We start from the raw sequence: 57,671 nt of genomic DNA, 5'->3' as shown, positions 1-57,671 counted from the left end.
TCTCTGGTGCTTTAAAAGGAGCTGCATTTGGAGTATTAGGTGGAGGAATTGCGGGAGCGATAGGAGATTACTTTGGGCATAGTTCATCTTTATTAAATGGAGGTGGTGTAAATGCAGTTAAAAAGGCTATTGCTCATGGAATAAGTAGAGCTGGAATTAATAAACTTCAAGGTGGAAAGTGGAATGCAGGTTTTTGGTCTGGATTTACAGCTTCTGCATTTAGCCCGGGAACAACACTTGGAGGAGAAGATTCTGGAGGATTTATTTTGAGAACTACAATTGCAGGTGTAATTGGAGGAACTGCTTCAGAATTATCTGGAGGTAAGTTTGCTAATGGTGCCGTTTCTGCGGCTTTTGTGCATATGTTTAATGCGGAGGCAATAACAATAATGTCAAATGCATTAACTACTAATAAAATATGGACACGTATTAAAAGTCTTTTTAAACTTAAATCGGAAATTGATTTATTGAAATTTCAAACTGAAATTGATAGTCAACTTGAGTATCTATCTAAAAAAGCCAGTGCTTCTGGTCATTATAAATTTGCTAACGATATATCAAGATATAGAGTTAAATTTATGAAAGAAATGAGTAAAAGTTTTGTTAGATACGAAATGACAGGAGTAATGGATGTATCAAATGTTCTTAAAGTAAAGGGTAATTTTTGATTAGAGTTTCCAAGATGTTTAAAGTAAGTACTTATATCTGTTTACTATTTGTTGTAGTATTTATATTTATAAAGTTAGGTTTTTTTGATCAATCTGAAATAAGCATAGAAAAGTTTAAAGTTAAGAAGCCTCTATTTTATCGGAGTTCAATTAATTGTAATAGAACAATAGATTATATGCAAAATTATTACATGTGTATAGTAAACTTTAAAGGAGTATTTAATAATAAAGTTATCAATTATAATATTTTGAAAAAAAAAGAAACTTTATTTTTCTCTTCATTAAAAGAGGATTTGAAAGTTTCTAATATTGATTTCAATAACTGTAATATTAATAAAGAAAAATTGTCAGAAAGTGGTAATAGTCATTTTATTTCAATTTATAAATATCCATTTATAGTTAGAATTGCAGACTTTGATAAAAATCGAATAGAAAAAGTTATTAAACAAGTTTGTAATAATAGTAAAAGAATTGAAATACCTTTCAAATAACACTCCAGGGCTTGAAACTCTACTTTTCGTTTATGAATGATTCAATCTCTTTTTTATCTTCATTTTTCGTAAGAGTCGAAAGTATTACAAAACATTAAAGGAAGGAATATTAATGAAAAAAATAAGTTTGACATTTTTATTTGCGTTTACACTATTAAATGTAAATGCTTTTGCAGTTAGGTATTGGCCTCCTACAGTACTCACTGATTGGAATTTATATTTAAATAATGGAGTAGCATATATTTCATCTCCTCAAATACCAGGACATTGTAGCTATAGTAGAGCTCAAATAAATATGGATGGAACAGAATTTAACAAAGCTCAGTATTCTTATGCAATGTCTGCAAAAGCTAGAAATAAGAAATTAAGATATGTAATAGACAATGCACAATCTATATGTATCATAACTGGACTACAAGAAATAGATTAGAAGAGGAAATAAATGAAAAAAATACTATTAGCTATGATAATTAGCGCAAGTTTATTTGCTACACAAGGATGGCACATAGGAAAAGTAAAAGATTTGTCTTCTGCTTATGATGGTAAAACAATCACTTTTAGGTTAGATAATCCAACACCTATTATAGATTATACAAAGTGCACTTGTTATAGCTCATGGGATACGTTATGTTTAAATCCAGCAAGAGATAATTTTAATAAAGAGTTTTCTTTATTACTATCTTCAAAGACAAGTAATCAAAATGTTAAAATAATATTTGATAAGGATGTATGTTTTATCAATGCAATTATAGTTCCATAAAAATAAGATATTAAAAAAGGAAAAGAATGTTAAAAAAAGTTTGTTTTATATTATTGAGTAGTTATTGTTTATTAGTTGCTTCAGTTATTCCAAGTGGAAAAACAAAAGTCATTCAAATTTATTCATTTCCAACTAATGAAGCTGTTCTTTTTAAAATAGAAAATCCTATTGACGAATGCACAGGTTATTTTATTACAAAATCAGATATTGGGTTTGACGCAAATTTAAGTATGGTATTATCAGCATATCATTCAAAAAATAAACTTGTCATCCATGGTGTTCCTGAAATACTTTTTTCAGGAAGTAGTGCAAAGTATTGTAAAGCTAGTGCAATACATTTCTTATAAACTAAAAAAATGTAACTAAAAAAGATAGAAGTTTTGCTATGATAAAATCATGTAAAAATGGATATAAAAGGAAAAAACATTGAAAAAAGCGTTCTCTTTAATGGAACTTATGGTTGTTATTATTATACTAGGTCTTCTAGCAGCTTTTGTTTTACCAAATCTTACAGGTAAAAGTGAAGAAGCAAAGGAAAAAATAGTATGTATTCAAATGAAAAGTGTTGCACAAGCACTTAAACTTTATAAACTAGATATATCTTCTTATCCTACTACTGAAGAAGGATTAAGCTTACTTGTAGAAAAAAAATATTTTGAAGATGGAAAACTTCCAAAAGATACTTGGGGAAATAGTTTTATATATCTTCAAAAAGATAAGTCATTTGATTTAGTATCAATGGGTGCTGATAAAAAAGAGAGTACAGAAGATGATATTTATTACTCTAAATGTAATAAATAAATCATAAAGTCTATTAGAGTGAAAAAATCATTTACTCTAATAGAACTTGTTATTGTAATACTTCTTATTTCTATTGTCTCTTATTTAGTTTTTTCAAGTTTTAATATAAAAAAAGAGAAAGAGTATAAAGTAAGTTTAGAAAATGTAAAAGAGTTTATGCTAAAGAAGTTTTCTTATGAAAATACTTTGTCTTTAGTTTGTATAGAAGAGGAAACAAAAGATTGTTATATTTTTATTGATGAAAATATAAATAAAGATATAAAAATAAAAAATCTTTTTACTCAAATTCCTGAAGTTTATAATTATAATAAAGATTTAAATAGTTATGATTTTACAAAGATAAGACTTGACGATATTGAATATGAACCTTTTTTTGAACTAAAAATAAATAGTGATAAAAAACATAAAGATATTATAGTAGATACTTTAGATGAAAGAGTTTATCTCTTTTCATCAATTTTAAAAAATGCAAAAGTATTTGAAAATACAAATGAAATCGTAGATAAGTTTTCTGAAAATGAAATAGAGGTAAAAGATGCTTTATAAATATAGTGGTTTTGATTCAACTGGTTTAAAAGTAAAATCAAAAATAGAAGCAATATCTTTAGAAGAAGCAAAAATAAAGTTAAAAGCAAAAGGTATTTTGTATACAAGTTTAAAAGAAGATACTTTTAACTTTGGTAAAGTATCTTTTAAAAGAAGTAAGAAACTTGATTTACCAACACTCTCTTATCTTAGCCGTGATTTAAGTATATATTTAAAATCTGGTATTACTTTAATAGGTTCTATGAATTTACTTAAACAAAGATATAAAGACAATAAGTCTTTATATACTTTTTTTGATACCGTAAAAACATATCTTGATGAAGGTAAAACTTTTTATGATGCTTTAGATTCTCAAAAGATTGTAAGGCTTCCAGAGTTTTATAAACAATCTATAAAAGTTAGTGAAAGTGGAGGTCTTTTAGAATCAGTTCTTTTAGAGCTTTCAGTATTTTTAAAAGAACAGGATAGAATAAGAAAACAGGTGACTTCTGCTTCAATTTATCCTTTATTTATCCTTTTTGTATCATTCTTTACAGTTGGTTTTATGCTAAGCTTTATTGTTCCTAAAATTACATCAATTTTTGCGCAACACGATCAAGAGTTACCTGAAATCACAAAAATTGTAATTATCTTGGGAGACTTTTTTTCAAATAACTATCTATATATTCTTTTATTTTTAAGTATATTCATTTTAACATTTGTATTTCTTCTTAAAAAAAGTACTCTTTTTAAATATACTTTTGACAAGTTTTTGTTAAAACTTCCTTTTTTTAAGAAATTGATTGAACAAGCGGAACTTGCAAGATTTTCTTACATGAATTCAATTTTAATTAAATCAGGAGTTCCTATTGTTCAGTCTATAAATTTGAGCGCAAATATATTAAAAAACTCTGTTATTAAAAAAGTTTTTGTAGAGTCTTCTAAAAGTGTGGTAGAAGGTAAAAAACTATCTACTCTTTTATATAATAATAAGATTTATAAAATAGATGAATCATTTATTCATTCTATTTCTATTGGTGAAGATACAAGTAGGTTGAGTGAGATTCTAAATAATCTAGCACAACTATATAATGAAGCGAATAAAGATAAAACAGATGTTCTTTTATCTTTATTAGGACCGGTTTTTATGCTTTTTGTAGGTATAACTATTGGAATTATTGTTCTATCTATGCTATTACCAATATTTTCTATGAACCTAGGATAGTTTTTATGAAAAAAGGTGTTGTATTATTAATCACTCTTTTTTTTATTACAACAATCAGTTTACTGATTTTAAAAAATCTTGATGATACTGATGTCTTTTTAGAAAAACAAAATTATAGTTTAAATAATACACAAGTATTAATAGCAATAAAAAATACAAAAAATGAAGTCTCAAAACTGTTAAGAGAGCATAAAGATGATATCGATGAGGTTTTAGAAAATGAACTTTTGCAAACAAGTATTCCTATTAAAATAGATGATTTAGATATCAAGTTTGGTATAAAAAAGTATGAAAAAATAGATATAAATGAAATGAGAAATAAAGATTCGCAAGTAATTGAGGAACATTTTATTTCTAATAACGTTTTTGATTATGAACTTTTTAAAGAAATTTATGAAGAAAAGTTACAAATTGAAAACAAAAAAGTTGAGACTAGTAAGCAAGTAGATGATATAATAAATGCTTTTATTATAAAAAGTTACAGTGAAGAAATACTAAGAATAAAAGAAGATTTAGGTTTTTTAAAAGCTGAAAATTTATATGAACTTAGTATTGAAGCAAAATATAACAGTGCTATTGCAAGTGCGTATTATATTTTAAAAAATGATGGGAAGGTTGAATATTTTGACATTAGTTTCAAGTAAAGAAACACAAAAAATATTTTTGACAACAAAAACTAAAATTACTCACTTTGTTGGGAACCTAGAGATTATAATCTCTCCTGAATTTTATTGGGTGAGGAAATTTGAAATTCCTGTTAAAACAGAAACTCAAGCTCGCCATGTTTTACCTACACTTTTTGAAGATATTATTGATGATACTTCAACTTTAACTTATCAAGTTATAAAACTAGAAGAGAACATTTTTTTATGTTTTGCTTACAATAATAAAAAAATATATGAAACTATAAAAACTTTAAATATTCCTATATCAAATATTTCATCAATTTATTTTGCACAAAATGAGTGTCAAAATTTTAAATCTTTTAAAGTAGATGAGTTGAAATTTATGTATACCTCAGAAGGTATTCTTATAAAAGTTCCAAATAACCTTTTAGATGATGTGATGGATTTAAAAAAGGTTATTAACAATATAAAATTAAGTACCTATAAACTTCAAATCAAATTATATAATGATGTTGTAAATACAAAGTATTATTATTTGATGTTTTTATTTTTTGCTTTATTAATAGTAACAAATATCATAAAATATGTTGATTTTTCTTCTCAAATAAATAAAAATGAAGTTGCTATAGAAAAGTTAAAAAAGATAAGTAAATTACCTTCTAGTATGATTCAGACAAATTCTATTTTAAGTAAATATGATAAAAGTATAAAAAAAGAGAATAAAAAAAGAGAAGCTATTGCATATGTTTTGAGTAATAGAAATTTCGATTTAAAAAGCTTAAATATTGAGAATGAAACTTTAAACTTAGAATATTTATCAGTTGATAAAAATAAGGTAGATGATTTTTTATCAAAAAAATATAAAATATTATCAAGCAGTGCAAACTCTTTTGTTTTAAAAGTTAGGATTAAACTATGAATAAATTAAATCCTATGTATATTTTAGCACTGATGATAACTGTTTTTATAGTTTCTTTTGTATCTGTTTCTAATAAAAAAGAAGAATACAAAAATAGTATTCAAACATATGAAAATGTAAAAATGAAATCAAAAGATTTTAAGGAGTATAAAAAAACTTGGTTTAATAAAAATCAAATAAGAAGAAAAATTGATAATATTGTTAGAAATTCTACTTTTAGAAAAGAGAAAATATTAAAAGTTGAGAACTCAAATATTATAAAGTTAAAAATAGAATCAAAAAATCCGAGGGTGTTAAATAAGTTTTTAAATAAGATATTAAATGAAAAATTAATACTAAAAAAACTTGATATTCAAAAAAGAAGTATTTCAATGGAAATAGGAATTTAATCATGAAGTTTATATTTAAAACTATTTTACTTATCTCAGTTTTTTTTATATCACTATTGATTTTTTTACCAAAAGAAAGCTTATACAATTTGCTAGAAAAAGAGTTGTATAAACATAATATTATTATTTCAGAAGAAGTAAGAAATGAAGAACTTTTTTCTTTGAATATAAATAGCTCAGAAGTTTACTATGATGGAATAAATACTGCTCTCATTCAAAATGCTAATATAAGTACATATCTAATATTTTCAAAAGTAAATATAGAAAAAATAAGAGTTTCTAATTCTTTAAAAAACTTCTTGCCTTCGAAGATAGAAAGATTAGAGTTAAGTCATTCAATTATAAATTTTAATAGTATTAAGATTAATTCTATTGGTGATTTTGGTGAGTTTAAAGGAAGTTATTCTCTTTTTGATAAGAAAGTTCTAGGAGAACTGATTCCTTCAACTCTTATGAAAACAAAATATAGAAATATTTTAAATCAATTTAAACTAAAAGATGGGAAGTATTATTATGAATATAAACTTTAATACTTTTTTAGAAAAAACTGTACCTTATGCTTTTGTAATACTATTTGCATATGTATTGATGACTATTTTCTCTTTATTATTACCCAAAAATGGAATAGAGTTTTTAGATAATTCAAATATTAGTTTACCATATCAAAAGTATGATGGTTTTTATTCAAATGTTAAAATGAATACACCAAAAATAGATAAAAAAATAAAAGTAAAAACTATTGAAACCCTTTCAAAATATCAACTTAAAGCTGTTTATTCCACGTCAAATAACGGTGGTTGGGCAATAATTCAAGAGAAATCATCAAATAAAAGTACGATATTAGAACAATATGAAAAGTTTAATGGATATACTCTTACTAAGCTATATAAAAAATATATTGTTTTTGAAAAAAATCTAGAAGAGTTTAAAATAGAGCTACCTCTTGATAAGAAAGTGGCATATGAATTTAAAAATGAAACTCCTCAAGGAAATGAAAATATAATAGTGAATGAAGATACTATTAAAGTAAAAAGAAATTATCTTAACTCTTATGTAAATAATCTTGATAAAGTTTGGAAAGATATTGCAATAAAAGATATAAGAAAAGCTGGAAAAATTGATGGTTTTAAAATTGATAAAGTAAATAAAAACTCAGTTTTTGGAAAACTTGGTTTAAAGCAAAATGACGTGATAAAAGGTATTAATGGAAATAAAATAAACTCTTATGCAGATGCCTTTAAAATATATAATGAGATAAATAAATTAGAGTATTTGACTATTGAAGTTTTAAGAAATAATGAAATCGTGGAGTTAGATTATGAAATTGATTAAAGTTTTTTTATTGGTGGTTTTATTTGGTTGCTTTTCTTTTGCAGATGAAGAAAAAATAAATATAAATTTTAAAGATTTGCAGATAATGGATTTGGTGAAAATTACTTCTAAAATAATAGATAAAAATATACTTGTAACTCAGGATGTAAAAGGAAAAGTAGACTTTATCTCAAATAAACCTGTAGATAAAAAAGAATTAGTAAAAATTTTAATCTATGTTCTTGAATCAAAAGGTTTTACTCTTGTAAATAATGAGGATATGCTAAGAATAGTAAAGTTAGCAGAAGGTGCTAAAAATAACGTACCCGTAATAACTTCAAAATCAAAACATAAATACAATCAAATGGTAACAGAGGTTTTTAAAGTTTATAATGCAAATGTAGATTATATAGCTTCAAAAGTTCGTCATCTTATCTCAAAAAATGCAAAACTTGTAACAAATAAAGATGCAAACACTTTAGTGTTAACTGATTTTCAAGATAATATTGTAACTGTAAAAAAAGTAGTTGGGATTATGACTTCTGGTGCTAAAAAAAGTATGGAAGTTATTGAACTAAAAAATATACAAGCAATAGATGCAAAAAAGAACTTGGATGCAATTGCTAAATCAATTTTTAATCCTAAAATAGAAACCGAAAAAGTTCAAGTTGTATCAAACAAAGAGAATAATTCTTTAGTAATTATTGGAAATAGAATTAATACAAATTATTTAAAAAAATATATTAGTAAAATGGATAGTAATGAATCTCTAATAAAAAGAGTAGTTGAGGTTTATACTTTAAAAAATGTGGAAGCTATAAATGTTATTAAGATAATTGATGGAATTATTGGAAAGAAAAAATATATTGACCCTGATAGTAAACCGCTATCTTCAGTTGATGAAGAAACAAATTCAATTGTTCTAATGGGCCCTAGTGACGAAGTTGAATATATAAAAGAGTTATTGTCTCAACTTGATAAAGATAAAGCACAAGTTTATGTAAAAGCTAGGATTATAGAAGTAAATAATGATATGGTAAATGATATTGGTATTAAGTATGGAATCTTAGGCGGAAAAACTACTAGTTCTGGATTATATAGTTTTTCTTCAAAATTAAATAATGGTTCAGCTCTTCCTTTTGATATAGGTACTATTGGACTTGATATACCAACATTGAGTTCAGGACTTGCTCTTGGTGCTTCTATTTCATTTTTGAATCAAAACTACGCTTTAGATGTCGTATCTGAACCTTCAATTTTATGTATAAACAATAAAGAGAGTTCAATTTATGTAGGTGAAACTATTTCAATTCAAACTGGGACAAGTACAACTGATGGTGGTACAGTTAATAATTCATTTGCAAGAGAAGATATAGGATTGACACTAAAAGTAAAACCTAGAATCTCAAATGATAATAAAGTTACTTTAGAAATTAATACAATTTTAGAAGGTGTTAAACAAACAAATACTTCAAGTGGAAATCCTGATACTTCTAAAAAAGAGGTAAAAACAACTGCAATTGTTAATAATGGTGAAAGTGTAATTATTGGTGGGTTAATAGAAGATAGAAAAGAAAATACAGTTGATAAGGTTCCTGGTTTTGGTGATATTCCATTACTTGGTAGATTATTTCAAAATGATAGTAAAAGTGGAGAAAGAAAAAATTTAGTAATAATTATTACTCCATATTTAATCCCAAAAGCAAAAGATTTGACTTTTGTACGAAATGAGCTTGCCAAGTTAAAATCTATTGAAGATAAATATTTAATAGAATCTCTAATAAGAGTAAAAAAGAATCAGATAAAAAATAAAAAAGAAGAAAGAGAGTATGAAGAAAAACTAAATGATTTAGACGAAGAACTTAATTCTTTAAAAAATGAAAATGACTATACTCAAACAAAAGAAAAGATGAGCTCTGAGAAACTACATGAACAAAGAGTAAAAGAATTTTTAGGTCAGTAATATGAATATAAAAGAAATACATGATACTTCGTTAGTTCCTTATGATGAAATAAAAGCATATGATAAAGCATTAAAAAATTATGTGCTTTTCACAAAACTAGAGGATAAAGTTGTTATTGCTTTATCAAATGATTATATAAGTCTTTCTTTTGATTATCTTTCAAAATGTGATTATGAGTATGAGATTGTTTTTTTAGATGAAATTTCATATGAAAAACTTTATAACCGTTTTTTAGAGATAAAAACTGATAAAGAGATGAGTGCAATTCAGCAAGAACAAGAAGATGCAACTTTAGAAGATGAAGATTTTTCAGTAAGCGAATTTTTAAAAGTTGGAAGTGATATTTTAACTTCAGAAGAGTCTGCTCCAATTATCAAATTTGTAAACTCACTTTTTTATCAAGCAATTAAGAAAAAAGCTTCGGATATTCATATTGAGATGCACGAATATAAATCAGAAGTAAGATATAGAATAGATGGTGTTTTAGCTAAACATATTGAACTTGATAAAAATATTATGTCACTTGTAATCTCTAGAATTAAAGTTATATCAAATTTAGATATTAGTGAAAAAAGAATTCCCCAAGATGGACGAACACAGATAAAAATTGCAGGGAATACTTTAGATATCAGGGTTTCTATTTTACCAACTTTTTATGGTGAACGAGTAGTTATGAGGATTTTGATGCAAAGTGATGATTTACTAAATCTTACTGAACTTGGTTTCCCTTCATATATTACAAATGAACTTGAAAAAGTTGTTAAGAACTCATATGGAATGGTACTTGTAACTGGACCAACAGGAAGTGGAAAATCGACAACCTTACACTCTTTATTGCATCAAGTTGTAAGTGAAGAAAAAAATATCATCACAGTTGAAGATCCAGTTGAATATAAATCAAATGATTTTTCACAAATACAAGTAAACAATAAAGTAGGGCTTACTTTTGCATCTGGGCTTCGTTCAATTTTAAGACAAGACCCAGATATTATCATGTTGGGTGAGATTAGAGATAATGAGACAGCTTCTATTGCTGTTCAAGCTGCATTAACAGGACACTTACTGTTTTCTACTCTTCATACAAATAGAGCTCCTGCTGCAATTACAAGGCTTATAGATATGGGAGTTGAAAAGTTTTTAATTTCATCTTCTTTACTTGCCGTACTTGCTCAAAGGTTGGTGAGAAAACTTTGTAATGAGTGTAAATGTGAAGACCAATCAGATGCTTCTCACGAACTTTTTGGTTTAGAACATAGTAATAAGATATATAAAAGTGTAGGGTGTAAATCTTGTAATTTTACAGGTTATACAGGACGTGTTGCTATTGGAGAAATTTTTGTTATAAGTGAAGAGATAAAAGAGTATCTAAAAGGTGAAGTTGATGATAATACTTTAATGAAATTATCTTTAGAAAATAAAATGATACCACTACATGAGCAATTAAAATTGATGCTAATAAATGGTGATACCTCTGTTGATGAAGCAGTTAGGATTGGAATAAAATAGAATCATGATGAAGAAAAATGAAATCATGTTTAGAGGTAAAAAATCATTTTCTTTAATGGAAGTTATTATTGCTACATCTTTACTTTCTATCGTAATGCTTTCACTTTTTCAAATAAAAAGCAATAATATCTTCATATTAGATAGAGCTACTACTGAAAAAAAGAATAAAGAGTATTTAATGATGGCAATGGATACACAAGAGTATAAAAAAAGAAATGAAAATATTTATATGGATAGACTTTTTTCTATTCAAGATGATGATTTAAGAAGAGAATTTAAAGAAATAAAAATAAAAGTAAAAGATGAAATTTTAGAAACCCAAGAATATAAAGGTGACGACTTTTCTCTAAAAATAAGTGAATATAAAACTTCATATAGTTTTGAAAATGGTATCAAAAAAGATATTTATAGGTTTAAACTAGAACTTTGATGAATAGTAACAGAATCCTATTTACAGGTAAAAAAGCATTCACACTATTAGAAGTTGTAATTTCTATCACTATATTTATGATTATATTAGTTTTTATGTATAAAACTTTAGATGATACAGAATTATCAAATAGTAAGTTTGAAAGTCATATAAATAAAAAAGATGAGATTAACCATCTTTATAATATATTTACTGAAGATATTGCAGAATCAAAAGGAAAAATAGATTTTCTACAAGATAGAGATAAAAATTCAATGGTGATGTTTAAAAGTAATAATAGTTTTCATAATGCTTTTTATTCAAATATAACATATATGATATCTTCTAATAATCACTTAGTAAGAATAGAGAGTAAAGATAAGTTTCAAAAAGAAAAATCATCAATAGAGTTTTATAATAGTAGTTTTATAGATATTTTATTAAAAGATATTGAGAAATTCATTGTATTACAAAAAGATGATAAAGTTTTATTTATAGTAAAACAAAAAGATAAAGAGAAAATAGTTTTTTCTACTTTTAGTATGGAGAATTGATGTTTAGATATTTATTTATATTAGTGATGAGTTTTAATATTTTATTTTCAAATGATAATGTTGTTAAAACTACAGAACTAGAACTTTTTTTGTTCAAAGTAGGGTTTGAAAGTTTGTTAAAAGATGTATCTATTACAAAAGATAAGAGTTCTTTAAATAGTGATGAAATAGAAAAAATAAATGAAAAAATAGAGTTGATTATGAGTGAACTTTATAAAGATAAAAGAGTTTTACTAAATGATTCAAATGAAAATCAAACTTTTAATATAAATCAAAATGAATTAAATAATTTAAAAAATGAAATAGCTTTTTTAAAAGACGAAGTAAATAAATTAAAAGAAAAAAAAGAAACTAAAGTAAAAGTTTTAACTACTAAAAAAGAAAAAGAAAAAGAAAAAACAAATAAAATGAGAGTAGTTTCAAATATTGCAAATATATATGATAACCCTTTTTCTGAAGCAAATATAGTAAAAAAACAAAAAAGAGATGATTTAGTAGATATTGAGTATTGTGATAAATTTGGATGGTGTAAAATAGCTAATAATAAATATTATGTAAAGAAATATTTATTAAAAAAATAGATGAATAGTTCAATTTCTTTATTTGTTTTTTGTCTTGAAAACAAGAGGAAAGTAAGAATCAACCGAAGGACTCTTGCTTTTTGTGTTTTTTTGTGAAGTTTGATTTTGATAAAATGAGGTTTCCCTCATTTTATCATGCTTTAAAAGCTCTTTTTTAGTCCTTATGAACCATACATTAAGTTTGGTAAGAATAATGCGATATCTGGAATATATGTAACTAACAGAAGACCAACTAGGATTGTCATTGTCCATGGGAAAGCTGCTACGATTACATCTTTTATACTCATACCTGTTAGTCCAGATGTTACAAACAGGTTTAGTCCAACTGGTGGGGACACCATTCCAAGTTCCATATTGATCGTAATTACAATACCAAAGTGAATTGGATCAATTCCAAGTGCAACTGCAACAGGAAGTAATAACGGTACCATAATCATAATAATTGCAGATGGTTCCATAAATGAACCTGCAAGAATTAGAAGTAAGTTAACCATTAATAAGAACATATATTTATCAACATTTGCTTCAATTAGTGCATTTGTAATTCCTTGAGGAATATTTTCAATTGTAAGGAAATGTGCAAATAACATTGCATTTGCAATAATAAACATAATCATTGATGTTGTCTTTGCAGACTCTAATGCTGTTTTATAAATATTTGTTAATTTAATATCTTTATAAATAAATACAGAAACAACAAATGCCCAAACACAAGCTACAGCTGCAGCTTCAGTTGGAGTAAAGATTCCACCGTAAATACCACCAATTACAATAACAATTGTCATAAGACCCCATGAAGCATCTTTCATCTTCTCTAATCTTACTTTAAATGGTTGAGGCTCAGTTCTTTCAAACCCAAGTCTTCTTGCACCAATATATGTTACTGCCATCATCATAATTCCAAGTCCAATACCTGGAATAACACCTGCCATAAATAGTTTACCAATAGAAACTTCTGCTGTTACACCATATACGATAAGTACAATTGATGGTGGAATTAAAATTCCTAATGACCCTGCTGTTGCAATAGTACCAACAGCATATTTTTTAGGATAACCCGCTTGAATGATTGCACCAAACATAATAGAACCAATTGCAACAACAGTTGCTGGAGATGAACCAGAAACAGCTGCAAAGATAATAGATGCAAAAATTGCAGAAATTGGAAGACCACCTGGTAAGTGACCCACAATTGACTTAGCAAATTCAATAATTCTTTGTGCCGCACTTCCTTTTGATAAAAGGTTACCTGCAAAAATAAACATAGGAATTGCCATTAATGAATAATGTTCAATTTTTTCAAACATCATTGACGAAATTTCAATAGGAGAAATATCTGTAAATACCATTAATGTTATAAAAGTAGATGCTCCTAAACATATAGAAATAGGAGTTCCAAGAATTACAAGGAAGAAAAATATTCCAAATAGTAGTGCTACACTCATAGTAATCCTCCTGTTTTCTTTTCAACTTCTTTAACCATTTTATTTAACTCCTGAACATTTTTATTATCAGCATTTCTACTAGCTCCAATACCCATACCAGCAAGAACTTGTTCTGCTTCACTCTCTTTTAAAATTTTCTCATGAGATGTAGTTAAAATTACATGAATTCTTTCGGCAACTCTATAAGCTGCGAATGAAAATGCAACAGGAATAACTAAATAAACAATCCACATTGGCATATCCCAAAGGTCAATTGATCTTTCATCTAATTCAATAACTAGTAATAAATATTCATATCCAAAGTAAGCAACAGCTGCTAAGAATACTATAGTTACTAAATGTGAAATTAGTAACATAACTTTTGCAACTCTTGAAGGAACAATATCTAATACGACTGTTACAGCGATATGTGCATCTTTTTTGAAACAATAAGCAGCACCAAAAAAGATACTCCACATGAATAAAAAGATTGTCAACTCTGTAGCCCATACTAATGAAGCATCAAAAACATATCTTGCTACAACATTTGTAAACGCAACTGCAACACCAGCACTAATACCCACTGCCGCAATTGATTGGTTTATAAAACCGATTATTTTACTTATAATTTTAAACATACTTACTCCGTTGCTAATGCACCCTTGATTAATTCTTCTCCAATTTTACCATTGTCGTAGAAATCAGGGTAGATTTTACTTACAGCTTGTCTCCAAGCATCTTTTTGTTCAGCTGATAAATTGATAATTTCTAGATTACCAGTTTTTTTAGCATATGCTTTGATTTCATTAAATTGTTTATTATTTAATTCTTCTGCATATTCTCTTTCTTTATCAGTTGCATCTTGCATCGCTTGTTTTACGTTTGCTTGTAAATCAGCTGGTAATTTGTCCCAAAACTTTTGAGACATTACAACTAAGTAACCTAGATAACCATGGTTTGTCACAGTTAAATATTTTTGAACTTCATGGAACTTTTTAGTAAAGATGTTAGAGTTTGTATTCTCTTGTCCATCAATTACACCTTGTTGTAATCCTGAATAAACTTCAGAGAAAGGCATCATTTGTGGATTTGCACCAACTGCATGGAATTGTGCTTCAAGTACTTTTGAAGACATGATTCTAAATTTTTGACCAACAGCATCTTCTGGTTTAATTAGAGGTTTTTTAGAAGATGATAGTTGTTTAAAGTGATTATCCCAAAAGTTTAAAGCTACATATCCCTTTGATGTAACCATATCTTTTAGTTTTTGTCCAACTTCACCATCTTGAACTCTATGTAAATGACCCATATCTTTAAAAAGAAATGGTAAATCAAATAGAGCTAGTTGAGGTACAATTTTACCAAATTTAGAAAAACTTGGTGCTGCCATTTGAACAGAATCAAGTTTAAGTGCTTTTAGTACAGCATTGTCTTTATATAATTGAGATGATGGGTAAACTTGTACATCAATTCTACCTTTACTCAATTCTTCTAGTCTTTGTTCAAAGAAATCTGCTGCTTTTCCTTTTGGTGTATTTGGACTAACAACATGAGAAAATTTTAGTACATATTGACCTGTTGAGTCAGCCTGTTTTTTAGCTATAGTTTTCTCTTCTTTTTTGTCTTCCCCACAACCAGTAAATATCAACATTGAAGCTACTGCAACACTTGATATTAAACTTTTCATTGTAGTTGTCATTTATTCTCCTTTTTTCTACTTTAGGAAAATTATAATCTAAAGTTATGTACGTATTATGTACTTTAAAAGAAATTTCTGAATTTGTTTTTTTAGTGTTACTTTATAGTTTTTTTATAAGAAAAATTTTGTTTTTTTGAAGTTTTTATGTGTTTTTAAGAAAGGATTTGAATGGCTTTAAACCACCGAAAATTCGGTGGTTTAAGTGAAAATTATTTAGTGTTTAATGCACCTTTAATTAAATCTTCACCAATTTTTCTATCAGAGTAAAACTCAGGGTAGATTTTACTAACTGCTGTAGCCCATTCATTTCTTTGCTCCGGAGTTAAAGTAATGATTTCTAAGTTACCTGTTTTTTCAGCATATGCTTTGATTTCATTAAATTGTTTAGTATTTAATTCTTCTGCATATTCTCTTTCTTTAGCTGTTGCTTCTTTCATAGCTTGTTTTACATTTGCTTGTAAATCAGCAGGTAATTTATTCCAGAATTTTTTAGACATTACAACTAAGTAACCTAAATAACCGTGATTAGTAACAGTTAAGTATTTTTGAACTTCGTGGAATTTTTTAGTAAAGATGTTAGAGTTTGTATTCTCTTGACCATCAATTACACCTTGTTGTAAACCTGAATAAACTTCAGAGAAAGGCATCATTTGTGGATTTGCACCAACTGCATGGAATTGTGCTTCAAGTACTTTTGAAGACATGATTCTAAATTTTTGACCTTTTGCATCTTCTGGTTTAATTAGAGGTTTTTTAGACGATGATAATTGTTTAAAGTGATTATCCCAAAAATCTAAAGCTACAATTCCTTTTTTAGTAACCATTGCTTTTAATTTTTCACCAACTTCACCATCTTGAACTCTATGTAAGTGTCCCATATCTTTAAATAAAAATGGTAAATCAAATAATGCTAAGTTTGGTACGATTTTACCAAATTTTGAAAATGACGGTGCTGCCATTTGAACAGAATCTAATCTAATTGCTTTTAATACCGCATTGTCTTTATATAACTGAGAAGATGGGTAAACTTGTACATCAATTTTTCCACCAGACAGTTCTTCTAATCTTTGTTCAAAGAATCTTGCTGCTTTTCCCTTTGGTGTGTTATCACTTACTACGTGTGAGAACTTTAATGTATAGTCTGCTGCTAACCCTGATGTAGCAAGTACTGCTGCTGCAACTGCTCCAATTACTAATTTCTTCATATTCACTCCTTAAATTTGTTTATGAAAAAAGTATAATTAAAAGTTGTGTAAGAGTTATGTACAAAAATGTAAATTTTGAAAAAAAGTAGGAGAAAAATAGCATGAAAATAGCATTTTAATGAATTGTCATATTTTTTTAAAATTTATATAGATTATACCTTTATTAAAGCAGTCTTAATAGGATTAATTAGTTTAACCGCATTTTAAACAATTTTTAGATACATTATTCCACTTTATGAGGAATATAAAGATACAAATACACAAAGGATAAAGATGGGATGTAATTTAGATTTACTTACTTCTTTTAAAGATAACTGTGGTTTTGGTTTAATGGCAGATTTAAAAAATAGACCAAGTCACGAAAATTTAGAAGACGCTATAACTTCGCTTGAGCGAATGATGCACAGAGGTGCAGTGGCAGCAGATGGTAAAACTGGGGATGGTTCAGGTTTATTATTATCTATGCCAAATAGATTTATGAGAAAAATAGCTAGTGAACAAGATGTTGATTTACCTGAAATTTACGCAGTAGCTATGATATTTACAAAAGATTTAAACGATATTGAAACATTTAAAGAACACTGTGAAGAGAATGACTTAAAAGTATTATTAACTAGAGAAGTGCCTTTAGATAAGGATGCTTTAGGACAACAAGCATTAGATACTTTACCACATATTATTCAAGTTTTCGTTAGTGCAAATGCATTAATGTCATCTAAAAGATTTGATGCTATGTTATACTTAACTAGAAAAGAGTGTGAACACAAATTAATAGATAAAAAAGATTTTTATATTCCAACATTTTCATCAAAAGTAATTGCGTATAAAGGGCTTATAATGCCTACGCATATTAAACATTTTTATGTTGATTTAAGAGATGATGACTTTAGAATTTCGTTTGCATTATTTCATCAAAGATTTTCAACTAATACTCTTCCTCAATGGAGACTTGCACAACCATTTAGAGCTATTGCACATAATGGTGAAATCAACTCTGTTGAAGCAAATAGAGTTAATGTTCAAATAAAATCAGAAGATATAAAATCAGAGGTTTTTACTGAAGAAGAAATAAAAAGAATTTTACCAATCTTACAAACAGGGTCTTCGGATTCTGCTTCATTAGACAACATGTTTGAGTTTTTGCTTGCAAATGGTGTTGATTTCTTTAAAGCTGCAAGATCTTTAGTTCCTGCACCTTGGCAAAATGCACCACATATGGATGCTGATTTAAGAGCATTTTATGAATATGCTTCAACTGCAATGGAAGCTTGGGATGGCCCTGCTGCAGTATCATTAACTGATGGTAGGCATATTGGTTGTTTAATTGACAGAAATGGATTAAGACCTTCTAAATATGTAATTACAAAAAATCATAAAATGTATATCACTTCTGAGTATGGAACAATAACTTTAGATGAAGATAATATTCTTGAAAGAGGAAGACTTCAATCTGGAGAAATGATTGGTTTAGACCTTAAACACGGAAAAGTTTTAAAAGAAGAAGACATTAATGATTATTTAAAATCTTCACAAAACTATGGTAAATGGTTAAATGCAGATATGGATTATCTGCAAGAGTACATTGATGAATCATTCCTTGATACAGATGATTATAAGATGGAAGAGTTAGAAAAAAGACAAAAATATTTTAATATTACATATGAAGCAATTGATCAAATTATTGAACCAATGGCAAAAGATGGTAAAGAACCAGTTGGTTCTATGGGGGATGATACTCCTTTAGCATGTTTTTCAACTGTAAATAGAAATTTTACTGACTTTTTTAGACAAAAATTTGCACAAGTAACAAATCCTCCTATTGATCCATATAGAGAAAAAATCGTAATGTCTTTAGAGACTGGATTTGGACATGTTCATAATATTTTAGATGAAAAGCCTGAATATGCAAAAAGATTAAAAGTAGCATCTCCAATTTTAATGAAAGAAAAGTTTGATGTACTTAATTCTTTTGGTAATCCAACATCTCCTAGATATGATGCATATTACAAAAATAGAGTATTCTCAACAACATTTAAATCAAATTTAAAAGATGCTTTAGAAGAGCTTGCTTCTTATGTTATAAAAGCAGTAAAAGAAGATAGTGTATCTGTTGTTATTTTAGATGATAGAGATATAAATCAAAATGTAAAATTAATTCCAATGGCAATGGCTGTAGGGTTTATTAATGAACGATTATTAAAAGAAGGTCTAAGAAGATATGTTTCAATAGTTGCAGTAACTGGTGAAGTTTATGATCCACATATGGCTGCGGTTATGATTGGATATGGTGTTACAGCAATGTATCCATACATGATGTATGCTTCTACAGTTGCATTATATGAAAGAAAAAATGTATCTAAATATGAGATGCAAAGATTCCTTAAAAATACACAAAAAGCTGTAAATGCGGGTCTTCTTAAAATCATGTCTAAAATGGGAATTTGTACTATTGCTTCTTATAGAAATTCAAGATTGTTTGATGTAATTGGATTAAATGATGAAATTATTGAAGATTGTTTCTCTCAGTCTCATTCGGATTTAGCAGGACTTGGATATGAAGATATAGAAAAAAGAATTGAAAAACAACATTTCAATGCATTTTTTGATGATAAACATATTTTTCCTTTAGATTTAGGTGGTTTTTATAAATATATTGAAGGTGGTGAATACCATGATTATGGTCCAAATACTACTAGAGCTATGCATAATAAACAAGCTGCGAATAAAGAAGATATTTCAGATTTTAAAAAGTTAAAAGAGATAGTTGATAATAGAGATAAAAAATTTATTAGAGATTTCTTTGAATTTAATTCTGACAAAGAAGCTATTGATGTGAGTAAAGTTGAATCAAAAGATGAAATCTTTAAAAGATTTGCAACTGCTGCTATGTCATGTGGTTCAATTTCGCCTGAAGCTCATGAAGCAATGGCAGTAGCTATGAATACTATTGGTGGTGCTTCAAACTCAGGTGAAGGTGGAGAAGAAATAGCAAGATTCAATACTCTTAAAAACTCTAAAATTAAGCAAGTTGCTTCTGGTAGGTTTGGTGTAACTCCAGGCTATTTAAGATCTGCTGAAGAGATTCAAATTAAAGTTGCTCAAGGTGCAAAACCAGGTGAAGGTGGACAGTTACCAGGACATAAAGTAACTCCATATATTGCTACACTTAGACATACAATTGCTGGTGTTACACTTATTTCACCTCCTCCTCATCATGATATTTATTCTATTGAGGATTTAGCTCAGTTGATTTTTGATTTAAAACAAATTAACCCTGAAGCTAAGATTACTGTAAAACTTGTATCAACTATTGGTGTTGGAACAATTGCAGCAGGTGTTGCAAAAGCATATGCAGATAGAATTGTAATTTCTGGTGCTGATGGTGGTACAGGAGCCGCTCCTTTAACATCTATTAAGCACACAGGTAATCCTTGGGAACTTGGTCTTTCTGAAGCACACAATGCACTTAAAGCGAATCATTTAAGAGAGTTTGTACATGTACAAACAGATGGTGGTTTAAAAACTGGTATGGATGTAGTTAAAGCAGCTATGCTTGGTGCTGAGTCTTATGCCTTTGGTACAGCAGCTTTAACATTACTTGGATGTAAAATTTTAAGAATTTGTCATACAAATAAATGTTCAGTTGGTGTTGCAACACAAGATGAAGAATTAAGAGAATATTTTACAGGTACTGTAGAAAGATTAATCTCTTACTTTACTTTTATTGCTGAAGATGTAAGAAGTATTCTTGCAAGTTTAGGTTATACAAGTATTGAAGAAATTGTTGGTAGAAGTGATTTATTAAAAGTTATTGATGATGAGTTTGCTCAGAAATTTGATTTTCAAAATGTATTAAGAAGAATTGATGGTATAGATACGTGTCAAAAAGATTCAAATGATCCATTTGATAATAATAAGTTTGAAAAAGAGTTACTTAAAAAAGTTCATAAAACAATTGAAAAACCTTCAACTCCTATTAGAGTTAAAGAGACAATCACGAATTTAAATAGATCATTTGGTACATTGATTTCTGGTGAAATTGCTAAATATTATGGTGATGTTGGATTACCTGATGGTTCAATCAATATATTCTTAAAAGGTATTGCTGGACAATCTTTTGGAGCATTATTAAGTAAAGGAATGAATTTATACCTTGAAGGTGCAGCAAATGATTATGTTGGTAAAGGTATGAATGGTGGTAAAATTATTGTTAATACAATACACCAAGGTCCAGAATTTGCAGGTGGTGGAAATACTTGTCTGTATGGTGCTACTGGTGGAAAGTTATACATTAGAGCAGCAGTAGGTGAAAGATTTGGTGTTAGAAATTCTGGATGTACTGCAGTTGTAGAAGGAACAGGTGATAATGCTTGTGAATATATGACTGGTGGTATAGTTGTAATTCTTGGAAATACAGGTGTTAACTTTGGTGCTGGTATGACTGGTGGTTTATCATTTGTTTATGACCCTGAAAAATCATTTGTAGATAAAATGAACCAAGAATTAATTGAAGCTGTAAGAATTGATACTGATGATACTGAGAGAGAAAGACTATTCTTAAAAAGATTACTTATGGATTATTTAAATGAGACTGAGTCTGAAAGAGCTGAAGAGATTTTAGAAAACTTCAGAGCTGAAATTAGAAACTTCTGGATGGTTAAGCCTAAAAATATGACAGTGTTACCACTGAATCCAGATGAGGGAGATTAAGAGATGTTAAATTTTACTAAATTTGAAAGAATAAATCCTGAAAAAAGAGATGTATTACAAAGATTAAAAGATTATAATGAAGTTTACCAAGTATTTGGTAAACATAGAGCTAGAGAACAATCTGACAGATGTATGCAATGTGGTGACCCATATTGTCATACAGGATGTCCTTTACATAACTTTATCCCTGCATGGTTAAAGCAGACTGCTGAAAAGAATATGGACTTAGCATTTGCCTTATCAAATGAAACATCTCCCTTTCCAGAAATTCTAGGAAGAATTTGTCCTCAAGATGTACTTTGTGAAGGTGCTTGTTCTTTAAATACTGGTCATGGTGCTGTATCTATTGGTGCTGTTGAAACTCATTTAAATGAAAGAGCATTTGAAAATGGTATGAAACCTAAATTTGCAGAAATTAAAGGTGATAAAAAAGTAGCTATTATTGGTTCTGGACCTTCTGGAATTTCAGCTGCAACTTTTCTACTAAGAAAAGGAATTGCTGTTGAAATGTTTGAAAGAGAAGATAGAGCTGGTGGATTACTTATGTATGGAATCCCTGGATTTAAACTTGATAAAACAACAGTTGATAGAAGAATTAATTGGTTACTAGAAGCTGGAATGAAACTTCATTTAAATTGCGAAATTGGGAAAGATAAAACAGTTGCAGAACTTAATGAAGAATTTGATGCAATTTATCTTGGAATTGGAGCAAAAGCTGGTAGATTTGCAGGAATTGATGGCGAAGATGCATCGAATGTATATCTTGCAATGGAATTTCTAACTGGTATCCAAAAGAGAAACTTAGGAAATAAAAACGCTGATTTTATTGATGTAAAAGATAAAAGAGTTGTTGTTATTGGTGGTGGAGATACTGCTATGGACTGTGTTAGATCTTCAGTTAGAGAAGGTGCAAAATCAGTTAAATGTCTTTATAGAAGAGATGAAGCAAATATGCCTGGTTCTAAAAAAGAGGTTGTTAATTCAAAAGAAGAGGGTGTAGAATTTGTATTTAATGTAAGTCCTAAAAAAATTATTACATTAAATAATGAAGCATCTGGAATTGAACTTCTTAAAACTGGTCTTTCTGAGCCTGATGAATCAGGAAGACAAAGAGTTAGTATTATTGAAGGTAGTGAATATATAGAAGAAGCAGATATCATTATTTTTGCACTTGGGTTTTCTCCTGAAGCTCCATTATTTTTAAAAGAGTTAAATATTAATACAAACTCATGGGGTGGAATAGAAACAATAAATTATCAAACTTCAAATGCTAAAGTATATGCAGGTGGAGATTGTCAAAGAGGTGCACACTTAGCAGTTACTGCTGCTGTTGATGGCAGAGAAGCTGCACGAGAGATTACAAAAGTACTTTCTTAAATGTTTGATTATAACTCATTTACAAATGCAGTTATAAAAGCAAATAAAGAGCTATATGAGTATATTAATACTCATATGGACTCATCTGACCTTGAAGAGTCTTCTACTATAGGATATGGCGGAGACAACACTCTAAATATTGATTTAATAGCTGAAAATATTTTTATTAAATATTTAGACTCTTTTGGAGATATTTTTTCTGAAGAAGCCGGGCTAATAAGTTCTAAATCAAATATTAAAATAATAATTGATCCATTAGATGGAAGTCACAACTTTCTTTCTGGGTTGCCTTATTATGGAACATCTGTTGCTTTACAAATAGATAATGAAACTAAAGCAGGATATGTTGTCAATTTAGTAAATCATATTATGATTTATAAAGTTAATGATAATTTAGAACAAATAGATATTTTGAATAATAAATCTATAAATTTTATAAAAGTAGAAAATCCTCAAATAGGAATTTTTGAAAGAGCATATTCTTATCCAAATGTAATAAAAAAGTTAAATCAAGAAAAAATAAAATTTAGAAGTCCAGGCGCTATTGCAATTTCTTTAGCATACGCTAAAAATTACAATTTTGTACTTTTTGCAGGTAGTATTAGAGAGTTTGATATTGCTGCTGCATTATACATTTGTAGTGACCTTTTTATACATAAGGAAGCTGAATTCTTAATTATGGCTAAAAAGCAATACTATTTCACCCTGATTAAAGAAATTATTAAAGAATAATAGGTTATAACTCCAACATAATATTTTAGTTAGGGAAATAAATGTCTTTAATAATTACAGATGAATGTATAGCATGTGATGCTTGTCGAGAAGAATGTCCAAATGATGCAATCGAAGAAGGGGATCCGATATATATAATTGATGCGGATAGATGTACTGAATGTGTTGGTCACTATGAAGAACCAGCCTGTGTTGAAGTATGTCCTGTTGATTGTATTATAGTTGATCCAGATAACCAAGAAACAATGGAAGAGTTGCAGTTTAAATACGAGCAGTTACAAGAAGAAGAAGTTTAAAAATGGCTAAGGTCACAACTATTATTGACATTGGGTCAAACTCAATGCGGATGGTTGTATTAGAAAAAAGTAGTCGTTTTGCTTTTAATCTTATAAATGAAACAAAAAGTCGTGTAAAAATTTCTGAAGGTTGTTATGAAAATGATGGTAACCTTCAAGAAGCTCCAATGCAAAGAGCATTTAACTCTTTGCAATCTTTTTTAAATATCTCAAAAGCTTTAAAATCTAGAAAAATAATTTGTGTTGCAACTTCAGCTTTAAGAGATGCTCCAAATGCAAAAGAATTTTTATCAAAAGTTAAAAATGAACTAGGTTTAAATATAAAAGTTATTGATGGATCAAAAGAGGCTTATTATGGTGGTGTTGCTGCTCAAAACTTAATAGACTGTGATAAGTTTATTACAGTTGATATTGGTGGTGGTTCTACAGAATTTGCTTTTATTAATAATCGAAAAATTGAAAAATGTATATCTTTAGATGTAGGTACTGTACGATTAAATGAGCTTTTCTTTAGTAAAGGTGATATTGAAGGTGCAAAAAATTATATTTTAGAGAAGTTAAAACAAGTTACATCATGTGGTTTTGATGTCCCTACAACAATAGTTGGTATTGGTGGTAGTATCAGAGCACTTAGTAAAATAATTATGAATAAAAATGATTATCCTTTAGATATACTTCATGGATATACTTATCCTGTCTCTATAAATAAGTATATTATTGAATCAATTATAAATGCAAAAAATAATACAACTTTAAAACATATTGGTGTAAAAAAAGATAGGTTTGACACTATTAAAGAAGGAACATTTATCTTTAATACAATTCTTGAAGAGTTAAATACCTCAAGAGTTATAACTTCTGGTGCAGGGGTTAGAGAAGGTGTTTATCTTACAGATTTACTTAGAAGTTCAAATTGTAAGTTTCCAAGTAATTTTAATGTAAGTGTTAGAAGTTTATTAGATAGATTTCAAATAGATTCTAAGCAAAGTTCATATTTTGGAAAAAATGCTTCTGATATATTTGAAGTTTTAAAACCATTACATCAATTAGATGATAAATACAGAGTATTATTAGTTGTTGCTTCTAAGTTACATTCTATTGGTACAACTCTTAACTTTTATAAGTCAAATGATAATACTTTTGATTTTATATTAAGTGGTTTGAATTATGATTTTTTACATTCATCAAGAGTTACAATTGCACATATAATTAAATTTTCAAAAAAATCACTTCCTATGAAAAGAGATTTAGATAGATATAATGAATTATTGCCATGTTTTGAAACTATGCAATGGCTTTCATTTATGATATCTTTAAATTTAACTATAAATCAAGATTTTTCAAATCCAAAAGTAAAATATAAACTAAAAGAGAATAAATTAAAAGTTTGTCTTCAAAAAAGTATATATTTAGTTGAGAGTGAAGTTGATAAATTACAAACTCCAAAAGGAGTTAAGGTAAAAGTAGTTTCATGAAAATAGCCATTGTTAAACTTTCTGCTATGGGTGATATTATCCATGCAATGGTTGCTTTACAATTTATTAAAAAGAAAATCCCTAATATTCAAATTGACTGGTTTGTGGAAGAAGCTTTTTCAAAAGTTTTAGAATATAATCCACATATTGATAATATATATAAATTAAATTTAAAATCAATAAAAAAAGATAAAAAGAACTTATTTTCACAAGTTTCTATGTTAAAAGAGTATTCAAAAAATGATTATGATTTTGTAATAGATGCCCAAGGTTTAATTAAATCTGCTATTGTTTCAAAATATTTAGGAAAGAATAGAATAGGTTTTGATAAAAAATCAACTAGAGAAGGAACAGCTTCTTTTTTTTATACCAAAAAAATAAATTCTGCATACGATAAAAATGTAATTGATAGAAATATTGATATTTTATGTAAATCTTTAGATATTCAAGTTTCAGAAAAAGATTTAATAAATAAAGAACCTTTTTTATTTTTTGAAGATGAACCTAGAGAAATATATCCTTATTTAAGAAGTCAAAAACGGAATGTTTTATTTATAGTTGGTGCTAGTTGGTCTTCAAAAATGTATTCTAAAGAGAATTTTGCTAAAATAATAAATTATCTAAGTGAAAATTGTTTAATCGCATGGGGTAATGATGAAGAAAAAGAGATAGCAGATGAAATAGCTTTAAATTCTTCGGCAATAGTGCTCCCTAAACTAGATTTAAATAATTTAAAAGCAGTAATAAAAAATTGTGATTTAGTTATTGGAAATGATACTGGTCCTACACATATGGCTTGGGCTTTAAATATTCCTTCAATTACAATTTTTGGTTGTACACCAGGTAATAGAAATACTTATTTAACAAATGTTAATAAAATTATTGAATCAGATTCTGTGGTTAATCCCTTAAAGTTAAATAAAGATGATTATTCAATAAAAGATATTGAAGTAAAGGAAATTGTTAATTTGGCAGAAGGAATATTATATGAAGGCAACTGCTAAGGATTATTTCACATATTTCTTATATATCTTATTTAAATTAATTTTTCAGGTTACACCAAATTTTATTTTAAAAAAAATTCTTTTACTTATTGCAAAGTTAGTATATAAATTTAGTAAAAAACATAAACATATTGCGAAAGTAAATTTAGATTTAGCTTTTGAAAATAAAATCTCTATTGAAGAAAAAAATAGCATAATTCAAGAATCTTATAAATCATTACTTTTTAATATGTACGAATTTATTGAAAATCAATCTATCTCAAAAGAAAAACTTTTATCAAAAGCAAATATTGAAAATGAAGAAGTGATTTTAAATGCAATAAAAGAGAATAGAAAGATAATATTCGTAACGGCACATTATGGTGGATGGGAATTAGCAATTCCTTATATTGCGTTAAAATATGGTACTTTAGCTGTAGTAAATAGAAAGATGAATAATCCTTTAATCAATGATATGTATATAAAAGCTAGAGATAGAAATAATATAATTATGTTAGAAAAAAAAGTTGCGGCTAAAGGAATGATAAAAGCATTTAAAAAAAATCATTTTGTAGCAGTTGCAATTGACCAGCATATTAGAGATGGTATTGAAATAGAATTTTTCAATAAAAAAATTTTAGCTACTGATTCTACTGCTAGATTAGCTTTAAAATTTGATGCTGTAATAATACCTTTATTTGCAATTATGAATGATTTTAGAAACTATACAATTAAAGTTCATGATATAATAGATTCTAGAAGTATTGAGTTTAAGACAGATAACAAAGAAAAAGAATTAACTCAAATACAAGCAGATGTTATTGAAGAACAGATTTTAGAAACTCCTAGTCAATGGTTTTGGCAACATAAAAGATGGAAAGAATATTATAAAGATTTGTATAAAAGAAAGTAGAAAATGAATAATAAACCAAAATATCACCTTTTTAAAAATACTAAATATGCATTTGATGGATTAAAGCATGCTTTTAAGACAGAGAGTTCATTTAGATTAGAATTATTATCTGCAGTTTTTATTATTATAGGGATTATATTAATAGATGTAACTTTAGTATATAAATTAATTTTACTAGTTACTGGAATATTAGTATTAATTGTAGAACTTTTAAATTCAGCTATTGAAAATGTGGTTGATCTTGTTACTACAGAACATGCTCCTTTAGCAAAAACAGCAAAAGATATTGGGGCAACTGCAGTAATGTTTAGTATTATTTTGCATATATCTATTTGGATAATAGTTATTATATGGGCATAGATAAAAATTTTGAACAACTGGTTCTGAGATTATATACAGAAGAAGATAAAGAGATTTTTTCTTTTGAATATGAATCTAAAAAATACTGGTTAAAAAAAGCAAGAGCTACAAAATCATTTTTTTCTCATAAACTATTTTATAAAATATTTCCAATTGAAGTTCTTTTACCAGTAGAAGAGAAAAGTAATAATGAAAGTATTAAATTTGAAACAACAAAAATTAAAAGTTTAAAAGATAAAGGCGTTAATACTCCTAATATCTCTTATCAAAATGATAATTTTTTTGTTTTGGAAGATTGTGGGAAAACTGCAAATTCAAATATCAGAAAAAAAGATATATCTAAAAATACGATGTATTATTTTATAGATAAACTTTTATTAGAAATATCAAAAATACATAATTTAAATGAATTTCATGGTGGTGCACAAGCTAGAAACTTTACTTATAAAGATGAAAAAATATTTGTAATTGATTTAGAAGATAGTTTTGATAAAAGTATTGAATTAAAAGTTTTACAGTTAAGAGATTTAATTTTATTTTTATTGTCTCTTACAAAGACAAGAGCTAGTTTTGATGTTGATTATGAATATGTTATAAATAAGTATATTGAACTATGTCCTATGAATAGGGATTTTAAAATTAAATTAAAAGAGTTATCTCAAAAAATTTCTTTTTTAATTACTATTAGTCAAATTTCATTTGTTAATAAGATTATTGGAAGAGATGGACAAGGGTTTTTTAAACTTTTCCTTATATTGAAAAATTTGAAAGGTTAATGGTTTATGAACAAAACTATAATGTCAAAGACATTAAATATTTTTAAAAAACTTATTTTAGCACATATAATCTTTTTAGTAATAATGTCTTTTTTTCGAGTAGTTTTTTTTAATTATTATTCTCCTTTTGATGATCTATCAGCTCATTATAATGATCTTTTAAAGGCATTCTTCCTTGGTTTTAGAATTGATCTTACTGTAATTGGATATATACAAGCGTTAGCAACTATTTCTTTAATAACATTATATTATTTAAAGAAAGAAAGTTTTTTTGATTTTGCTAATAAATTTTTTGTTTATTATCTTTTTATAACTTATACAATTGTTAGCTTCTTTTTATGTGCTGATTTTGGTTTTTATTCATATTTTAAAGATCATATAAATATTTTATTTTTTGGTTTTTTTGATGATGATACAAAAGCTTTGTTAACAACTTTTTGGCAAAACTATAATGTAGTATTAATTTTATTATTGTTTTTTATTTATCTTTTATTTTTATTTTTTATAATAAAAAAAATATTTGAGATAAAAGAGAAAGAAATTTCTGTATTTAATTTCTTTAGGTTTTCAGCTATTTTATTTTTTGTAATATTTTTATTGAATTTTTTGGCTATAAGGGGTACATTTGGAATGTATCCATTAGGGAAGATGATTCCAAATATATCAGAGAATGAGTTTATAAATAAAGTTTCTCATAATGGTTTTAGGGCATTTACAAATGCATTAAGTGCAAGAGAAAAATATTTGAGAAAAAAATATGATTTATTAAAAACAACGGGTTTTAAAAAGAATATTGAAAAAGCTTTTGAAATATATAAAGGTTCTAAAGATATAAATAGGAATGATTTATTAAAGAATATTACATATAATACAAAAAAAGTAGATGACAAAGATTATAATGTTGTCATAATAATGGTAGAAAGTTTTGGTATGCCAATTTTAAAATATCAAAGTGAAAAGTTTGATATTTTAGGAAGTTTAAAGAAACATTTTGAAGAAGATGTACTTTTAACTAATTTTATTTCATCTGGAGATGGAACAATTTCTAGTTTGCAAGCTTTATTACTTAATATTCCTCACAGACCAGGTTCTTTTGCTTTTTCTCAATCTATTTATAAGCAAACTAACTTTAGTTATAGCCCTGGATTTCTTTTTAATAAAAATGATTATGAAACTAGTTTTATCTATGGTGGTGATCTAAGCTGGAGAGATTTGGGTAATTTTATTAAATATCAAGGTTATCAAAATGTTGAGGGAAAAATAAATATTTATAATGATATTGAAAAGAAAGAAAAAGAGAAAGGTGAATATTTTCATCCTTGGGGAATTTTTGATGAATATTTATATTCTTATATTTTAAAAAAACTTGATAAATCAAATAGAAAACAATTTTTAGTAGCTTTAAGTACAAATAATCATCCTCCGTATAATATTCCAAGTGATTATAAAACAAATAGTTTAATATTTAATGATGAACTAAAAAAACATATTACAGGAGACTTAGATTTGGCAAAACAAAGGATTGCTTCTTATTCATATGCTGTAGATCAAGTTGGAATTTTTTTAGATAATTTTAAAAAGTCAAAGTTTAAAGATAATACAATTGTTATTGTAACTGCTGATAATAATACGATAGATGGTATTATGAAATATAATGATAATGAACTTTTAAATAGTAAGAATATTCCTTTATACTTTTATTTGCCTGATACCTTACGAAAAAAACTTTCTATAAATAGTAAGGTTTCTGGTTCTCATAAGGATATTTTTCCTACATTATATAATTTAACTTTAAAAGATCAAGAACATATATCTATAGGTATGGATTTATTTGATAAAAATAGAAATCATTATGGATTTAATGGTTCAAAAATAGTTTCAAAGGATAATATAATCAAAAAATATAGTGACCTAAAAAATGGAACTGTAGATCAAATGCTAAATTATTATAGAGCTAATTTAGCAATTTCTGAATATCTTGTACGAAGTGAATATAAAAAAGGTAAAAAATGAGAATAGCTGTTGTAGTAAGAAGTTTAAAGTTTGGAGGGATGGAAAGAGCTGCATGTAATCAAGCTGATGCTTTCTTGCAAGCAGGACATAAAGTTGATTTAATTTATTTTAATGATAAAAATAAAGCGATTGCTCCTAGGGAAACAGGAGTTAACATTCACCATTTTGATATTAATAAAATCTTTAAGAAAAGTATAAAAGGCTTTTTGTGGGATATATTCTCAAGGTTTGTAAACCTTATAGTAAGAAGAACTTATCCCGTAATAAAAGGATACTATTTAAGTGATGTTTTTGAAGAAGAATTAAAAAAATTAGAAGCTCAAGAACCTTATGACTTAATTCTAATTAGGGGACAAGGAACTTTTGAACAAATTTGGAAGTTTAAAGATTCAAGAAGTGCTAGGATATGTGTAAATGTATCTTTAAATACAATTACTACTATGAAAACTAAATTTGTAAGTAGATGTCTTTTTGAAAATGCACATGTTAATTGTATTGCTGATGGAACAAAAAACTTTTATGTTGATAAGTTTAGAAGAGAAGATATTTCTCCTAAAACACTAATATCAATTAAAAATCCTTTTTATCAAGATAAAGTTCTTGAGTTGGCTAATTCAGATAAAGAATTATTACCTAAAGAACCTTATATTCTTGGATTAGGGAGACTTGTAAAAGCAAAAAACTTTGGTTTATTAATTGAAAGTTATAAAATAATGAAAGATAAATATAATATCAACTATAAATTAATGCTTGTTGGTGAGGGCTCTGAAAAAGAATATTTAAAAGAATTAGCTAAGAAATTAAATATTGAAGATGACGTAGTTTTTGTCGGATATCAAAAAAACCCATATGTATGGATGGCTAATTCAGAGGCAATTGTTTTAACTTCTAAGTTTGAAGGTTTGTGTAATGTATTAATTGAAGCAATGTGTTGTAAAACTAGAATTATAATTAACGAGTGTCCGGGTGGAATGAGAGAGTTAATGATTGGAAAGTTAGAACAGAACATTGCAAAGGCCAAAAAAGAGAATATTGCAAAAAAAGTTGTAGAGTCTTTATCAAAAGATAAAGAGTACTACCATGATGATTATACAAAACTATTAGATTCTTTAAATCCAAATACTATAGTTAATACATGGTTAAATAAATATGTCAAATAAAGTTTAAGTATGGAAAATTTATTTATTATTACTACTCCATTTCAATTATTAGGTTCATTTGAAGCAATTAGTAAGTTTGAATTAAAAAATAATACTTTAATTGTTTTAGATAATAATTTAACAAATAATATGAATCAACTAAGCAGATTGATAGAACAAAATAAACATTTATATTCTAATATTATTCGTTTTGGTGGAGATAAGAAAAGTAAATTTTTTAAAAATGTAAAGTTAATAAAAAAATTTCAGAAGAAAAGTTTTAAGAATGTTTTTATTGGTGATTTAGGATCTATTCAAAAGATATTTATATCTAATATGAAATCTGAAAAGCTTTTTTTATTAGATGATGGTGGAAAGACAATTTTAATTCATAATGAAATTAAAGAAGGTAAAAATCTTTTTAAAGATGGAATTAGACAACTGAGATTTAAGCTTTTGGGTATAAAAACTTCAACAACTAAGATAATTAACTTTTTCACATTTTTTAATTTAGAAACGATTAATGATATCGATATTATTAATCATGATTTTGAATATTTTAAAAAGATAAATAATTTAATAAATAAAGAAATAGAAGATAAAATATATGTTTTAGGACAACCTTTGGTTGAGAATAGAAGAGTTTCTGATGATACTTATATAGACTATTTAAATAAGGTTATAAGTAAGTTTCCTAAGTGTGAAGTTTACTATTTAATGCATAGAAGAGAAGAAAAAGAAAGACTTCTTTCATATACTTTGAATAGAAAAATAAATATAATTGAAAGTAAACAACCTGGAGAATTTTATTTTGCTGAGTTAGATTTTAAGCCTAAAGCTATTATCGGAATTAATACAACATTATTATTTTCTTTAAAAAGAATATTTAACGATTTAGAAGTTTTGTCTTTTAGAATTAATAAAAAAGAAATATTAAAAAGTTTTAACTGGTTTGAAGATGCTTATAAATATTTTAAAGAAAACAATATAAAAATAATTGAATAAAAGAAAGAGTAAATTTTGAAAATTACTGCAAATATAATTACATTAAATGAAGAAAAGAATATTGAAGCTGTTATTAAATCTGTACAAACAGTGTGTGATGAAGTATTAGTTGTAGATTCATTAAGCTCGGATAAAACATGTGAAATAGCTGAGTCTCTAGGTGCAAAAGTAATTAAGCAAAAATATTTAGGTGATGGTCCTCAAAAAGCTTTTGGTGAGCCTATTGCAGAACATGACTGGATTTTAAGTATTGATGCAGATGAGAGACTTGATACGAATGCAATAAATGCAATTAAGAAATTAGATTTAGAAAAAACTGAATATGATGGTTTTTCTTTTGCTAGAAAAACATATGTTGGCGATAATTTTATAAAGCTTTGGTATCCAGATAGAGTAACAAGATTGTACAATAGGAAAAAATGTGCTTATTCTAAACAAAAAGGACATGCAAAAGTTGAAGCTAAAAATATATGTGATTTAGAAGCTGATATGCTTCATTATTCTTATGAAGATTATGTTCATATGATAAGAGTAACTGAAAAGTTTATAAAAAGAGGCGCTCAAATTTCTTATGATGCAGGTAAAAGAGCAAATGCTTTTGATCCATTTATTCATGGAGTAGGGGCTTTATTTAAAGCTTTAGTTTTAAAAGGTGGAGCATTTCATGGTATTCATGGTTGGAATGTTGCTGTTATCTCAGCTTTTAGTTCTTATATGAAATATGCTTTGATGTTAGAAATGCAAAAAGATGATAAATAAAAATATTCTTGAAGTTTGTTTATCTCCTGATTTAGGAGGTTTAGAACTTTATATGTGTAAATGTTCAGAACGACTGTCTGAAGATTTTAATGTTATCTCAGTTATTGGAAATAACAGTAAACTAGAGGATTATTATAAAAATACTCAAAGTCAATATTATAGTTTAAAAAGGAAGAGTAGTTTTTCTTTAATAAATGCAATAAAACTATCTAAAATAATTGACTCTAATAATATTGATATAATTCACTTACATTGGACAAAAGATTTACCAATTGTTGTATTAGCTAAGGTTTTTTCAAAAAGAAAACCAAAAGTTGTACAATCAAGGCATATGACTATGACAAGATTTAAAGATGATTTTTACCATAAGTTCTTATATAAAAATATTGATTTAATGATTGCCGTGACAAAAGAACTAGAAAGACAATTAATAAAATTTATACCAGATGATATAAGACCAAAAATAAAACAGGTTTATTTAGGGGCTCAGTGTTCTTCTCTCTATTCTGATGAAGATATTAATTCTTTTAAAAACTCAATAGATTCTAAAGAAAGTTTTGTAGTTGGATTAATTGGAAGAATTAATGAATTTAAAGGACAGTATCTTTTAATTGAAGCAATGAATAAATTAAAAGAAAAAGATTTAAATATTAAAGCTTTTTTTGTAGGTCATCCAATGAAAGAAGAGTATTTAGTAGAATTAAAAGAAAAAGTAAAATCGTATAGTTTAAATGAAGATGTAAAATTTTTAGGTTTTACAAATGAACCTCATAAGTTTATGCAGACGTGTGATGTTGTTATTATGGCATCGAAGAATGAAACCTTTGGATTAGTTACTATTGAAGCTATGCAAATGGGAACAGTTGTAATTGGTGCAAACGCAGGGGGTGTTTTAGAAATAATAGATGACAATGAAAATGGATTACTTTTTGAATCACAAAACTCTACAGATTTAGCAGATAAAATTGAAAAACTTTATTTTGATAATACTTTAAAAGAAAAATTAGCAAAGAATGGACAAAAGAAAGCAAATGAATCATTTAATAATGATGTTCAATTTGATAAAATAATAAATATATTTAAGAGTTTTTAGTTATTATTATTAGATATATAAGGTATTAAAAGTAAAGAATAGGGGATGAAATTGAATATAAGAATTTTAGATTGTACTTTAAGAGATGGTGGATATATCAATAATTGGAATTTTGAAAATCTACATATAAAAAAAATAATAGACTCTTTAGAAGAATCAAACGTTGATATAATTGAGTGTGGTTATTTAGATGAACAAAAAGGTAAAGATAAAAATTCTTCATTATTTGATAGTATAAATACAGTTGATAGTTTATTGTCAAATACTAATACTCATTCAAAAAAAGTTCTTATGATTAACTTCTCTGATTATTCTATAGATAAATTACCTAAAAAAAATAGTAATTTTATAACTGGAATAAGACTAGCCTTTCATAAAAAAGATTTAACTGAAGCACTAAAACTAGGGAAAGAAATAATTGATAATGGTTATGAATTATATTTTCAACCAATGATTACAAAAAATTATAATGATTTAGATTTCTTAGTAATGCTTAAAGAAGTAAACATATTAAATCCATATGCTTTTTATATAGTAGATAGTTTTGGTTCTATGTCTTTAAAGGAATTTACTAGATATGTAAACCTAACTGATAATAATTTAAATGAAAAGATTTCTCTAGGATATCATTCTCATAATAATATGCAACTTGCTTTCTCCAATGCTATTAGCTTGTGTATGTCAAGTTTAAATAGAGATGTTATAATTGATTCAAGTATTTATGGAATAGGTAGAGGTGCGGGAAATTTAAATACTGAACTTATCTTCGATTTCATGAATAAAACTTTTAATAGAGATTATAAAACTTTACCTTTATTAGAAGTAATAGATGATTTTTTAAACTCGCTTATGCATAAAAATTCATGGGGTTTCTCTCCTGCCCAATTTTTATCTGCATCTTTTAATTGTCACCCAAATTATTCAAAATATTTAATTAATAAAAATACAAAACATATAGCAGAGATAAATCAAATTTTAAGTCAAATACCTGAACATAAAAAATCAAATTTTGAACAAGAATATATAGAAGAACTTTATTTAAATACAATTGTAAATAATTCATCAAAGTTAGAACAAAAAGATTTAGAATTTGATAAATCAAAAAAAATTCTTTTAATTGCATCTGGTACTAGTGTAAAAGAGTATTCTTCTATTATAGAAGAGAAGGTTAAAAGTAATGATTATTTAACTGTCAGTTTAAATCATAAATCAGATTTTGATACAGATTTTTATTTTTTTACAAATCAGAAACGTTTAGATGAGTTCAAAAATAAAATTGATTTAGAAAAAACAATTATTTCCAACAATTTAAATATAACTAGTGATATTGTACCTTTTATTTTAGATATAAATTTAATAGCAAAACTTGAAGGAAAAGTTTTTACAAATGTGGCACTTATTGCAATAAATAGCTTTTTCCAAAAGGGTATCTCTGAAATAGAAATTGCTGGATTAGATGGATATAGTATAAATTCTGAAAATTATAATTATAATGAAACTACTCAAATATTAGATAAGCAAGCATTAGAGAATGAAAATGAAATTTTATTAGATGGACTTAAATCTTTAAATGAAAAAATTTCAATTCAATTAATAACACCTTCTATATTCAAAAGTCATTTTAAATTGAACATAATAGGTGTTATTCCTGCAAGATTTAAATCAAGTCGATATGAAGGAAAACCACTTGCTTTAATAAATGGCATTCCTATGATAAAAAGAACATATGAACAAGCTAAAAAATCAAAACTTTTAGATGAATTAATTGTTGCTACCGAGCATGAAAAGATTAAAAATTATTGTGAGAGTGAAAATATTCCAGTAATTATGACAAGTGATAATTGTTTAACCGGAACAGACCGTATTGCTGAAGTTACAAAAGAAAAGCATTTTGATTTATATGTGAATATACAAGGTGATGAACCTGTAATTGATCCTTTGAGTATAGATGAAGTTGTAAGTGAGTATAAAAAATATAAAGATGAATATGTAGCATATAATTTATATAAAGTTATTGATGATGAATCAGAGGTAAATGCAGATACAATTATTAAAACAATTGTAAATGAAAAAGATGAACTAATGTATATGTCAAGACTGGGCGTTCCTTTTAATAAATCAGACAAGAAGGTTAATCATAAGAAACAAGTATGTGTATATGGATTTACTAAAAAAGCACTGGATTTATTTTCTTCAAGAGATAAAACATTAAATGAACAATATGAAGATATTGAAATATTAAGATTTGTAGATATGGGTGAAAAAGTTAAAATGAAAGAGACAAGAGTTGATTCAATAGCAGTTGATATCCCGGATGATGTTAAGAAAGTTGAAAAGTTTTTAGAAGAAAATGGATTAATCTAATGATAAAAAATATAATTTTTGATTTTGATGGAGTTATACTTGATTCTATGCCAACAAGAGATTATGGTTTTAGAGAAATATTTAAAGAGTTTGATAATAATTTAGTAGAAAAATTAATTGATTATCACAATATAAATGGTGGATTATCAAGGTTTGTAAAAATTAGATATTTTTATGAAGAATTATTAAATAAGAATATTTCAGATAATGAAGTTCAATTACTAGCAAATAGTTTTTCAAAGATTATGAAAAATGAACTTATAAAAAAGAAATATTTAATTACTAATACTGTAGAATTCATAATTAATAATCACATTAAATATAATTTACATATTGCTTCAGGTTCTGAGCACAATGAGCTAAATTATTTATGTGAGAAATTGGAATTAAAAGATTTTTTTTTAACAATAAATGGATCACCTATTAAGAAAAACATTATTGTAGAGAATATAATTAATCATAATAACTATTTAAAAAATGAAACAATTTTAATTGGAGATAGCATTAATGATTATGAGGCAGCACAAGCTAATCAAATAAAATTTTATGGGTTTAATAATTTAGAGTTAAAAAGGTTAGACAGTTATATTAATGATTTTGGAGAAGTGGTTTTTGACTAAAAATATAAGTAAATTTATAAATTTTAAGAATTATATTTATTTTTATGTATTTCTTTTACCTTTTACTTATTTTGGTTCTCAATTAGGTATTGTTACGGGTATTTTAATTGTATGGTGGCTTTATGAGATAAAAAAAGATAGAAGTTATTTAATAAGATTAAAAGAGTTATTTAAATTTAAACCAACTTTATTTATGATTCTTTTTTTAATTTTTGTTTGTATAACTTATTTTTGGTCTGAAAATAAAAAAGAATTTTATAGTGTATTAAACTCTCATAAATATTTTTTCTTTATTATGCCTATTATTTTTTCTAGTTTAAATAAAGATAAAGCATTAATTGCTATAAAAATATTAGGACTTAGTTTTGGTATATATGGAGTATTTTCTTTTCTTATTTATTTAAATATTCTTTCTTGGGATGGTAGCTCTTCTTTTAATCCTAAATTTTTATTTAGGTATATGATTACTGGAATATATTTAGTTTTAGGAACTTTTCTTCTTTTTTATTTTAATTTAAAAAATCTTGGTAAGAAAAAAATTACTTACTTTTCTTTATCAATAATATGTCTAGTTGGTGTATTTACTAATGATGGTAGGTCTGCACAACTTTCATTGATTCTGACTTTAATACTATTCATTCTTTTCAATTTTTCTAAAATAAAATTAAATATAAAAAGAATAATAATTTTATCTGTCTTAATAGTATTACCACTTTCAATAATTATTTATAAAGATAATCTTTTAATTTATAAATACAAGAAATCTTATGAACAGTTAAAAAATTATGATTCTAAAAATAATTATATGTCTAGTACTGGAATCAGAATTAAAATGTATATAGAAGGAATTGATATTTTCTTAGAAAATAATATTTTAATAGGTGTTGGTGCTGGAGATTTTAAGAGAAAGTTTCATGAAAAGATAAAAAAAGATAATATTAAAGTTGGATGGATGTATAATACGATTCATAATATTTATGTTGAATATTTAATAAAATATGGACTTATTGGCTTTTCTTTATTTTTATTTTCTTTTATATTTTTATTTTCTTCTTTTAAAAAATCAGATTATTTAAATCTTTTTCTGCTAACGATTATTCCGATATTAATTGTTTTTATGTTTGATTCAATCTTAGTTTATAAACCATTTAATAATGTATTCATTATGATTTTCACTTTATTGTGTGTAATTGGAAATCATGAGCAGAAAAGAATTAAGATAGAATAGTTATCTTAACTTTTTTAGTTTTTTATTTATATATAAAGATATTAAGTTTCTAATAAATTTTACTGTTACATTTAATTTATTTATTTTTGTTAATTTTTTATTTTTTATTTTATTAAAATCAGTTATCTTTGTTAATGTTTCTTCAATTTCATTTCTCATAGGAATAAATATTTTTTTAATGTTTTTTATTTGGTTATCTAATAGATTTTTATTTTCTTCTTCAGATATAAATTTAATTAAATTCTTTTTGTTATCTGTATAAGAACAAAATCCATAGTATTCAAAGAATGATTGTAATTTATCCTTATTCCAAATAAGAAGTTTTTCATTTTTTTGACTATGCCTATGGAATTCAATAACAGGAGTATTTGTTACTGCACAGTCTTGTATCACAGAAGACCAAAAAGAGATAACTAGGTCTGAATAGGAACATAATTTATACGTATTTTGATTGCTAATTAAAACATTAGAAGATTTTTTTGAATCAGAAAAAGCTTTTTTATATATTTTCATTTTTTCCCTAGGGTGGGGTTTTATAATAAATAAAAAATTTGGAAAGATATCTGATATTTGCAATATACTATTTACCTGATAATTATAATCCTCTTCCATCATATATTGTTTATGTGGTGCTCTAGTTGTTACTAAAATAACTTTTTCAAATTCTTTTACTTTTTCTGTTATTGAGTTATCTTCACTTTTTTCATTTGTTAGTAAATAATCAATCCATTCTTTTTCATAATTTAAAGCACCTATAAAAAGAATTTTTTTACTATCGATATTATAATTATTGGTTGTAAAATATTTGTTTTCATAATCAATTTTGTTTCCTACTAAAAAAAAGTCAGGATTATAGATTTTGTTTTTTGAGTCCAATTTATAAATGGATTCTATGTTCTTTTCTTTATAAAGAATTGATTGTGCATGATGCATCAATATAGTTGTAGTATTTGGGAAAAAACTTCTAATTTGATTTAGTTCAAATACTGGACAGAAATCCGATGAAATAACAGTGATATTTTTATCCAAGAGTTTATATAATAAATTTAAAAAATCTAAATTACCAATTGATATAGTTCCAAACTCTTTTATGATTTTTTTATAGGTTGAATCTACTTTTAAATATTTATCTTTTGAAATAAAATGGAAATAAATATTTTTTATATCCATTTCTTTAAAAAGTTTTTTTATAATTGGTAGTGAAACATTAAGTTCCCCAACAGATTCTCGATATAAAAACACTAAAACTTTTTGATTCATTTTTGTTCTTTTTTATATTGATTAAAACTTTTTGATTCCCCTTCAAAAAGTAGTTTCTGAGATAGTTTTGTAAATGATAAAGCTCTATTTTTCATATTTTGATGTTTACCTTCACATACAGTCTTATCTCTTTGTTGTCCTTCTAATTTAAAGCACTCAAGGGCATTTGTTGAAATATTTATTTCTACAACATCATTTCCTTCTATCCATCCTAGAATACCATTTCTAAAATAATCTGTGTAAAAGTTTTTATTTGAAATTAAAGATTTACCAGTAAAGTTTTTCATTTCAGCTTCACTGTTTCCTATTGTTAAATCATAAATTGTTGGTGCAATATCTCTTTGTGATATAACTACATCTTTTAAATTTGGTTTTATTAATTTTTTAGAATAAATTGCAAAAGGAATCATATAATTTTCCATATTTCCTATGATTGTTCCATTACAATGGTCAGCAAATAGTACAAAAATTGTATTAGGATATTTAGATTCAATATTTTCTATAAACTCTCCTAATGCAGAATCTGCGTAACTTAGAGCATTTAATTTATTGTTAAATCCTTCTTCTTTTACAAAGCTTTGTTTCTTATAGTCTTTTGGAGTTATTATATCGTGAGTTGTTGCTCCATTTATTCCTAAAACAAATGGTTTTTTAATAGTATTATTATCTAATTTTTTTTCAACGAAGTTATATAAATCTGTATCTTGTATACCCCAATAGTTTTCTTCATAAATTCTTTCTTTTACATCTCTTTTCCCATAACTTAATCTAAAGCCTAAATTGTTTACTAAACTACCAGTTCCACTTGTATCTTTAGATGAACCTTGAAAAAATGCACTATCATATCCATTTTTAGTCAGTTCATAGATTATTGAATCATATTCATAATTTTGAAGTTGAGTTTTAGCAATAGTCTTTCCTAATGGATTTTGATATGAAGCTAATGTAGCAAAAATACCTTCTGTTGTTCTTCTACCATTTGCAATCATGAATCTTGTACGTAATGATTTTTCTAAAATTGAATCATAAACAGGAGTTGTATTTCCTTCAAATCCATAAGCACTCATAAACTTTGCACTCCAACCTTCTAAAAAGAAGAAAATTATATTAGGTTTAGTATTTATAGCTGGAAGTTTTTTATCTTCATTTGGCTCTTTATATATTTCTAATAATGAACTTTCTAATGTTTCCTTATCTATATCTTTAATTTTAACCATGGATACTTTTTTTCTTTTATTTACTATTGTATAAACAATATTATATATAGAATTTAAAGATACTGATGCTAGTTGTGAATTACCTATTTCATTTGATTGCCAAGGGTGTAAAGGGATATGTTGAAACATTCCTCTAATAAAGAAAATTGAAATTAAGATAATAAATAGTTTTTTTAATAAATAGTATTTGTTAAATTTAGTAACTTCAATATTTTTAAATAATGTATAGAAGATTAGAAAAACTATTATTGATAAAATTAATGCCAATGAAGTTATTAAAGTGTGTTGAGAAAATGCAGTTAAAAACAGACTTTTTGCATCACTAATAATATCAATTATTTCATATCCTACATGTCTACTTGATTCATCAAAATATAAAATATCACTTATTTGAGTTAAAAATATTGTTATAATACTAATTGCTCCAATAAAAGCAAAAGTTTTTTTATTGAAATCAAAAAGAGTTGTTATAAAGGCAAATATTGCACTTGCTGCAAAATCAAATTTAATACCCCAAAATATTGCGTAAGTTAATTCATTAAAAGAAAATTCTGAAAATTGATTTCCTAGATAAAAAATAAAGATAAATTTAGTTAGTAAAATTATAAAATAGGCACTGAAAAATACCAAAAAATAAGCTCTCATATCTCTCCTTAAAAGAAAAAATTATATCTAATAGCTATTTAATATAGTGTTAAGCTAGTTGATTTAATTATTTAGTACAAATTATTTAGATAAAATATATGTTTTATAAAAAGAAGGATTATTAATTGAGTATAAAATATCAACTAAATGATAAATTTAAAAGCTTTGAAGAATTTCTATTTAATATTAAAAACTATTTTTTTAAAAATTTAAAAACTATACATAAAGCAAGAAATGAATTAAAAGTTATAGACTATGATAGTGTTTCTACAGTTGTAAAAGCATTTAGAATTCCTAATAAGATTAATCAAGTAGTATATGCTTACTTTAGAGATAGTAAAGCTAAAAAATCTTATCAAAATGCAATTACTTTAGAAAAACTTGGAATAAATACTCCTTCACCAATTGGATATATAGAATTCTATGAGGGTTTATTATTTAAAGAAAGTTTTTTTATTTCAAAAAAATTTGACTATGACTATACTATACGAGAACCCTTACGTAATAAACAACTAGAGAATAGAGAAGAAATTATAAAAGAGTTTGTGAAGTTTACTTATAACTTACATCAAAATAATGTATATCATAAAGATTATTCAGCGGGAAATACCTTAGTAGTTAAAAAAGATGATGGTTCATATGAGTTTTCGGTTGTAGATATAAATAGAATGCAATTTAAATTTATTAATTTAGAGCTAGGGCTTGATAACTTTGCAAAGCTATGGTTAGATGATGATGATATAGTTTTAATTGCTTCAGAATACGCTTTTTTAGGAAATTATGAGAAAGAACAAGCAATAGAAATTTTAAGAAAATCAGATAAAAAATTAAAAAGCTTTGTAGCATTTAAAAGAAAAATTAGAGGAAGAAAATAATGAACCTTCTAATCACAAGGCATGATAAAATTGGTGATTTTGTTGTTACTTTACCACTTTTTAAAGCTATAAAAATGTCAAACCCAGAGATAAAAGTTTTTGCTTTAGTATCAAAAATTAATTATGATTTTGCAAAAGAAATGGACTTTATAGATGAAGTTATTCTTTATGAAGAAGATAATTTCTGGTCAACATTAAAAAGAGTAAAAAAAGCACAAATAGACATAAGTCTTAGTGCATTTATTAATACACAATTAGGCTACCTTCTTTTTTTATCAGGTATAAAAAAGAGAATAGGACCTGCTACAAAGTTAGCTCAAGTTTTTTTTAATAATAGAATTACTCAAAGAAGAAGTAAAGTTGAAAAAACTGAGTTTGAGTATAATCTTGATTTAGCAAAAGAACTTGATCAAAATATTAAACTTGAATTTACTCGTCCCTTGATTAAACTTAATGTAGAAAGTAGTTTAAAAGACTTTAAGAAGAAGTTTAATATTAGTGTAGAAAAGAGAATTATAGGCTTTCATCCAGGATATGGAGGAAGTAGTGATGGAAATTTGACTTTAAATGATTATATAAAGTTAGCAAAAAAAGCTTCATTATTAAAAAATACTCAAGTAGTATTTACTTTTGGTCCAGATGATTTAGAAGTAAAAAAAGAGTTAGAAAATATTATTGATTTTGATGTTGTTTTTTATGAATCAAAGGGACCAATAATTAATTTTTGTAAACTATTAAGTAGTTTTGAACTTTTTATAAGTACATCTACTGGTCCAATGCATTTAGCTGGGCTTGCAAATATTAAGACTATATCTTTTTTTGGAAATACTCTTTTTGCAAGTTCAAAAAGATGGGCAACTATTAGTGATCCTAAAAATCAAAATAATTTTATGTTATCTCCTTCATATAGTGAAGAAATTTATTTAGAAATAGAAAATAAAATGATTCAAATATTAGAGGGTTTAGATGAGTGAATTAATAAATTTAGATGAAAATATGTTCCTAGGAAAAGGAAGAGAAAGAGCTGGTTATATACATCCTATAGATAATTCTAAAGTAATTAAAATAGTTCATGCAAAAAATGAAAATCTTAGACAAAATGAATTAGAATATAGTTATATGCAATATTTAGAGAAGAATAATATTCCTTTTACTCATATTACAAAATGTTATGGAAAAACTATTACAAACCTTGGAGAAGGATATGTTTTTGATATTGTTAGGGATTTTAATGGCAAAGTATCAAAATCTTTTAAAAAAATGGTTTTAAAAGGAAAACTATCAAAGAAAAAAGAAAAAAAGTTAATTAAAGAATTAAAAGATTATATATTTGAAAATAATATACTTTTTGTAGATATTGCATTAAGTAATATTTTATGTCAGAGAATAAAGAAAAAAAAATATAAATTAATCTTAACTGATGGTATTGGAGGAAAAAGACCAGGTCTAAAATCCAAACTTTATCAATACTCAAAATTGTTTACAAGATATAAAGTTGTTAAACAATGGGATAAGTTTATTGATAAATATAATAGAGAAGTTAGGAAAGGTATTTCTAAAAAGACAAGGGATATTAATTGAAAAAAAATCCGTTTATTTGGGATTACTATTCAGATCAACCACATGTAATAAGAGATAAAAAATATAAAAAATCTATGAGAAAAAAACATGTGTTTGACTATATTAAACTTTTTTTTACATCTATTGTAGTTTTACCTATATCAATTATTTTGATGAAACTATTTAAAAGTAACACAGAACTAGAATATGGTATTGGAGTAAATTTTGATAAAGGTGAAGAACAATATAAATTAATAGAAGAGTTAGGTATTAAGTATTTGATTGTAAGAATGCCTCTTTGGGAAATAGAAAAGATTGATGAGTATGTTGACTTTTCAAAAAAATTTATTGAACAAGATAAAGATATAAATATTCTTTTAAATATTATTCAAGATAGAAAACATATAGAAAACAAGAAAGAATTAGAAAAAAATGTAAATCTTATATTTGAAAAATTTTCTTCTTTTGTTGAAGAGTATCAAATAGGAACAACAATAAATAGAGCAAAATGGGGCTTTTTTAGTATAAGTGAATATCTGAGTTTTTATAAAATAGTACAAAATATAAGAAATGAGTTTTTCCCAAATTTAAAATTAATTGGTCCTAGTGTCATAGATTTTGAATACTATTATACTGCTAGGGCTTTATTCAATTTTGAAGATATTAAATATGATAAGCATTCAAGTTTACTTTATGTAGATAGAAGAGGAAGTCCATATAATACTCAATATAAGTTTTTTGATACAAAAAACAAAATTGATTTATTATATTCATTAACAAAAATGTCATGGAAAGTTTCAAATGAAATTTATATTACAGAAGTAAATTGGCCAATATCAAATACTTCTCCATATGCTCCTACAAGTGAACATGAGTGTGTAAGTGAAGAAGATTATAAAAAATTTATGTTGGAATATCATAAAATAGTAAAAGATACAAAAAAAATAAAACGGGTTTATTGGCATCAGCTAATTGCTCCTGGTTATGGATTAGTTGATAATAGAGAAGGGAAGTTAAGAAAAATGCCAGCTTTTGAGGCTTATAAAGAGATGATAAATGGTTAAGAAGATATTTATTGAAATACCTACTTGGCTTGGTGATGCTATTATGACAACACCAGCTATTGAAAATATTATAAAAAAATATCCAGATGCAAAAATTATAATGTTAGGTTCTTTTGTATCAACCCAAGCTTTTGAGAAAGTTGAAAATATAGAAAGAATTATAGTTGATAATAGTAAAAAAAGTGGAAATCGATACCTAAATTTAATTAAACTTGCGAAAAATATAGGAAAAGTTGATATTGCTGTATCTTTTAGAAAAAGTTTATCATCAAAATTTATGATGTTTTTTATAAATGCAAAGAAAAAGTTTTCATATAAAAGGTTTGTTAAAGAAGAGATACATCAAGCTATTAGATATAATGATTTTATAAATAGAAGTTTAGGTATAGATTTGGATACTGGAGATTTAAAACTTTATTTAACTCCTTTTGAATATAAGAAAAAAACAATGGGAATTAATCCTGGGGCTACATATGGAAGTGCGAAAAGGTGGTATCCTGAAGAGTTTGCAAAAGTAGCAATTGAAATATCAAAGACTTACGATATAGTTATTTTTGGAGGACCCTCTGAAACAGATATTGCTAATGATATAGAGAATATACTAAAAGAAAATAAGATTACAAACTATCAAAATATAGCAGGAAAGACTAGTCTCCCTGAATTAATAGAAAAAATAGCAGGACTTGACTTATTTGTTACCAATGATTCTGGTCCTATGCATATAGCTGCAGCGTATAAAGTACCTACTATTACGATTTTTGGGCCAACTAGGTTTACTGAAACAAATCAATGGAATAATCCTAATGGTGTAATAGTAACAAAAGGTTTAGATTGTGCCCCTTGTATGAAAAGGGTATGTCCTTTAGGCCATCATGATTGTATGAAGTTAGTTTTATCTAATGATGTTTTAAAAGAAATTAATAAATTAGAATTAAAAGAAGGTTTATAATGAGTAATAAAGTATATATAATAGCAGAGATTGGACAAGCTCATGAAGGTAGCTTAGGTATTCTTCATTCTTATATTGATGCCCTTGCTGATACTGGTGTAGATGCCGTTAAATTTCAAACACATATTGCTGAAGCAGAGAGTAGTGAATATGAACCTTTTAGAGTTAAATTCTCTTATGAGGACGATACAAGATATAATTATTGGAAACGTATGGAGTTTACTTTAGAACAATGGAAAGGTATTAAAAAACATTGTGATGAGGTAGGTTTAGAGTTTATAAGTTCACCATTTTCAAATATGGCTGTTGATTGGCTTGAGGAAATTGGAGTTGAAAAATATAAAATTGGTTCAGGGGAAGTGAGCAATTTTCTTATGCTTGAAAAAATTGCAAAAACAGGAAAAGAGATTATCCTCTCAAGTGGTATGAGTAATTATTCTGAGTTAGATGATACGGTAAATTTTTTAAAAACGTTTAATAATAAAGTGTCTCTTTTACAATGTACAACAAAATATCCTACTCAAGCAGAGGATATAGGATTAAATGTAATAAAAGAATTAAAAGACAGATACTCTTTACCTATAGGATTATCTGATCACTCAAGTACTATTTATCCATCAGTTGCTGCTGTTTCACTTGGTGCAGAAATTTTAGAATTTCATGTAGTTTTCAATAAAGAAATGTTTGGTCCAGATAGCAAGTCTTCTCTTACTATAGATGAGACTAAACAACTAGTAAAAGCAGTTAGGTTTACAGAAACTGCTTTAGATAATAAAATAGATAAAAGTGATAATAGTAAATTTAAAGAATTAAAAAGTATATTTGAAAAATCATTGGCTATTAATAAAGACTTAAAAATTGGAGATATCTTAACTTTTGAAGATTTAGAAGCTAAAAAACCATTTGGATATGGAATTAGTGCAAAAGATTATAAAGAAGTAATAGGTGAAAAAATTAATAAAGATATGAAAAAATGGGACTTTTTGACGAAGGATGATATAAATGAATAAAAGAAAAATTTGTGTAGTAGTCACTGCAAGACCAAGTTATGCAAGAGTAAAAACAGCATTACAAGCAATAAAAAATCATCCTGATTTAGAATTACAATTAGTATTAGCAGGTTCTGCTCTTTTAGATAGATATGGAAATGCAGCAAAGGTTATAGAGAATGATGGCTTTGAAGTTGTAGAAAAAATTTATAATATTTTAGAAGGTGAAACCCCAACTGCAATGGCAAAAACTACTGGAATTGCTATTATGGAACTTTCTACTGCTTTTAATAATTTAAAACCAGATGTTGTAGTAACAATAGCAGATAGATTTGAAACTATAGCCACATCAATTGCTGCAAGTTATCAAAATATTCCATTAGCACATATACAAGGTGGAGAAGTTACTGGAAATATTGATGAAAAAGTTAGACATGCAAATACAAAGTTAGCTGATATTCATTTAGTAGCTAGTGATGATGCAAGAAATAGAGTTCTAAAAATGGGTGAGATGGATTCTATGGTTATAAATACTGGTTGTCCATCTATGGATTTAGCAAGAGAAGTTTTAAATAAACCAGATTTAGATTTTAATCCACTTGTAAAATATGGTGGTGTAGGAGAAGAAATTGCTTGGAAAGATGGATATATTGTTGTAATGCAACATCCTGTTACAACAGAGTTTGATAACTCAAGAGAACATATTGTAACTACTCTGGAAGCAATACATGAACTAAATATTCCTACTTTTTGGTTTTGGCCAAATGTTGATGCTGGAAGTGATGGAACATCTAAGGGAATAAGAGTATTTAGAGAAAAACATAGAACTTCAAATATTCATTTTTTTAAAAATATGGTTCCTCAAGATTTTTTAAGACTTATTAAAAATTCAAAATGCTTAATAGGAAACTCAAGTGTTGGTATCCGAGAATCTGCATTTTTAGGAATTCCTGTTGTAAATATAGGTACAAGACAACATGGAAGACAAAGAGCTCACAGTGTTATTGATTGTAATTATGAAAAAAGTGATATAAAGAATGCAATCAATGAACATATTGAACATGGGCATTACGACTCTGAGTTTATATATGGTGATGGATATGCAGGTGAAAAGATTGCAAATGCACTTGCTTCATGTGAATTAAAATTTCATAAAACAATAACATATTAGGGAAAAATATGAGAGTATTAGCTGTTGTTCCTGCAAGATGTGGTTCAAAAGGTTTTCCAAATAAAAATATTGCAAAAATAGAAGGAAAAACTCTTTTAGAATTAGCTGTAAATGTTGGGAAAAATTGTGAAGTAGTTGATGATGTATATGTTTCTACTGATTGTGTTGAGTATGAAAATATTGCTATAAAAGCAGGTGCAAATTCCTTAGGTTTAAGACCTAAAGAATTTGCAACGGATACGGCTAAGAGTATTGATGTAATAATAGATATATTAAATAAACTTGAGAAAAAATATGATTACCTAGTTTTATTACAGCCAACATCTCCTATTCGAAAACCTGAAGATATTAAAAAGATGATAGAAATACTTGAAAAAAATAGTGTAGATGCATCTGTTTCAGTTTGTGAATTTGAAGAACCACATCCTTATAAATTAAAAACTACTAATGAAAAAGGTTTTGTAAAACCTTTTATAGAAGGTACAACTTCAGAGGTACCAAGACAGTCCTTACCTAAGATTTATGCTTTAAATGGCGCAATATATGTGACAAAAGTAGATGTAATATTAGATGAAAAGACTTTCTTACCTGAAAAAACTATTCCATATAAAATGTCTCAAAATATAAATATTGATTCTGAGGAAGATTTTATATTTTTAGAAGCAATGGTTAAAAAAAATAGAGTAGAAATATATAAGTAAATAACTATTTAGCCAGTTTTTGTTAAAATACGCGTTTAGAAAAAAGGGGTAATATGAAAATAGCAATAGCTGGAACCGGATATGTAGGACTCTCTAATGGAATATTACTATCTCAAAATAATGAAGTAGTCGCATTAGATATTATTCCTGAAAAAGTAGAGTTATTAAACAAAAGAATATCTCCAATTGAAGATGAAGAAATACAAGAGTATTTAAAAAATGAAAAGTTAAACTTTAGAGCTACTTTAGATAAAAAAGAAGCTTATGAAAACGCAGATTATGTAATTATTTCAACACCAACCGATTATGATCCAGAAACAAATTATTTTAATACAAAATCAATTGAATATGTTATAAAAGATGTATTAGAAATAAATTCTAGCACAACGATGATAATAAAAAGTACTATTCCTGTGGGGTATACAAAAAAAATAAATGAAGAGTTCAATACTGCTAATATAATTTTTTCTCCAGAGTTTTTAAGAGAAGGAAAAGCCTTATTTGATAATTTATACCCCTCAAGAATTATTGTTGGTGAAAAGTCAAGACGTGCAGAGGTTTTTGCTAATCTTTTAGCTGAAGGTGCGATAAAAAGTGATATAGATATTCTTTTTACTGACTCAACTGAAGCCGAAGCAGTGAAACTATTCTCAAATACATATCTTGCTATGAGGGTTGCATATTTTAACGAATTAGATTCTTATGCTCAATCTCATAATCTTGATACAAGACAGATAATAGAAGGAATAGGTTTAGATCCTAGAATAGGGTCTCATTATAACAATCCTTCTTTTGGTTATGGGGGATATTGCTTACCAAAAGATACAAAACAACTTTTAGCAAATTATAAAGATGTACCTTCAAATATGATTGAAGCAATTGTAAATGCAAATACAACGAGAAAAGATTTTATAGCTGATTCAATAGTTTCTAAAAATCCAAAAGTAGTTGGTGTTTATAGGCTTGTAATGAAAACGGGAAGTGATAATTTTAGAAGCTCTGCAATCCAAGGAATAATGAAAAGAATTAAAGCTAAAGGAATAGAAGTAGTTATTTATGAACCTGTACTTGAAGATGATGAGTTCTTCCATTCAAAAGTTATAAAAGATTTAGATGAGTTTAAAAAGATAAGTGATGTAATTGTTGCAAATAGATTATCAGAAAACTTACTTGATGTTGAAAGTAAAGTGTATACTAGAGATATCTTTAATAGTGATAGTTGAGAGAAATGAATTGAAGATATTAATAACAGGAACAGCAGGGTTTATTGGTTTTCATTTAGCTCAAAAGTTACTTGAACGAGGTAATGAAGTAATTGGAATTGATAATATTAATGATTACTATGATGTAAACTTAAAATATGCAAGACTAGAAGAGCTTGGGATACAAAGAGAGAGTATAAATAGTAATAAACTTGTCTCTTCAGCTAAATATTCAAGCCATAAATTTATTAAAATGGATTTGGCAAATACAAGTGAGATAAATGCCCTCTTTGAAAAAGAAAAATTTGATGCTGTATGTAACTTAGCAGCCCAAGCAGGAGTTCGATACTCCTTAGAGAATCCTCATGCCTATATCCAATCAAATGTAGTTGGCTTTATGAATATACTTGAAGCTTGTAGACATAATGATGTTAAAAACTTAGCATATGCGTCATCTTCATCTGTTTATGGGTTAAACAAATCACAACCTTTCAAAACAAGTGATCATACTGATCACCCAATATCATTATATGCAGCTACAAAGAAATCAAATGAGATGATGGCTCATACATATTCCCATCTTTATGATATCTCAACTACAGGTCTTAGGTTTTTTACTGTTTATGGTCCTTGGGGGCGTCCTGATATGGCTCCAATGCTTTTTGCTGATGCAATATTAAATGACAGACCTATTAAAGTATTTAATCATGGTGATATGAGTAGAGACTTCACATATGTTGGTGATATTGTTAATGGAATAATAAAAGTAATAGATAATCCTGCAAAACAGAGTATTGACTTTGATGAAAACAACCCAAATCCAGCTATTTCTTCTGCACCGTTTAGTGTATATAATATTGGAAATAATGCTCCCGTACAACTTTTAGATTTTATAGGAACATTAGAGTCTTCATTTGGGATAGAAGCAGAAAAGATAATGATGCATATGCAAGCAGGTGATGTGAAATCTACTTATGCAGATACACGTGGATTAATCAATGATTTTGATTATAAACCAAATACAAATTTAAAAAATGGAATAAATGAATTTGTAAAATGGTATAAAGAATTTTATGGGGGAAAGAAATGAATTATAAAATTTGTATAATAGGTTTAGGTTATGTAGGACTTCCTTTAGCCCATGCTTTTGCAAAAAAAAATAAAGAGGTAGTAGGCTTTGATATCAATAAAGTTAGAGTCGAGGAGTTAAAAAATGGATTTGATAGAACATTAGAATTAGATGAAAATCAATTAAATGAAGTAAAAGATTGTTTAAAATATTCAGAAAACTTAGAAGATATAAAAGATTCAAATATTTATATTGTAACAGTACCTACTCCAATAGATAGTTCAAATAGACCAGATTTAACTCCATTAGTTAAATCTTCTCAGATGTTAGGTAAAGTTATTAAAAAAGATGATATTGTAATCTATGAATCTACTGTTTACCCTGGTGTAACAGAAGAAGTATGTGTACCTGAGCTTGAAAAAGAATCAAAGATGAAGTTTAATGAAGATTTCTTTTGTGGCTACTCTCCTGAAAGGATAAATCCTGGGGATAAAGAGCATACACTAACAAAAATATTAAAAATTACGTCTGGTTCTACGCCTTTAATTGCTAATATTGTAGATGAATTATATCGCTCAATAATTACTGCTGGAACGCATAAGGCAAGCTCAATAAAAGTAGCTGAAGCAGCAAAGGTAATAGAGAATACACAAAGAGATGTAAATATTGCTCTTATTAATGAATTAGCATTAATCTTTAATACCATGGGTATAGATACAAATGATGTAATTGAAGCTGCTTCAACAAAGTGGAATTTTATTAAATTAAAACCTGGATTAGTTGGAGGACATTGTATTGGTGTGGATCCATATTATTTAACATATAAAGCACAAGAGTTGGGTTATAAACCAAATCTGATTTTAGGTGCAAGACAGATAAATAGTGGTATGGGTAAATATATTGCAGAAAGAGTAGTTAAGTTAATGATAAAAAAAGGTCTTGCAATTAAAGATTCAAAGGTTTTAATTTTAGGACTTACTTTTAAAGAAAATTGTCCTGATATTAGAAATACAAGAGTTATTGATATTATTAAAGAACTAAACGAATATGGTTGTACAATTGATGTATATGATCCTTGGGCAAAAAAAGAAGAAGTTAAATTAGAATATAATATTGATTTATTAGATAAATATACTTTAGAGCAATATAACTCAATTATCTTAGCCGTTGGGCATGATGAGTTTAAGATGATTGATATTATAAAAAAAGAGAATCAAGTTATTTTTGATGTGAAATCTTTGTGGAAGGAAGATATTGTTGATGAAAGATTATAATTCATAATTCATTTAGATATTTTTATGTATAATAAAATCTAAAAAGTAAGGAATAACTTGTCGAAAGAACAATATATACAAGAAGATGAAATAGACTTAAGAAAATTGGTTAATATAATACTTCCTAAGAAAAAGTTTATTCTAATAGTCACATTTTTAATAGTATTATTATCAATGATTTATGTATTATTTAAACCTCCAGTGTATCAAGTGAAATCAGTAGTTAGAATAGGATATATTGATAACAAACTTTTAGATGATAGTAAAATTATAGAAAAAAAATTACGTATTATTTTTAATGTTGATAATAAAAATCTTCAAAGTGATATTTTAGTAAAAGATATTAAAACAGTGAAAAAAGTTGAAAATTTTTTAGAAATAATAACTGAGGGGAGAGATAATGAAATAGCAATAAAAAAGAATAAGGAAGTTATTGAATTTATAAAAAATGAATATAAACAAAAAATTAATCAAGAAATCTATAAAACAAAACTTAGTATTAAAAATATCAAAAAAGAAATTTATTATTTTGAAAGAATTGAAAAAACAAATTTAGAATTTCAAATCAAAAAAGTTAAAACTCAAACTATAGCAAATATTGATAGGGAAATTAGATTAATAAAAGAACAAAAATTACCTAACTTATATAATGAAATGGCTTTTTTTAAGACTACTATACTTAATTCTATTGAAAACAAATTAAAATTTAATAATTCAAAATTGAAAGAATATGAGGAAAGTATAAAAAAAATTTCAACTATTAATTCAGATAATGATACACAAAATATGTTGATGTCTATGCAACTTTTAAATACACAAAACCTAGTATTAAATTTACAAAATAAGATAGAGGATTTAAACACTAAAAAAGAAACTATTTTAAATTCAGATTTAACAGACATTGAAATAAAAATTAAAAACTTAAAAGATATTACATTAAAAGAACTAGAGATAAAAAAACAAAATATAATTCAAGAATTATTGAATAAACTAAAAGTAGAACTTGAAATTAATTTAGTTAATAAAATTTCAAATTTAAAAGAAAAAATAAAACAATTAGAAAATAAATTAGTAGATGGTAGTATAAAGAATTCTGAAATAGTAGGTGAAATTATTGTAAATGATAGCCCAATAAAACCAAAGAAAAAACTTATTATATTAGTTTCATTTATAGCTGGATTAATTTTATCTATATTTTTAGTGTTTTTTATAAATTTCATTCAGAACTTAAAAAAAGAAGAAAAGTAAAATGATAAAAAAATGTTTATTTCCCGCAGCAGGCTATGGAACTAGGTTCTTGCCTGCGACAAAAGCGACCCCTAAAGAGATGTTACCCATACTTACAAAACCTTTAATTCAATATGGTGTAGAAGAAGCATTAGCTGCAGGAATAGATACTATGGCGATAGTGACAGGTCGTGGTAAAAGAGCTATTGAAGATCACTTTGATATCTCTTATGAATTAGAACATCAAATAAAAGGAACTAGTAAAGAACATTATTTAACAGAGATTAGAGATGTAATTACTAAATGTACTTTCTCTTATACAAGACAAATAGAAATGAAAGGATTAGGTCATGCTATTCTTTCAGGTGAAACTTTAATTGGAAATGAAGCTTTTGCAGTAGTTCTTGCAGATGATTTGTGTGATGCTCCCAAAGGTGTACTTTCCCAAATGATTGAATTATATAAAAAGTATCAATGCCCAATTATAGCAATAGAAGAAGTTCCAAAAGATCAAACAAATAAATATGGTGTAATAGTAGGTGAAGAGATATCTAAAAATGTATATATGATATCTGATATGGTAGAGAAACCAGAACCAAAAAATGCTCCTTCAAATTTAGCAATAATTGGAAGATATCTCTTAACTCCAGATATTTTTGATATTATTAGAAAAACAAAACCTGGAAAAGGTGGAGAGATACAAATAACAGATGCTTTATTAGAACAATCAAAAAAAAGTATGGTTCTAGCGTATAAATTTGATGGTCAAAGATTCGATTGTGGCTCTATTGATGGATTTGTAAATGCAACAAATTATTTTTATGAAAAAGAAATTAAATAAATCATGCAATATAGTAAAAATTTCTATGAAATAAAATCAAATGATGAAATTTTTGAAAAAATAGTAGATGAAAAAAAGGATATAGGATATTATAACCTTCCGTATCAAGATATTACAGAGATAAAAGAATTTGCAAAAACTGTAAAACAACAACATATAGTAGTAATTGGTATAGGAGGAAGTTCCTTAGGAACATATGCAATTCACAATTTCTTAAGACATAAACAAAATGGGAAAAAACTACATTTTCTAGAGTCAACAGATCCCTTAGATATAAAAAAAAGAATTTCAAAAATTGATTTAGATGATGCTTTATATATTGTAATCTCAAAATCAGGGTCAACTATTGAGACTATCTCTATATTCAAATATTTACATTCTTTAATAAAAATTGATAACTCAAATTGTGTATGTATTACTGAAAATAGTTCAAAATTAAATGATTATGCCATTACTCATAAAATGAAAATATTTGAAATTCCTAAAAATGTAGGTGGAAGATTTTCTGTATTTAGTACAGTTGGGTTAGTTCCTCTTTCAATTTTAGGTATTGATATAGATGAGTTGCTTTGTGGTTGTAAAGAAGTAGATTCTTCTTTCTTTGAAAAAAAAGAGTATTATTTACATATTTTAAATAAAGCAAGGTTTTTAGTAGAAAACAAAAATAGATTTAATATTAATGTAGTTTTCTCTTATTCTTCACTTTTAGAAGGCTTTAATAAATGGTATATTCAATTATGGGGTGAAAGTTTAGGAAAATTAAATGTAAATGGCACTAGGCAATCTTTAACTCCCGTAGGAATATTAGGCCCTGTAGATCAACATTCTTTTTTACAATTAATTATGGAAGGCAAAAGAGATAAAACAGTGACCTTTATAAAAGTAGAAGATTTTGAAGAAGATACAAAAATACCTAATATTCCACTAAAGTTTTTAGATGAATTTGATTATATAAATAATATTAAATTTAAAGATTTAATAAATTACCAGGCTGACGCAACTATCAAGGCAATTGAACAGCTAAAAGATATACCAAGTGATGTAATTACAATAGAAAGAGTAAATGAGTATAATATTGGAAAACTAATGTACACATTTCAATTGCTTACATCAAGCGTAGGAAAATTCGTACAAATTAATACTTATAATCAACCTGGAGTTGAAACTGGTAAGGTTATTTTAAAAAATAAGTTGAAAGATAGTAAATGAAAAAAAAATATCAAATAAATGAAGATATAATATGGCATAGTCAAAACATAACAAAAAAAAAGCGTGAAATACTTTTGAATCAAAGACCTTGTATTATTTGGTTTACAGGGCTTTCAGGTTCTGGAAAATCAACTTTGGCAAATGCAATAGAAATGGAACTATTTAAAAAAGGAATAAAAACATGCCTTCTTGATGGAGATAATATTAGACATGGATTAAATAAAGATTTAGGATTTTCTGAAGTAGATAGAGTTGAAAATATTAGAAGAATAGGAGAAGTTGCAAAACTATTTGTAGATGCAGGTATTATTGCCCTTACGGCTTTTATCTCTCCTTTTAAATCTGATAGACAAATTGCAAAATCTTTAGTTAAATATGATGAATTTATAGAAGTATTTGTAAATACTCCTCTTGAAGTCTGTGAAAATAGAGACCCAAAAGGTTTATATGAAAAAGCAAGAAATGGTGATATAAAAAATTTTACAGGAATTGATTCTCCTTATGAAGCTCCTAAGGAACCTCATATAGAGATAAAAACAGATGAATTAGATATTAATCAAAGTGTGGATAAAATAATAAGTTATCTTATGAAATATGGTTATATAAAAGGAACTGAAAACGATTATGCAATTTAAAAATATTAATATAGAAGATATTAAAAATATAGCTATAAAAGCAGGCAATGCTATTCTTGAAATATATAATAAAGATTTTAGAATAGATTATAAAGATGATAAATCACCTCTTACTGAAGCAGATACAAAGTCTAATGAGATAATTTGTGAAGCTTTAACTTTCTTATATCCAAAAATACCATTAATGAGTGAAGAAAATAAACAAATAGATTATAGTATTAGAAAAAATTGGGAATATTACTTTTGTATAGATCCAATAGATGGAACAAAAGAGTTTATAAATAAGAATGGAGAATTTACAGTTAACATTGCATTAATTCATAATAGTATACCAGTTCTAGGAGTTGTTTATGCTCCGGTTTTAAATAATATATATTATGCTAAACAAAATGAGGGAGCTTTTAAGAATAATGAAAAACTTCCTTTACAAATTAATTCTAATCCAAAAGAAAAACTATCAGTTGTAGCTTCAAAATCTCATTTATCTAATGAAACACAAAAATTCATTGATAATTTAGAGACAAAAGAAATTCAACAAATATCTAAAGGCTCAAGTCTAAAACTTTGTTTGGTAGCAGAAGGAATAGCTGACATTTATCCAAGGCTTGCTCCTACTATGGAATGGGATACTGCAGCAGCTGATGCAATAGTTAGGGAAAGTGGTAAAATGACTTATCAGGTTGATAATAAAAACAATATTAACCCTATAGTTTATAATAAAGAGAAGTTACTTAATCCTTGGTTTGTTGTTAATTGAAATTGAAAAAGAGAAGAAATAAAATGAAAATAAGTCAAGAAAGACTAACGCATTTAAAACAGTTAGAGGCAGAATCAATTCATATTATGAGAGAAGTAATAGCAGAGTTTCAAAACCCAGCTATGC

The 57,671-nt window shown here is 26.4% G+C and carries 57 protein-coding genes and 1 pseudogene (1 of these 58 running past the window's edge); 52 read left to right on the top strand and 6 right to left on the bottom strand.

The annotated features are described in order from the left end of the window. From BT997_RS13495 to BT997_RS13410, 18 genes are all read left to right on the top strand, one after another. Positions 1-668, top strand: the 3' end of a protein-coding gene (locus BT997_RS13495) for an FG-GAP-like repeat-containing protein (RefSeq protein ID WP_072682471.1). The gene continues 6,130 nt to the left of window position 1, outside the view; only the last 668 of its 6,798 coding nucleotides appear in the window; its start codon lies off the left edge, out of view; it ends in the stop codon at positions 666-668. Then, positions 665-1,159: a hypothetical protein gene (locus BT997_RS13490; RefSeq protein ID WP_072682470.1), complete on the top strand. Its 495-nt coding sequence runs from the start codon at positions 665-667 to the stop codon at positions 1,157-1,159. Before BT997_RS13495 ends, BT997_RS13490 begins: the two co-directional genes overlap by 4 nt. 112 nt (positions 1,160-1,271) lie before the next feature. Further along, complete coding sequence (locus BT997_RS13485) at positions 1,272-1,589, top strand: hypothetical protein (protein ID WP_072682469.1); 318 nt, start codon at positions 1,272-1,274, stop codon at positions 1,587-1,589. Positions 1,590-1,601: 12 nt separating this feature from the next. Then, entirely contained in the window at positions 1,602-1,919 is a 318-nt protein-coding gene (locus tag BT997_RS13480) for a hypothetical protein (protein ID WP_072682468.1), read from the top strand. A gap of 26 nt (positions 1,920-1,945) precedes the next feature. Next, on the top strand, positions 1,946-2,266 hold the full coding sequence (locus BT997_RS13475; protein ID WP_072682467.1) for a hypothetical protein: 321 nt from the start codon (positions 1,946-1,948) through the stop codon (positions 2,264-2,266). Positions 2,267-2,345: 79 nt separating this feature from the next. After that, a complete protein-coding gene (gene gspG, locus BT997_RS13470; protein ID WP_072682466.1) occupies positions 2,346-2,720 on the top strand; it encodes a type II secretion system major pseudopilin GspG in 375 nt (124 codons plus the stop codon). A gap of 18 nt (positions 2,721-2,738) precedes the next feature. Beyond that, positions 2,739-3,266, top strand: coding sequence for a type II secretion system protein (locus BT997_RS13465; protein ID WP_072682465.1), 528 nt, complete (start codon positions 2,739-2,741; stop codon positions 3,264-3,266). After that, on the top strand, positions 3,256-4,470 hold the full coding sequence (locus tag BT997_RS13460) for a type II secretion system F family protein (RefSeq protein ID WP_072682464.1): 1,215 nt from the start codon (positions 3,256-3,258) through the stop codon (positions 4,468-4,470). The genes BT997_RS13465 and BT997_RS13460 overlap by 11 nt, the downstream gene beginning before the upstream one ends. Before the next feature lie 5 nt (positions 4,471-4,475). Beyond that, positions 4,476-5,114, top strand: coding sequence for a hypothetical protein (locus tag BT997_RS13455; protein ID WP_072682463.1), 639 nt, complete (start codon positions 4,476-4,478; stop codon positions 5,112-5,114). Then, positions 5,095-6,015, top strand: coding sequence for a hypothetical protein (locus BT997_RS13450; RefSeq protein ID WP_072682462.1), 921 nt, complete (start codon positions 5,095-5,097; stop codon positions 6,013-6,015). Before BT997_RS13455 ends, BT997_RS13450 begins: the two co-directional genes overlap by 20 nt. Next, the gene (locus BT997_RS13445) at positions 6,012-6,404 is read left to right on the top strand and encodes a hypothetical protein (RefSeq protein WP_072682461.1); all 393 of its coding nucleotides are present in this window, start codon (positions 6,012-6,014) and stop codon (positions 6,402-6,404) included. The genes BT997_RS13450 and BT997_RS13445 overlap by 4 nt, the downstream gene beginning before the upstream one ends. Before the next feature lie 2 nt (positions 6,405-6,406). Next, positions 6,407-6,934, top strand: coding sequence for a hypothetical protein (locus BT997_RS13440; RefSeq protein WP_072682460.1), 528 nt, complete (start codon positions 6,407-6,409; stop codon positions 6,932-6,934). Next, on the top strand, positions 6,918-7,736 hold the full coding sequence (locus BT997_RS13435) for a site-2 protease family protein (RefSeq protein ID WP_072682459.1): 819 nt from the start codon (positions 6,918-6,920) through the stop codon (positions 7,734-7,736). The genes BT997_RS13440 and BT997_RS13435 overlap by 17 nt, the downstream gene beginning before the upstream one ends. Beyond that, positions 7,723-9,678 (top strand): secretin N-terminal domain-containing protein, encoded by a 1,956-nt coding sequence (locus tag BT997_RS13430; RefSeq protein ID WP_143145206.1) that lies wholly within the window; start codon positions 7,723-7,725, stop codon positions 9,676-9,678. Before BT997_RS13435 ends, BT997_RS13430 begins: the two co-directional genes overlap by 14 nt. A gap of 1 nt (position 9,679) precedes the next feature. Continuing rightward, positions 9,680-11,185, top strand: a complete 1,506-nt coding sequence (locus BT997_RS13425; protein WP_072682458.1) for a GspE/PulE family protein — start codon at positions 9,680-9,682, stop codon at positions 11,183-11,185. 7 nt (positions 11,186-11,192) lie between these two features. Beyond that, on the top strand, positions 11,193-11,615 hold the full coding sequence (locus BT997_RS13420; protein WP_072682457.1) for a type II secretion system protein J: 423 nt from the start codon (positions 11,193-11,195) through the stop codon (positions 11,613-11,615). Then, the gene (locus tag BT997_RS13415) at positions 11,615-12,148 is read left to right on the top strand and encodes a type II secretion system protein J (protein WP_072682456.1); all 534 of its coding nucleotides are present in this window, start codon (positions 11,615-11,617) and stop codon (positions 12,146-12,148) included. Before BT997_RS13420 ends, BT997_RS13415 begins: the two co-directional genes overlap by 1 nt. Beyond that, positions 12,148-12,729: a hypothetical protein gene (locus tag BT997_RS13410; protein WP_072682455.1), complete on the top strand. Its 582-nt coding sequence runs from the start codon at positions 12,148-12,150 to the stop codon at positions 12,727-12,729. The genes BT997_RS13415 and BT997_RS13410 overlap by 1 nt, the downstream gene beginning before the upstream one ends. A 161-nt stretch (positions 12,730-12,890) precedes the next feature. On the opposite strand, the gene BT997_RS13405 is transcribed toward BT997_RS13410, so the two are convergent. From BT997_RS13405 to BT997_RS13390, 4 genes are all read right to left on the bottom strand, one after another. Continuing rightward, positions 12,891-14,174, bottom strand: a complete 1,284-nt coding sequence (locus BT997_RS13405) for a TRAP transporter large permease (RefSeq protein WP_072682454.1) — start codon at positions 14,172-14,174, stop codon at positions 12,891-12,893. Beyond that, positions 14,171-14,791 carry a TRAP transporter small permease gene (locus tag BT997_RS13400; RefSeq protein ID WP_072682453.1) on the bottom strand — a complete coding sequence of 207 codons (621 nt, stop codon included), beginning with the start codon at positions 14,789-14,791 and terminating at the stop codon, positions 14,171-14,173. Before BT997_RS13400 ends, BT997_RS13405 begins: the two co-directional genes overlap by 4 nt. Positions 14,792-14,793: 2 nt before the next feature. Next, the gene (locus tag BT997_RS13395; protein ID WP_072682452.1) at positions 14,794-15,852 is read right to left on the bottom strand and encodes a TRAP transporter substrate-binding protein; all 1,059 of its coding nucleotides are present in this window, start codon (positions 15,850-15,852) and stop codon (positions 14,794-14,796) included. Between the two features lie 209 nt (positions 15,853-16,061). Further along, a complete protein-coding gene (locus tag BT997_RS13390) occupies positions 16,062-17,057 on the bottom strand; it encodes a TRAP transporter substrate-binding protein (RefSeq protein ID WP_072682451.1) in 996 nt (331 codons plus the stop codon). Between the two features lie 273 nt (positions 17,058-17,330). Between BT997_RS13390 and gltB the strand changes: the two genes are divergently transcribed. Genes gltB through BT997_RS13305 form a run of 17 tightly spaced genes read left to right on the top strand, consistent with a single transcriptional unit; the run spans position 17,331 to position 38,900 of the window. Beyond that, positions 17,331-21,767, top strand: a complete 4,437-nt coding sequence (gene gltB / locus BT997_RS13385; RefSeq protein WP_072682450.1) for a glutamate synthase large subunit — start codon at positions 17,331-17,333, stop codon at positions 21,765-21,767. 3 nt (positions 21,768-21,770) lie between these two features. Beyond that, positions 21,771-23,144 carry a glutamate synthase subunit beta gene (locus tag BT997_RS13380; RefSeq protein ID WP_072682449.1) on the top strand — a complete coding sequence of 458 codons (1,374 nt, stop codon included), beginning with the start codon at positions 21,771-21,773 and terminating at the stop codon, positions 23,142-23,144. Further along, positions 23,145-23,876, top strand: coding sequence for an inositol monophosphatase family protein (locus BT997_RS13375; RefSeq protein WP_072682448.1), 732 nt, complete (start codon positions 23,145-23,147; stop codon positions 23,874-23,876). A gap of 41 nt (positions 23,877-23,917) precedes the next feature. Beyond that, on the top strand, positions 23,918-24,172 hold the full coding sequence (locus tag BT997_RS13370) for a YfhL family 4Fe-4S dicluster ferredoxin (RefSeq protein WP_072682447.1): 255 nt from the start codon (positions 23,918-23,920) through the stop codon (positions 24,170-24,172). A gap of 2 nt (positions 24,173-24,174) precedes the next feature. Next, a complete protein-coding gene (locus tag BT997_RS13365; RefSeq protein ID WP_072682446.1) occupies positions 24,175-25,647 on the top strand; it encodes a Ppx/GppA phosphatase family protein in 1,473 nt (490 codons plus the stop codon). Continuing rightward, a complete protein-coding gene (waaC, locus tag BT997_RS13360) occupies positions 25,644-26,651 on the top strand; it encodes a lipopolysaccharide heptosyltransferase I (protein ID WP_072682445.1) in 1,008 nt (335 codons plus the stop codon). The genes BT997_RS13365 and waaC overlap by 4 nt, the downstream gene beginning before the upstream one ends. Beyond that, positions 26,635-27,543, top strand: a complete 909-nt coding sequence (locus BT997_RS13355) for a lipid A biosynthesis lauroyl acyltransferase (RefSeq protein ID WP_072682444.1) — start codon at positions 26,635-26,637, stop codon at positions 27,541-27,543. Before waaC ends, BT997_RS13355 begins: the two co-directional genes overlap by 17 nt. Positions 27,544-27,546: 3 nt before the next feature. Continuing rightward, positions 27,547-27,903, top strand: coding sequence for a diacylglycerol kinase (locus BT997_RS13350; RefSeq protein ID WP_072682443.1), 357 nt, complete (start codon positions 27,547-27,549; stop codon positions 27,901-27,903). Then, entirely contained in the window at positions 27,894-28,679 is a 786-nt protein-coding gene (locus tag BT997_RS13345) for a kinase (protein WP_072682442.1), read from the top strand. The genes BT997_RS13350 and BT997_RS13345 overlap by 10 nt, the downstream gene beginning before the upstream one ends. Before the next feature lie 6 nt (positions 28,680-28,685). Then, positions 28,686-30,692, top strand: a complete 2,007-nt coding sequence (locus BT997_RS13340) for an LTA synthase family protein (protein ID WP_072682441.1) — start codon at positions 28,686-28,688, stop codon at positions 30,690-30,692. Then, positions 30,689-31,852: a glycosyltransferase gene (locus tag BT997_RS13335; RefSeq protein WP_072682440.1), complete on the top strand. Its 1,164-nt coding sequence runs from the start codon at positions 30,689-30,691 to the stop codon at positions 31,850-31,852. The genes BT997_RS13340 and BT997_RS13335 overlap by 4 nt, the downstream gene beginning before the upstream one ends. A 9-nt stretch (positions 31,853-31,861) precedes the next feature. Beyond that, positions 31,862-32,836 carry a polysialyltransferase family glycosyltransferase gene (locus BT997_RS13330; RefSeq protein ID WP_072682439.1) on the top strand — a complete coding sequence of 325 codons (975 nt, stop codon included), beginning with the start codon at positions 31,862-31,864 and terminating at the stop codon, positions 32,834-32,836. A 15-nt stretch (positions 32,837-32,851) separates the two neighbouring features. Further along, positions 32,852-33,595: a glycosyltransferase family 2 protein gene (locus BT997_RS13325; RefSeq protein WP_174247248.1), complete on the top strand. Its 744-nt coding sequence runs from the start codon at positions 32,852-32,854 to the stop codon at positions 33,593-33,595. Beyond that, positions 33,585-34,688, top strand: coding sequence for a glycosyltransferase family 4 protein (locus BT997_RS13320; protein WP_072682437.1), 1,104 nt, complete (start codon positions 33,585-33,587; stop codon positions 34,686-34,688). Before BT997_RS13325 ends, BT997_RS13320 begins: the two co-directional genes overlap by 11 nt. A gap of 45 nt (positions 34,689-34,733) precedes the next feature. Continuing rightward, positions 34,734-37,052 carry a 3-deoxy-manno-octulosonate cytidylyltransferase gene (gene kdsB / locus BT997_RS13315; RefSeq protein WP_083568742.1) on the top strand — a complete coding sequence of 773 codons (2,319 nt, stop codon included), beginning with the start codon at positions 34,734-34,736 and terminating at the stop codon, positions 37,050-37,052. Further along, complete coding sequence (locus BT997_RS13310) at positions 37,052-37,672, top strand: HAD family hydrolase (RefSeq protein ID WP_072682435.1); 621 nt, start codon at positions 37,052-37,054, stop codon at positions 37,670-37,672. The genes kdsB and BT997_RS13310 overlap by 1 nt, the downstream gene beginning before the upstream one ends. After that, positions 37,665-38,900, top strand: coding sequence for an O-antigen ligase (locus BT997_RS13305; protein ID WP_072682434.1), 1,236 nt, complete (start codon positions 37,665-37,667; stop codon positions 38,898-38,900). The genes BT997_RS13310 and BT997_RS13305 overlap by 8 nt, the downstream gene beginning before the upstream one ends. On the opposite strand, the gene BT997_RS13300 is transcribed toward BT997_RS13305, so the two are convergent. Continuing rightward, positions 38,901-40,160, bottom strand: a complete 1,260-nt coding sequence (locus BT997_RS13300) for a hypothetical protein (protein WP_072682433.1) — start codon at positions 40,158-40,160, stop codon at positions 38,901-38,903. It lies immediately after the preceding gene. Beyond that, positions 40,157-42,022 (bottom strand): LTA synthase family protein, encoded by a 1,866-nt coding sequence (locus BT997_RS13295; protein WP_072682432.1) that lies wholly within the window; start codon positions 42,020-42,022, stop codon positions 40,157-40,159. The genes BT997_RS13300 and BT997_RS13295 overlap by 4 nt, the downstream gene beginning before the upstream one ends. A 125-nt stretch (positions 42,023-42,147) precedes the next feature. Here BT997_RS13295 and BT997_RS13290 point away from each other — a divergent pair, with 125 nt between their 5' ends. From BT997_RS13290 to BT997_RS15470, 17 genes and pseudogenes are all read left to right on the top strand, one after another. Next, positions 42,148-42,897: a lipopolysaccharide kinase InaA family protein gene (locus BT997_RS13290; RefSeq protein WP_072682431.1), complete on the top strand. Its 750-nt coding sequence runs from the start codon at positions 42,148-42,150 to the stop codon at positions 42,895-42,897. Then, positions 42,897-43,871, top strand: coding sequence for a glycosyltransferase family 9 protein (locus BT997_RS13285; protein ID WP_072682430.1), 975 nt, complete (start codon positions 42,897-42,899; stop codon positions 43,869-43,871). The genes BT997_RS13290 and BT997_RS13285 overlap by 1 nt, the downstream gene beginning before the upstream one ends. Continuing rightward, positions 43,864-44,478, top strand: a complete 615-nt coding sequence (locus BT997_RS13280) for a YrbL family protein (protein WP_072682429.1) — start codon at positions 43,864-43,866, stop codon at positions 44,476-44,478. Before BT997_RS13285 ends, BT997_RS13280 begins: the two co-directional genes overlap by 8 nt. Beyond that, complete coding sequence (locus BT997_RS13275; RefSeq protein ID WP_072682428.1) at positions 44,475-45,521, top strand: hypothetical protein; 1,047 nt, start codon at positions 44,475-44,477, stop codon at positions 45,519-45,521. Before BT997_RS13280 ends, BT997_RS13275 begins: the two co-directional genes overlap by 4 nt. Beyond that, positions 45,514-46,470, top strand: coding sequence for a glycosyltransferase family 9 protein (locus BT997_RS13270; RefSeq protein ID WP_072682427.1), 957 nt, complete (start codon positions 45,514-45,516; stop codon positions 46,468-46,470). Before BT997_RS13275 ends, BT997_RS13270 begins: the two co-directional genes overlap by 8 nt. After that, positions 46,470-47,480, top strand: coding sequence for an N-acetylneuraminate synthase family protein (locus tag BT997_RS13265; RefSeq protein WP_072682426.1), 1,011 nt, complete (start codon positions 46,470-46,472; stop codon positions 47,478-47,480). Before BT997_RS13270 ends, BT997_RS13265 begins: the two co-directional genes overlap by 1 nt. After that, positions 47,473-48,630, top strand: a complete 1,158-nt coding sequence (gene neuC / locus BT997_RS13260) for a UDP-N-acetylglucosamine 2-epimerase (protein ID WP_072682425.1) — start codon at positions 47,473-47,475, stop codon at positions 48,628-48,630. The genes BT997_RS13265 and neuC overlap by 8 nt, the downstream gene beginning before the upstream one ends. An 8-nt stretch (positions 48,631-48,638) precedes the next feature. Then, positions 48,639-49,331, top strand: a complete 693-nt coding sequence (locus tag BT997_RS13255) for a cytidylyltransferase domain-containing protein (RefSeq protein ID WP_072682424.1) — start codon at positions 48,639-48,641, stop codon at positions 49,329-49,331. A 53-nt stretch (positions 49,332-49,384) separates the two neighbouring features. Further along, positions 49,385-50,554: a nucleotide sugar dehydrogenase gene (locus tag BT997_RS13250; RefSeq protein WP_072682423.1), complete on the top strand. Its 1,170-nt coding sequence runs from the start codon at positions 49,385-49,387 to the stop codon at positions 50,552-50,554. A 10-nt stretch (positions 50,555-50,564) separates the two neighbouring features. Next, positions 50,565-51,623, top strand: coding sequence for an NAD-dependent epimerase (locus BT997_RS13245; RefSeq protein ID WP_072682501.1), 1,059 nt, complete (start codon positions 50,565-50,567; stop codon positions 51,621-51,623). After that, entirely contained in the window at positions 51,620-52,876 is a 1,257-nt protein-coding gene (locus BT997_RS13240) for a nucleotide sugar dehydrogenase (RefSeq protein WP_072682422.1), read from the top strand. Before BT997_RS13245 ends, BT997_RS13240 begins: the two co-directional genes overlap by 4 nt. A gap of 57 nt (positions 52,877-52,933) precedes the next feature. Beyond that, positions 52,934-54,124 (top strand): GNVR domain-containing protein, encoded by a 1,191-nt coding sequence (locus BT997_RS13235; RefSeq protein WP_072682421.1) that lies wholly within the window; start codon positions 52,934-52,936, stop codon positions 54,122-54,124. 1 nt (position 54,125) lies between these two features. After that, positions 54,126-54,944, top strand: coding sequence for a UTP--glucose-1-phosphate uridylyltransferase GalU (gene galU / locus BT997_RS13230; protein WP_072682420.1), 819 nt, complete (start codon positions 54,126-54,128; stop codon positions 54,942-54,944). A gap of 3 nt (positions 54,945-54,947) precedes the next feature. Next, positions 54,948-56,153, top strand: coding sequence for a glucose-6-phosphate isomerase (locus BT997_RS13225; protein ID WP_072682419.1), 1,206 nt, complete (start codon positions 54,948-54,950; stop codon positions 56,151-56,153). Between the two features lie 14 nt (positions 56,154-56,167). After that, positions 56,168-56,788 carry an adenylyl-sulfate kinase gene (cysC, locus tag BT997_RS13220; protein ID WP_072682500.1) on the top strand — a complete coding sequence of 207 codons (621 nt, stop codon included), beginning with the start codon at positions 56,168-56,170 and terminating at the stop codon, positions 56,786-56,788. Then, positions 56,778-57,545, top strand: coding sequence for a 3'(2'),5'-bisphosphate nucleotidase CysQ (gene cysQ, locus BT997_RS13215; protein ID WP_072682418.1), 768 nt, complete (start codon positions 56,778-56,780; stop codon positions 57,543-57,545). Before cysC ends, cysQ begins: the two co-directional genes overlap by 11 nt. Before the next feature lie 23 nt (positions 57,546-57,568). Beyond that, positions 57,569-57,671, top strand: a pseudogene (locus BT997_RS15470) (sulfate adenylyltransferase small subunit); the annotation flags it as partial.

Origin of the sequence: Arcobacter sp. LA11 (assembly GCF_001895145.1) — a bacterium.
In the GTDB taxonomy this organism is placed as follows: Bacteria; Campylobacterota; Campylobacteria; order Campylobacterales; family Arcobacteraceae; genus Halarcobacter.
This window is presented reverse-complemented; position numbering and strand designations above follow the sequence as displayed.

Coding starts and splice junctions, on each gene's coding strand:
- BT997_RS13485 (WP_072682469.1), top strand. CDS start 1,272: ATGAAAAAAATAAGTTTGACATTTTTATTTGCGTTTACACTATTAAAT.
- BT997_RS13480 (WP_072682468.1), top strand. CDS start 1,602: ATGAAAAAAATACTATTAGCTATGATAATTAGCGCAAGTTTATTTGCT.
- BT997_RS13475 (WP_072682467.1), top strand. CDS start 1,946: ATGTTAAAAAAAGTTTGTTTTATATTATTGAGTAGTTATTGTTTATTA.
- BT997_RS13460 (WP_072682464.1), top strand. CDS start 3,256: ATGCTTTATAAATATAGTGGTTTTGATTCAACTGGTTTAAAAGTAAAA.
- BT997_RS13455 (WP_072682463.1), top strand. CDS start 4,476: ATGAAAAAAGGTGTTGTATTATTAATCACTCTTTTTTTTATTACAACA.
- BT997_RS13445 (WP_072682461.1), top strand. CDS start 6,012: ATGAATAAATTAAATCCTATGTATATTTTAGCACTGATGATAACTGTT.
- BT997_RS13440 (WP_072682460.1), top strand. CDS start 6,407: ATGAAGTTTATATTTAAAACTATTTTACTTATCTCAGTTTTTTTTATA.
- BT997_RS13435 (WP_072682459.1), top strand. CDS start 6,918: ATGAATATAAACTTTAATACTTTTTTAGAAAAAACTGTACCTTATGCT.
- BT997_RS13430 (WP_143145206.1), top strand. CDS start 7,723: ATGAAATTGATTAAAGTTTTTTTATTGGTGGTTTTATTTGGTTGCTTT.
- BT997_RS13425 (WP_072682458.1), top strand. CDS start 9,680: ATGAATATAAAAGAAATACATGATACTTCGTTAGTTCCTTATGATGAA.
- BT997_RS13420 (WP_072682457.1), top strand. CDS start 11,193: ATGAAGAAAAATGAAATCATGTTTAGAGGTAAAAAATCATTTTCTTTA.
- BT997_RS13415 (WP_072682456.1), top strand. CDS start 11,615: ATGAATAGTAACAGAATCCTATTTACAGGTAAAAAAGCATTCACACTA.
- BT997_RS13410 (WP_072682455.1), top strand. CDS start 12,148: ATGTTTAGATATTTATTTATATTAGTGATGAGTTTTAATATTTTATTT.
- BT997_RS13405 (WP_072682454.1), bottom strand. CDS start 14,174: ATGAGTGTAGCACTACTATTTGGAATATTTTTCTTCCTTGTAATTCTT.
- BT997_RS13400 (WP_072682453.1), bottom strand. CDS start 14,791: ATGTTTAAAATTATAAGTAAAATAATCGGTTTTATAAACCAATCAATT.
- BT997_RS13395 (WP_072682452.1), bottom strand. CDS start 15,852: ATGACAACTACAATGAAAAGTTTAATATCAAGTGTTGCAGTAGCTTCA.
- BT997_RS13390 (WP_072682451.1), bottom strand. CDS start 17,057: ATGAAGAAATTAGTAATTGGAGCAGTTGCAGCAGCAGTACTTGCTACA.
- gltB (WP_072682450.1), top strand. CDS start 17,331: ATGGGATGTAATTTAGATTTACTTACTTCTTTTAAAGATAACTGTGGT.
- BT997_RS13380 (WP_072682449.1), top strand. CDS start 21,771: ATGTTAAATTTTACTAAATTTGAAAGAATAAATCCTGAAAAAAGAGAT.
- BT997_RS13375 (WP_072682448.1), top strand. CDS start 23,145: ATGTTTGATTATAACTCATTTACAAATGCAGTTATAAAAGCAAATAAA.
- BT997_RS13370 (WP_072682447.1), top strand. CDS start 23,918: ATGTCTTTAATAATTACAGATGAATGTATAGCATGTGATGCTTGTCGA.
- BT997_RS13365 (WP_072682446.1), top strand. CDS start 24,175: ATGGCTAAGGTCACAACTATTATTGACATTGGGTCAAACTCAATGCGG.
- waaC (WP_072682445.1), top strand. CDS start 25,644: ATGAAAATAGCCATTGTTAAACTTTCTGCTATGGGTGATATTATCCAT.
- BT997_RS13355 (WP_072682444.1), top strand. CDS start 26,635: ATGAAGGCAACTGCTAAGGATTATTTCACATATTTCTTATATATCTTA.
- BT997_RS13350 (WP_072682443.1), top strand. CDS start 27,547: ATGAATAATAAACCAAAATATCACCTTTTTAAAAATACTAAATATGCA.
- BT997_RS13345 (WP_072682442.1), top strand. CDS start 27,894: ATGGGCATAGATAAAAATTTTGAACAACTGGTTCTGAGATTATATACA.
- BT997_RS13340 (WP_072682441.1), top strand. CDS start 28,686: ATGAACAAAACTATAATGTCAAAGACATTAAATATTTTTAAAAAACTT.
- BT997_RS13335 (WP_072682440.1), top strand. CDS start 30,689: ATGAGAATAGCTGTTGTAGTAAGAAGTTTAAAGTTTGGAGGGATGGAA.
- BT997_RS13330 (WP_072682439.1), top strand. CDS start 31,862: ATGGAAAATTTATTTATTATTACTACTCCATTTCAATTATTAGGTTCA.
- BT997_RS13320 (WP_072682437.1), top strand. CDS start 33,585: ATGATAAATAAAAATATTCTTGAAGTTTGTTTATCTCCTGATTTAGGA.
- kdsB (WP_083568742.1), top strand. CDS start 34,734: ATGAAATTGAATATAAGAATTTTAGATTGTACTTTAAGAGATGGTGGA.
- BT997_RS13310 (WP_072682435.1), top strand. CDS start 37,052: ATGATAAAAAATATAATTTTTGATTTTGATGGAGTTATACTTGATTCT.
- BT997_RS13300 (WP_072682433.1), bottom strand. CDS start 40,160: ATGAATCAAAAAGTTTTAGTGTTTTTATATCGAGAATCTGTTGGGGAA.
- BT997_RS13295 (WP_072682432.1), bottom strand. CDS start 42,022: ATGAGAGCTTATTTTTTGGTATTTTTCAGTGCCTATTTTATAATTTTA.
- BT997_RS13285 (WP_072682430.1), top strand. CDS start 42,897: ATGAACCTTCTAATCACAAGGCATGATAAAATTGGTGATTTTGTTGTT.
- BT997_RS13280 (WP_072682429.1), top strand. CDS start 43,864: ATGAGTGAATTAATAAATTTAGATGAAAATATGTTCCTAGGAAAAGGA.
- BT997_RS13270 (WP_072682427.1), top strand. CDS start 45,514: ATGGTTAAGAAGATATTTATTGAAATACCTACTTGGCTTGGTGATGCT.
- BT997_RS13265 (WP_072682426.1), top strand. CDS start 46,470: ATGAGTAATAAAGTATATATAATAGCAGAGATTGGACAAGCTCATGAA.
- neuC (WP_072682425.1), top strand. CDS start 47,473: ATGAATAAAAGAAAAATTTGTGTAGTAGTCACTGCAAGACCAAGTTAT.
- BT997_RS13255 (WP_072682424.1), top strand. CDS start 48,639: ATGAGAGTATTAGCTGTTGTTCCTGCAAGATGTGGTTCAAAAGGTTTT.
- BT997_RS13250 (WP_072682423.1), top strand. CDS start 49,385: ATGAAAATAGCAATAGCTGGAACCGGATATGTAGGACTCTCTAATGGA.
- BT997_RS13240 (WP_072682422.1), top strand. CDS start 51,620: ATGAATTATAAAATTTGTATAATAGGTTTAGGTTATGTAGGACTTCCT.
- galU (WP_072682420.1), top strand. CDS start 54,126: ATGATAAAAAAATGTTTATTTCCCGCAGCAGGCTATGGAACTAGGTTC.
- BT997_RS13225 (WP_072682419.1), top strand. CDS start 54,948: ATGCAATATAGTAAAAATTTCTATGAAATAAAATCAAATGATGAAATT.
- cysQ (WP_072682418.1), top strand. CDS start 56,778: ATGCAATTTAAAAATATTAATATAGAAGATATTAAAAATATAGCTATA.